This window comes from Acinetobacter sp. WCHAc060042 (assembly GCF_003231195.1).
In the GTDB taxonomy this organism is placed as follows: domain Bacteria; phylum Pseudomonadota; class Gammaproteobacteria; order Pseudomonadales; family Moraxellaceae; genus Acinetobacter.
Genome location: NZ_QKVN01000016.1, coordinates 1 through 57671 on the forward strand (window position 1 = coordinate 1; position 57671 = coordinate 57671).

Genomic DNA, 57671 nt, shown 5'->3' on the forward strand with positions numbered 1-57671 from the left:
TTCATCTTCCTCGTTTACGTCGAACACAGGTATAAACAACTCAGTATCGACACATCGCCTAAAAAAATCAGACACCAAATACTTGAAAAGCAGACTAATAAGCCTGCTTTCTTAAAACTTGTAGATAATCTACTAAACTGTAATCTGGAGCTCTTATCGAGATTTGAACTCGAGACCTCTCCCTTACCAAGGGAGTGCTCTACCACTGAGCTATAAGAGCAAATATAAAACTTCAAATGGAGCGGGAGACGAGGGTCGAACTCGCGACATGTAGCTTGGAAGGCTACCGCTCTACCAACTGAGCTACTCCCGCACGATGTTGGTACAAAGACCACTTTTTGAAGTCTTAAAATTGGTGGTGAGGGAAGGATTCGAACCTTCGAAACTTTCGTAGCGGAGTTACAGTCCGCCCCCTTTGACCGCTCGGGAACCTCACCATTTTACACTTACTTCAGTGTCGCTCTTTACTTAACTTACTCAACTCTCTAAGATGGTGCCGGCACACGGATTCGAACTGTGGACCTACTGATTACAAGTCAGTTGCTCTACCAACTGAGCTATGCCGGCGTTTCTTAGTGTTTCGTACGTTTCGTATCGGAACGGTGTGCAGTTTAGCAAAACTCAAAATCCTTGCAAGTGTTTTTTTCAAAAAAAACGTCAAAAACTCACAAAATCAATCCGTTTGATGATAATTCAACCGCCTTGATCACTGCACGAGCTTTTATTTGGGTTTCATTCCACTCAGATTCAGGATTTGAGTCATAAACAAGCCCTGCTCCTGCTTGTACATAGACCTTATTTTCACGAATAACGCAGGTACGAATCGCAATCGACATGTCCATTTCACCATGCCAGCCTAAATAACCAACAGCACCACCAAAAATTCCACGTTTTACTGGCTCAACTTGGTCAATAATTTCCATTGCTCGAATTTTAGGTGCACCCGAAAGAGTGCCTGCAGGGAAAGTTGCTTTAAAAACATCCAATGCATCCACATCATCACGGACTTCGCCTTGAACATTGGACACAATATGCATGACATGTGAATAACGTTCGATCACCATTTGATCTGTCACTTGCACTTTTCCAATTTTTGAGACGCGACCGACATCATTTCGCCCCAAGTCAATCAACATCAAATGTTCTGCAATCTCTTTTTCATCCGATAATAAGTCTTGCTCAAGAGCTAAGTCTTCTTCTTTGGTTTTACCACGTGGGCGTGTTCCTGCTAGCGGACGTACCGTTGCAATGCCATTTTCAAGACGCGATAAAATTTCAGGGGACGAGCCGACAATATGAAAAGGCTGATTATTTTCCAAAGTTTGCCCTTGTACCAAGAACAAGTAAGGCGATGGATTCAAATGACGTAGTGCGCGATATACTTGCAGAGGTTCTCCATCAAAGTCAGAAACCATGCGATGCCCTGGTACGACCTGCATCACATCACCCGCACGAATATACTCTTTCACCGTCTCAATGGATTCTAAGAATTTCTGTTTTCCAGTGAGTGACTCAAAATGTGGTGCAGTATGTGGAGTCGCTTTAAGACTAATTGGTGTTGCCAACAAATCCTCTAGAACATCTAGTTGCTGCTGTGCTTGCTGATAAGCCTCCGCATTATTGACATCAGCATGCACGATCAGGAATAAAGTATCTTTTAAATTATCAAACACAATTACTGTTTTAGACAGCATCATCCAAATATCTGGTAAGCCTACAGGATCCGCTTCTGGCACGTTATTTAAACGTGGTTCAATATAACGTACTGCATCATAACCAAAGTAACCCACCAAGCCCCCTGTAAAGCTTGGTAAAGCAGGTAAATCTGCTTGGGTTGGAACTTTATATTGAGCTTGAAAATCACGGATATATTGAAAAGGATCTACGCAAGGCTGCTTTTCTATCGCTCCATCGGCTTGTTGAATGGTGAGCTCACCTGCGTTGCACGAGAAAACAGTCGATTCACCTAAACCAATAATCGAGTAGCGCGCCCAGTTTTCACCACCCTCTACGGATTCAAACAAATAGGCTTGCTTATGCTCTTTTAGGCGAGCAAAAACAGATAATGGCGTCTCGGTATCAGCTAAACGCTGACGATAGACAGGAATTAGGTTATAACCTGAGTTTTTGAGTTGATCGAATTGAGCTTGTGTTGTCATGAGTGTTTCTCTATTTTTTCAATATGGCGATATCAGTTTTTAAAATTAGCAGGTTGAGTTTCGCCATCGAAAAGCCATATGTTTACTCATGTTCATTCCTTCGTTTACAAAGTTACCCAATCAGCTCACACAGATTATCCACCACTTGTTGTGGCTGACAGTCTAAAATATTTTCACCATGATTATAGCCATAGCTGACCACAACACAATCAATACCCGCACGGCGTGCAGCCTCAACGTCATTGGATGAGTCCCCAATCATTAAAACCTGGTCTTTGTTTTGCGCATATTGTTCAACACAGTGTAACAACTGACGCGGATGAGGTTTGCGCTCTTCAAAACGATCTCCACCGATGACATCAGCAAAATAATGACTCATCCCCAAATGATCGACAATGGCGCGTGCAGGTTGTTCAGGCTTATTGGTCACACAAATCATGGTTTTCTTTTGCGCCAAGCCCCATTCCAAAAATGGCACAATGCCATCAAAAGGTAGCGTTTCCACACATGGGTCAGCATTATAAATCTTTAAAAACGTATCCAATAATTGTTGTTGCTGGGCTGGATCAACTTCACCAGTCAAATGCTGCAAGGTACTTTGACAAAACAGTGCCGTTCCTTTTCCTATCCAAATCCGCACCTGTTCTTCCGTCACGGTTGGTAGTTGCATGGCGTTGAGACTCATGTTCATGGCACGATGTAAATCTGTTGCAGAATCCACCAAGGTTCCGTCTAAATCAAAAAGTAAAACTTCTCGTTGCGCCAAGTTAGCAATATTCATTCACCCTCACCCATTTTTATCATGTGCTGCCCAAAAACAATCAAGGCATGCTGTTGCATGCCTTGATTGTAGTGTGATCTGAATCTTATTTGAACATCAGCCACGCAATAATGGCTAAAATAATCAAGACAATGATCGAGATCAGCCCAACAGAGGCATTCTTTTGCGTCTCAGCCGCTTGAGCAACGGGTGTTGAAACTTCACTAACCTCAGCTGGGGACTCATTTGAAGCAGTAACATCTACACCTTCAGGAATAGGCGCAGGTTTAGGAATACCAACATTTTGTGGCATACCATCACGTGTTAGGCTCACATTAGCATCACGCTCTTTCAGCTCTGGCATTCCCTGATCATTCATTTGCTGTGCTACTGTTTTGGGTTGCTCAGGTTCTGCTTGTGCTGTTTCCGAAGTAGCAACAGCTTCCGATGGCTGGGCAATCGTCTCTTCTACCACAGCCGCACCCAACGTCGCATCACCTACTGACTCAACCACCTGCTCAAGTGGCTTTGCAGGCTCAAGTACTGAAAACTTTAAGCTGGCAAACTGGACAATATCACCCTGCTTTAACAAGGTCTCCACAGCAATTTGCACATCATTGACAAACGTGCCATTTGACGAACCGAGATCTTGTAACCAGAGTGCTTGCTCTTTCAGTAAAAAGGCTGCGTGCTTACGCGAAATTTCAGATTGTTGTAATAAGATATCTGCCGTCTGATGACGACCCACCAACATATCACGATCAATATTAATTTCTTGACCAGTTAACTCACCAGAAATTGCTTGTATTTTCCAAGTCATGACTTATCTCTCTATGTGCTGATTTATCATAACACAGTGAATATTCTTTACCATTTTGCCTTTTATGTAGATGAAGTAAAATCATCTATGCTGTATTCGACTGTAAATCCTCAGATTTTAAAGTAAGTTGTCGAGACCGACTTTTGTGTCATCTGCCCAAGCATGGCACCTTGCATCCGATCAACACTTAAATTCTTCCATACAGACTCAGGTTGCTGCACTTGCGGCAACTGACTTGACGTGGTCTTCTGAGGCACTTTAGCAACGGGTTGTTTTTGAACCACAGGTTCAATCGCAACAGGTGTTGTTTCTACCTTAGGTTGAGTTGCTGTCGGGCTACTCGGTACACGCTGATAAGATTGTGGCAAGCTTGGTTTCGTTGAGCTAACAGGCAAACGTTGTTGGAAGACATCATCGACATTTTCTGGTAATTTTGAAAAACTACCATCTTTATCCATAGCCAACTGCAAACTGTATAACTGACTATAGCGCTGTTGGGAAAGGCGACGTGCTGACTCAGCATCACCAACAATCGTTGGATGAATGAAAACCAACAAATTGCGTTTCTGATCCGTCTTACCATCTGAACGAAATAAGCGCCCCAAACCAGGAATTACACCTAGACCAGGAATTGACTGGCGTGAATAGGCTGTATTATCAGAAATCAAACCACCTAGAACAATGGTATTACCATGTTCTGCCAAGACTGAAGTCTTGATCGCACGCTTACTGGTAACCAAATCTTGCGCTTCACCCTTATTGGTTTTGACATCTGAGACTTCTTGTTCAATCTCTAAACGGATCGTTCCGCCTTCCCCAATATGTGGCACCACCTTAAGCGTTACACCCACATCTTTACGTTCAATCGTTGTATAGGGATTGGCTGTGCCTGAAGATGTGGTAGAAACCGAACCCGTCACAAACGGTACATTCTCCCCCACAACAATATAGGCTTCTTCATTATCCATAGTCACAATAGACGGTGTGGAAAGCAGATTCGACTTAGTTTTACTCTTTAAAGCCTGAATCATGGCACCATATAACTGGCGAGAACCATCACTGCCTTCTTTGTAATCACCCAAAATGAGTGAAGCACCAGCTCCAATTGCACTGGCTGCCCCTGCACCACCACTGGCTAAATAACCCGCCGCAATACTTTGTAAACTTGAACCAATATTGTCAAAGTTAATAATTCCCACACCACTGCTTAAATCACCCATCGCCCATTGTACGCCCAGTTGATCTGCATCATTCCCTTCCACTTCAAGAATAGTTGCCTCAATCAGGACCTGCTGACGACGAGTATCCAATTGCTGAATAGCAGACTCAATTTCACGCATGAGCTGTGGATCGGCTTTAACAACCAACGCATTTTGTGAGCTATCAGCAATAATACTCACTCCATTACTATTAAAACTGGTGATGTTGTTTTGATTGCGATTGGACTGGCTATTTAAGTTAATACTGGGTGTAGAAATCTGTGAAGACGAACCCTCACTGTTATTATTTTGGCTAAAGGCCGCATTAGTGTTGCCACTATTATCAGCAGACTCGTTACTATTGACTGCTTGTCCCGAAACTAAGCCTTGTAAAATCTCAGATAAGTTTTTGGCGCTGGCATATTTTAAACGAAAAACCTTCAAGCCACCCAGACGTTCCGCAGCAGGCACATCGAGCATCTCGATCATTTGGCGAATACGTTTACGTGTAGCGGTATCCCCTTTTAAAATAATCCGATTGGTGCGGTTATCTGCAATAATACGTATTCTTGAGCCTTTTAAGTCCTTGATGGAACCTGTGCCGCTCATACTCTCCAACAACCCTATCATCTCTTCAGCTTGACTCGACTGTAACGACACCGCTTCAATGTCATTTTGTCCCGTACCATCCAAATTACGGATAATGGTTTCAAGCTGATAAATATTGCTAGCACGATCGGAAACAATCAGTGCATTGGTTCCATTCACTGCCGATAAATGTGCAAATTGTGGCATCAGCGGGCGTAATGCTGGAATTAAATCATTGGCATTGGTATTTTCCAGCCAAATCACCCGCGTCACAATCTGATCACCTGTGGCGCGGTGACGTGCATCATAGGGAATGCCTGAGCTTTTTACATTACTATCAGGCACAATTTTAATGGTTCTGCCAGATGGGATTGCCACTACACCATTCACATTCAGCACCCCTAAGAACAAATCATAAACTTCTTCTTTGTTAAGTGCTTTGTTTGAAATGACCGTAACATTGCCACGAACCCTTGGATCCACCGCAAAATTTTTCCCAGTGATATCTGCAACTTCATTAATAAATGCGGTTAAATCTGCATCGCGTAGATTAATTTTCCATGTTTGCGCATAACTGGCTGTGCTCACCGTGGCAAGCAAAGGTGCTGCAATTGTTAGTGCCCATGCTGAGCGGTGATTCAATAAAGCCATAAATCCAAATCATTCCTAACTGATACTGGTGATGCTTGATCACTGAAAATTTTGTTGTACCGTAATGATACGATCACCACGTTTCACTTCTATTTTTACTTGTCCTTCACGACGCGCACGCTCCAATAACTGCGCATCATTTTGCCCCTGTCCGATCGCTTGACCGTTTAAAGACATAATCTGATCTCCCGCCTGCAAGCCTAAACGACTACGTAGTGCAGCAGGGGTTTGTTCCGTCACCTGATAACCTTGGCCAGCATTATTGTTGGTACCGACACCCAAATCCTTTAAATATTGCTCGCGATCTTGTTGTAAGCCCTGTACTGCTTGGCCTAATGCTTGCTGCTCTTGACTCACAGGAGGAACTGCAACAGGTGCAGTCGTCGGAGCCACAATTTGCTGATCTAGATTATCAATTCCTTGGAACAACAATTCTCGGGTTTGCCCACTGTTATTTTTGAGAATCGCGCGGTCCCAATAGACCTCAGCCAGATAATATGAACTGCCTTCTATGCTCTCCCCCACCCGATAACGATCTGCTACATTATTTGACTTAATCACAGCAGATGAAAACTGACTAGGTTGCCCAACCACCACACCTTGTAGCTGTAAATTGAGCTGATCATCTGCAGGATTCTTACTTTGCTCTGCAAATAGCGCAAAATTGGTAATATTCGGGACTTGGGGTTGCTGTGAACCCAATTCAACACGTGGCATTTGCATAACTTGTGGTGGCGCCACCCAGAGCCAAAATAAGCCAGCCAACTTCCAGCATAGTGCTAAGATCAAAAGCATTAAACACAGTGGTGCTAGGCGCTCAAACTGTTTAAGGTTCAGCTCTGGTAATTTCTGTAGATCAAAACCCATTAAAAGCCCCCATTCAGCAGAGGCTGACGCGAACTCACCACATAACTATCTAGACCTGCTTTACCTTGATAAGATGGCACATTTAACATTAAACGTTGGGTTAATTGCACATCCAGCATCAAATCTGGATCAACCGTTAAATTCATGAGTTTTTGTTGACGTTGATCCTGCAAATTAATCATGAGTTTATTTTGATCTTGCGATAACTTTCCTGCCAACGATGGAATTTGCATTTGCTGTGGACGTTGCGCAAAGATATACATCAATTCCCCTCCAGCCCACTGCATGCCACCACCTACCTGACTAAAACCTTGCTCTTTTTTATAATTAAAATCAATTTCTTGCAACTGGATTGCATTGCTAGGCCATTGCCAATTGGCGACCGACTTTAAAGTTTCTGGAGCAATTTGTCCGTTCAAATCCCGCACGATGACTTTTTTCCCGAAACCATAGGCCAACACACCATCCAGTTTGGTATTGGCACTATAAATCTCAACATTGGCGCCTGCACGCAGTAACAGTAAATCTAAAGGCCGGGTTGTCCAAACAACGGTTCCACGTAATTTTCCAGTTTGCCAATCGGCCTGTCCATGCCAAAGATTACCGCTGACATTCTGCAAAATCTGATTGTTTTTATAAAATTTTGCAATGAGCCATGCTGCCGGTATTTGCAGCAAAACGAAGATTAAAAATACTACAACTGTAAACATCCACCACGTGACGTATTTAGGTTTTGTGATTCTCCCACCACGAACTTTCAATTATTCTTCCTTGCTTCATTTTTTGTCTTTCTTTGATAGACATTATGCATAATTTTACAACAACACCAAACGTTAACTACAAAAAAAACCAAGCATATAATGCTTGGTTTTTGCAGTTTATGTCACGTCTGTGACAAGGCGATGACTTAGATTAGGAAATCTTCTAGCTTCGCACCTTTTTCCAACTGAGCCACTAACCAGCGTGGTTGCTTACCACGACCTGTCCATGTTTCAGCAGCATTACTTTTGTTACGGTAACGTGGCTCGACAGACTTACGCGTGCCTTTCTTACGCTTCGTTGCACCAAACTCTAAAATTTGTTCGATGCTTAAACCTACATTTTCTGCAATTGCAATAATTTGGGTATATGCATCTTCAACTGCTTGATCTTTTTTAGATGCAATTAAAGCTTCCGCTTCGATTTGTAGACGCTTTAACTCTTCTACGGATAAATTACTAATATCTGGCATACATTAACTCCATTAACCAACATTTTATTTACTGAGCCTATTTAATAATATTTTGATTAGACCAAAGACTCAACTCATCCATGACTTAAACAACAATAATTAGACAGTATTTATATAGTCTAGCGACTTTTAAAATAAATAAAAAGACATTTATATTTTATGTCCGATGGTTAACTCGAATTCTTTGAGTTTATGACGCGTCAGTTCAGGGATTAATGTTTTCTGCATATTCACCTTAGCGACACAAACAATAACCGCTTCCGCTTCTGCAACGATAGATTGTTGTTGCTCGCTCCAGAGTAAATAATGCATACGAAATGCACTATTTCTAAGTTCTTCAATCCGTGCACCAATGCTTAATTGATCTGGATAAAATACAGGTTTTAAATACTTGCACTGATTTGATGCGACCACAGTCAGTATGTCCGAAGATAAAATACCTGTCCGCTCAATATAGGCCAAACGAGCACTTTCCACATAACGGTAATACATGACGTTATTAACATGACCAAAGGCATCCATATCTCCCCAAGCCACCTGTTGGGTATAAACCAATGGGTAATCTAACAGGCTCCGCATTATCCACCTATATTTTCATTTCGACAAAATTTGCATTATTTTCAAAAATTAAATTTAACTGTTTAATTAAATCCTCATCTCCGTTTAAGGTCGACTTGATTCTTAAATAGTTCATTAATACATTATCTGGATATAAATTTAATAACTCATCGGCTTGGTCTTTGTTCCCTAAAGCCGTATAAATATGCCATTTTGCAAAACTCAAAACGGGCACACTCATATACTTCGCTTCCCATGCTTCGATATGCTGTTGTAAATCGACATAATCGGGTAGCTGTTTCAAAAGTTGCTGTTGAAACCACAAATAAAATACTTCTGCATTAAACTGTTGATTGAGCAAATGAATCGACAGAATTTCATGTTGTGCACTCAAATCAGGCATGCGCGCTAATAATTTAAGCCATAAAAGTTGAATATCATAACTGCGGGTAAAAATCTGATCCGATAGATCTAAATAGCGCTGTTTTAAATCTTCTAAATTGTCATAGCTGGCTTGATCAAATTTAATCAACAAACGTTTCAACCATGCTTTCTTCACATCCTGATCCAAATGACCATATTGGGTTGAACGCAAATACAGCCATGGAAACTGAACCGCGAAACGCCCCCACAACTCTTTTAAACAGGATTCATAAGCCGTTTGCACATCCTTTAGCCATGGTGAAAGTTCATGTTGATTAAGAAACTCAAGATGAGTGAGTGCTTGTTCCGCATCCTCTTTCGCTAAAAAGAGTTCAATACGCTGAAGTTCAGCCAGTTCAAAAGCCATGGCATTGCTTTGACTTAGTGCACTGAGTGCTTCTGGAAACTGCGCCTTCATCAAGTATAAGCGCGCATCAATAATACTTTTGAGCAAGCCCGACTGAGCAAACGCATTTTGAATAAAGGCCTGCTGATCTCGACCTGCATCTAACAACCAGATCACAGCCAATTGCTCGTAGGGATGTAAATTTTTAAAATCAAAAACCGTTTCTGCTTTACGTTTTTCCCGACTAAGATAACGTTTCAGCCCGAGCCAACATAGGTGCAAACCAAGACTCAGTACGGCTAATGCAAGAAACATCACCCAAAGATTGGTTTGCAATTGCCAGTCATGCCAAAATACATAGACATAGCCTGCACCATGTCCGTAACTCAAAACACTCAGTACAGCAATCGCAATTAAACTCACCAAGCCATAAGCAGTCAGTATTTGTTTCATCTCATTACCCCAGCAACGCACGTGTGCCTAAAATCGGGGTGGGCACGACCATCAAAGTCTTTAATTTATTCAATTGTTTTAGCAGTTCCTTAGCTTTAGGATCTGGTAGTTGCTGAATGAGCAACATAACCTCAGTCAAATCTTTTTGGTATTCGGTGTATTGTCCTGAAATTAAGGCTTGACGGGCCAATAACAAACGCAATTGGGCCTCTTTCAAAATAATCTGGCGTTGCATTAACGCTGTTGCGGGTGCTTGAGCAGGTTCAAGCTTAAACCATTGTTTCCAAAAGGGTTCAGACGAATCACGTACGGTGCTTAACTGTGGTTGCTGTATTTCACGATTTAAAGCCAGATCAATCTGTTGCAGTTGACGGTTAATTTGTGCTTGCTGTTCATTGCGCTCAGCCACAAATTTCTGAATGGTTTGCATATCTCGCGCGATGACCTGATGCAGACTTTGCTTCAACGCCACAGCCAAATTATATTTTTCCAGCTGCATATCTAAAAAGGCCAATTTATCGGTGGCCACCACATACTGCTGTTGCTTTAAGGCAAACTCCACCAAGTCCAGTTGTTGTTTGATAAACAAAATTGGATCAATACCCTCAACCACTTCTTCAGTGAGCTGACTACTCGTCGCATTCGCTACTGCAGGACTCTGCTTCAAAGTTTCTTTTTGACGTTGCATGGCGACAACTTGATCGTTCAAATTAGCACTGCGCTGCTCGATTTGGTGCATCTCACTCAACAAAGCAGTTTGCTGTGTACTCAGCCCCCACACGTCATAACTCAGCTTCGCAACCCACGCCAACGCAGCCATTAACACCACTATAAGAATCTTCTTCATGCGTTCCCTTGCCCACTGCATAACAACTGTACAATCGTGGCTGTCTTTAAGTCTTTCAGTACACTCACTTTAAACTGTACATACATTTGCTGTTGAGACTGTTTCAAGATGTGAGCCAAACGTTCACCTAATACCAAAAAGTGTCCTTTTTGCAAAAGTTGAATGTTTGTGTCTAGCAGAGCTAACCAATTCAGCCAACTAGCCTCACTACTGATCAGCGCAACATAATCATTATGTTCTGATAAACATTGAACCAATTCAGCCTGTTGCTGCAAAGTTTGATGAGGACAACGGCGTTCATATAGCACAAAGTTCAGTATAAAACGCCCGTGTTGCATTAAGGTGTCCATCATAAACTGACGCCCACCCTCGCCACGCCAAAATGCAATGCTCGCATCACCAGCCAAGTTCTGCAAAACGGGTAATTGTAACATCCCTTCTGAGCTTTCCACCTCGGGCACAACACTATCTAAACCAAACTCAGCTAAAGCTTGTGCAGTCTTTTGTCCAACAGCAATCCACTGAAGATGCTTTAAGTCAGACAGAGCTAGCCCACTGCGCACCAATTGATCCATACCAAACTGTACAGCACTTGGACTAACCACGACCACAACCTGTACCTGAGGCAACTGATCATACAAATGTGCCAAGTCTGTATCCCATAGCCTTGGAATGAGTTCCAATAAAGGCAGAGAATAGACATCAACCGCCTGTTGCTCTAGCACTTGAGTCAGGCTTTTCGCCCGATCGACTGGACGCGTATTAATAAACAACATCGTAACTAATATTAATGATAAAAAGCTTTGAGCAAGTCACCAGCGCCTTGTGCCAATAGCTCTTGCGCCAGTACAACCCCTAAATGCTCTGCTTCAGCAGCATCACCTGCCACTTGTGCTTTCAGTAAGGTTTGCCCATCGACACTGCCCACGCGGCCTTCGAGCTGAATGCGGTTATCTGCTAAAGTGGCATAGCCTGCAATCGGTACCTGACAGCCACCTTCAAGATAAGCATTGAAAGCGCGTTCAGCACGTACACAAGTATCTGTTTCTAGATGTAGTAAGGGATGAATCAGGTCCAAGACTACTTGATCATTGCCACGACACTCTAGCCCTAAAGCCCCCTGACCCACAGCAGGTAAACTCAACTCTGGTTGAATGGTATGGCGGATACGTTCTGCCAAACCCAAACGTTTTAATCCTGCACTAGCCAAAATAATGGCATCATACTGACCCGCATCCAGTTTAGATAAACGTGTTCCCACATTGCCGCGTAAGTCAATAATGTCTAAGTCTGGTCGTTGTTTTAAGATTTGGCATTTACGGCGCAAACTCGAAGTACCAACCTTTGCCCCTTGTGGCAATGCCTCAAAACTCGCATAACTATTCGACACAAAGGCATCTAAAGGGTCCTCACGCTCACAGATGACCGCCAGTGATAAGCCTTCAGGCAAAGCCATTGGAACATCTTTCATCGAATGCACTGCCAAATCAGCACGACCATCCAATAACGCTGCTTCAAGCTCTTTGACAAATAAACCTTTGCCACCAATTTTTGCCAATGGCGTATCTAAAATTTTGTCCCCTTGGGTAACAAAAGTTACCAACTCTACGGTGAGCCCCTCATGCAATGCTTCTAAACGAGCACGAATATGTTCAGCCTGCCAAAGAGCAAGTGGGCTTTGTCGAGTAGCGATCTTTAGGGTTTTCATAAATTTTAGTATGTGCCAATAAGAATGAAACTATCTTAAACTGAATTTCCCCCATTGGAAATGTATTCAGCCTAAAGCACTGAGTCTCATTTCTTGTAGCATTACCGATGGCTTTAAGTTAGAGCTTATGTAAGCGCTCACGCAATCCTGGCAAATGCCGTCGGCTGACTGCCAAACGTTCATCTAGCTCACGGCAACGCACTTGATACTGTCCAGAGTTAACCACCTCTAACCCTTCTAAAAAGTGAACTGAAACCAAAGCATTGCGGTGGATGCGAATAAAGGCATCCCCAAACTCATGTTCTAAGTCTTTTAAGGTTTCATCAATTAAAACACTGCCATTTCTATGACGGACAGTGACGTATTTTTGATCCGCTAAAAAATAATAAATATTTTCAACAGGAACCAACTCCACACCACGATAGGTTTTCGCTGCGATTTGATGTCGCTTTACATTAAATTCGTCCATATTTTCTTTTTGTTTTATCTCGCTCATTTGAGCTTGGGTTAATTTAGTGAGGTGACCAAGCACCTGTTGCAATTCCTGTTGCATCACTGGTTTTAATAAATAGCCTTCAGCATGTGACTTAAATGCGTCAAGCGCATGTTCATCGTAAGCTGTACAAAACACCAAAGCAGGCATGGGCTCAAGCTGACGCAAAAAATGCGCACAGGTTAAACCATCCATTTCTGGCATTTGAATATCCAAAAGTACAACGTCTGGCTCATATTGTTGAGTGAGTTCTATAGCTTGTTGACCATGCGATGCGGTTGCCACCACCTGATGTCCAAGCTGACTCACCAATCGAGATAAACGTTCAATTGCTAAAGGCTCATCATCACAAATTAGGATGTCCATTTATCTCCCCCCAACAGTCACCTTGTTTATTTTTATAGGTTCACTGTGGCTTATTTATATTGATACTGCACAACAGTGGTATACATTCCTTCCCCTGCATAAGTTTGAAAACTGACACTACGCCCAAAATATGCTTCTAGACGCTGCTTCACATTTTCAATGGCAATACCATGTCCCTGTCGTTTATGAATTGTTTCCTTTGTAAATGGGTTAGTTATCACGATATTAACTTGATTTTGCAATATTTCAATCAGTACACTTATCGTACTCTTAGTTAAAAATTTTTCAACTCCATGAAAAATACTATTTTCAAGTAAAGGTTGTAAAGTTAAGAGTGGAATATGTACCTGCGGACATAACTCGGCATGTTCGATTTTCCATTCAACCTGTAAACGATCTCCCAAACGAATTTGCTCGATTGCCAAATAGCGTTGACATAGCTCAATTTCATCACTTAACTTCACCAACTTCAGCTCTTGAAAACTGGCTCTAAACAGGCGCGACAAGTTGAGTAACATTTGCTCTGCTTTATCTGGATCAATCGCAATTAAACTGACAACATTATTTAAACTATTAAACAAAAAATGTGGATGAATACGGGCTTGCATAGCTTGTACCCGCGCATTCAGTTCACTATGTTGCTGCCTGAACCACTGCTCTCTTAAATATAGATAACGAAAACAAAAAGTCCCCAACAGCAGACCATAACCCAAATGTAGTGCCACATCCTCGAATAGAACTGGCGAAGTTAAACCTTTGAGACTAAAATTGATGCCAAAGAAGATCAGCATATTAAGACTCAGCGTGGTCGCCAAAACAATGATCTGTAATAAAAAAAAGCCTGACAATAAAGTCATACCCAAACTTAAATTTTGCAACTTTTTTTGAGCATACTGCATCAGTGCGGTAAACGACAGCAACACCCAATTAATGTAAAGCATATAACTCAGCACATGCCCAAACACCAAAGCTGACCAAGACTGTGCTTCGGCCAAAGCCAACAGCATAGCCAACAAATTTCCACCAACAAACAGCTCCAGCAAATGTGGCCATTGCACAATTTTACTAAATAAATAGGAAATATTGGGCTTGGTCGTACTGGAAGTTAAACTTTGCGCATCTTGAACTTCGGCAAGTTGTCTTGAATTTGTTATACTCATGCGAGTTCTACCGCTTTTTATCTTATTGAGCCGACATGACCACATCTTCTAATTCCTCAAATCCGTCACAAGCCCAAACTTCGGGTATGTGGGGCGGTCGTTTCTCTGAAGCTACTGATGCCTTTGTTGCTGAATTTACAGCATCTGTACAATTTGACCAACGCTTTTATAAACAAGATATTGCAGGCTCTATTGCCCATGCGACCATGCTTGCAAAAGTTGGCGTTCTGACCGAACAAGAACGTGATGACATCATCAATGGCTTAAACACCATTCAAGCTGAAATCGAAGCGGGTCAGTTCGAATGGCGTATTGACCTAGAAGATGTGCACATGAATATTGAGTCGCGTTTGACTCAACGGATTGGCATCACAGGTAAAAAGCTCCATACAGGTCGTAGCCGTAATGACCAAGTGGCAACCGATATCCGCCTCTATGTTCGCGATGAAATTGATGCCATTTTAGAATTACTAAAAAAATTACAAAAAGGTATTTTGAGTATTGCTGCTCAAAACACGCATACCATTATGCCGGGCTTTACCCACTTACAAACGGCACAGCCTGTGACTTTTGGTCACCACCTACTGGCATGGTTTGAAATGTTAGTCCGTGACTCTGAGCGCCTCATTGACTGTCGTAAACGTACTAACCGTATGCCTTTAGGTTCAGCAGCACTGGCAGGTACCACTTACCCCATCGACCGCGCATTTACAGCAGAGTTACTGGGTTTTGAAGCTGTTTCTGAAAACTCGCTTGATGCAGTATCTGACCGTGACTTCGGTATTGAGTTCAATGCTGCAGCTTCGCTGATCATGATGCACTTATCACGCATGTCAGAAGAACTCATTCTGTGGACATCTGCTCAATTTAAGTTTGTAAACATTCCAGACCGTTTCTGTACGGGCTCATCCATCATGCCACAAAAGAAAAACCCAGATGTGCCTGAGTTAGTACGTGGTAAAACAGGCCGTGTCTATGGCGATTTGATGAGTTTGTTAACACTCATGAAAGGTCAACCGTTGGCGTATAACAAAGACAATCAAGAAGACAAAGAGCCTTTGTTTGATGCGATTGATACCGTGCGTGGCTCGCTCATGGCTTTTGCAGACATGATTCCTGCTTTGGTGCCAAACATCGACATCATGCGTGAAGCAGCGCTTCGTGGCTTCTCAACTGCAACCGACTTAGCTGATTACCTTGTTAAAAATGGTGTGGCTTTCCGTGATGCACATGAAATTGTGGGTAAAGCGGTTGCTTTAGGTGTTCAAGAGTCCAAAGACCTCTCTGAATTGACTTTAGAACAACTTCAACAGTTCTCTGACTTAATTCAAGCTGATGTATTTGAAAAAGCACTGACCCTTGAAGCGTCAGTCAATGCGCGTAACCACATTGGTGGAACTGCACCTGCGCAAGTAGAAGCTGCCATTGAACGTGCCCATGCGCGTTTAGAAAAACTTTATGCTCAATAAGGACGTCTAGATATGACTCGACAAGTTTTTTGCCGTAAATATCAAACAGAAATGGAAGGTTTAGACTTTGCACCGTTTCCAGGTGCAAAAGGCCAAGAACTTTTTGAAAGCATCTCCAAGCAAGCTTGGGGAGAATGGTTAAAGCACCAAACCACGTTAATCAATGAAAAGCGCCTAAATGTGTTTGAACCAGATGCGAAAAAGTTTCTTGAAGAACAACGTGAGAAGTTCTTTAACAATGATGAAAGCTTAGAAAAAGCTGAAGGCCTAAAGCCTGAGGCGTAATAAAGCGGAGTACTGCTCCAGCACGCCGTAAGACAAGCGAGGCGCATCGTTTCAAATGTCATGAAAGAGTCTGTAAAAGGACTCTTTTTTTATTTGCATGTCGATTGACTAAATCAATCTCTAAAGTAAAAAAGAAGATAGATGACACGTGGATGACTTAATTACTGTTTAAACCGATTATTTGTATCCAAATGATTGAGTGTAAACATAGCGCTACAGAACCTGTATAAAACTCAACATTACACTACAAGAACCTACATGACGCAGAAAAACATCTTTCCTATAATGATATTCAAGGATAGAGGGAAACCTCTTATCTATAACGATAAATATCCCCGATTTTAGTCTCAGATTTCCCCCAAAATCTGAGATTTTTTTTATCCAAAAATTAAGCAACCATAAAAAAGCACAACCGAAGTTGTGCTTGAAAAATAAAATTCGCTTTTTTTATTTTTGGATATGTTTTTCAACTTCTTCAAAACTGGTATGACGCACATCCAAGCCTTTCACCATGTAAATCACTTGCTCAGAAATGTTACGCGCATGGTCGCCAATCCGTTCTAATGAACGTAATACCCACATCACATTAATCACGCGCGCAATATGACGCGGGTCTTCAATCATATACGTCATCAAAGTACGCGTTGCAGACTGATATTCACGGTCAATATCAGCATCGGCCATCATCACCCGTAACGCTTGCTCAGCATCCAAACGCGCGAACGCATCTAAAGCATCATGAATCATGACACGAACTTGGTTACCAATATGACGCGTTTCCATATAACCACGTGGTGATTCGCCATCTTCACATAAACTTTGCGCAATACGAGCAATTTTCGCAGCCTCATCACCAATACGCTCTAGATCAGTATTGGCTTTCGACATTGCAATCACCATACGCAAATCAATCGCAGCAGGATGACGACGGGCTAAGATCAAGGTCAATGCTTCATCAATTTCACGCTCTAATTGATTCACTGCATTGTCTTTAAACTGTACATCTACCGCTAAGTTGGCATCGGTGTCGAGTAGCGCATGAATTGCATTTGCCACTTGTTGCTCTACCAAACCACCCATGGTCATAAATTTGGTGTTCACATCCTGCAAATCTTCATTGAACTGTGAAGAAATGTGATGGTTTAAAACAGGACTATTTGGCAAAGGACGTACTCCACAGCAACATCATGAGGGACTAAAGTTTGAGCGATATTGAAACATATCAATTATGAAGATTTGATGACAAGAGCTCATTCTGAGCTTGTTTTGTCGATCCACAATGCTTTCATTTTCCGCATCTCATAGTCAGTCAACTTACCCACAGATGCCTTTAAATGCAAGATAATGCGCAAATCACCTTTCAAGTATCCGCATTGTATTTTGATTAAAACAGTATGCCTTCCCCATGAATGTCCATTTTTAGCACTAAACTTTTAACCAAATTGACATGCATCGAATTCAATTACACCTGTCACAACTTAGCTTTCGCCAACATCATCAAAAGCAAAAGTTTATTCAAACGAATTGTTATTAGTTTCGTATATTTTTTATTGCATACATTACACTGACATATCTTAATGCATTCATTATGAAGTAAATATTTTCCAGCGTCATAAACCATGAACCACATTCATTCACAATACTACACATTAAAAATCTGATTCCTCTATAAAATGAGGCGTGGAGAAACGGAGTGTCTCTATATCTTGTTGTCGCTGAACTGAGTTTTCTAAATCGAGTTGCTGTGAATCATTTTTCTTTCTTTTCACTTAAAACATATACGCTCATATTTTTGTGCGTAATGCTGGCTGCCTGTCAGAAACCAGAGCCAGTGAGTTTTCAGGAACCAGCTAGAATTGAAGCGTCTTCGTCACAAACGATGGATCTCACAGATTTGTGCCAAAAAATTGGCAAAAACATGTCCGAAATAGATGCTCAGCGTACCACTTTTGCTTTAGAACAAATCAACCAAGACTTGAAACTATGTCTACCTTTACTTGATTTCCAACAGCAAAAACATTTATTGAGTTTATCTAATAAAATGTACAGTGACTTCTTAGCCGTCGATCGTACGCCACAGCAACAACGTGCTTTTGAAAGTTATGCTTTAGAAATGGCACAGCACCCGACCATTCAACAGAGTCTTTTTGAACAATTAACGCTTCGTGACCAATACTTAATCAAACATCAAGGCCAATCTTATGTGGAGTTATTCGACGCAGGCGAAGGGGAAGTCCATTACCGCCGCAGCCCTGAATATTTAGCTAAAATTTTTGCACCCTATTTACCTGTTGCAGAGCAAGCGTTTATTGAACATTTAGCAGCACAAAATCAGTACCCTGCCGTGATCGACCATCAAGTTAAAATTGATGCTAAAGAAATTGCAGATCGTGCATTGTATTGGGAAAGTTATTTAAAACAATATCATCAAAGTAGCTATCATCAAGATGCCCGCCATTTATTGAATCTATATAGCACCTTGCTGTTTATTGGACCAAATACTCAAGCTGTTTATGATGGCTATACCGTACAAAGCAGTTATTTAGAGGAAATTGAGCGTCTTGCTGAACTCAAAAATTCAGTAGTCACCGATCATGCACGTTTATTTTTGAAATTTATTGAACTTAGCCCTGAACAAAGAACAGCTCAAATCATCTTGCCTGCTTCCACTCATCCGCAGCGTTTAGGTGCAGAGCAATTATTACAAACTCAACTCGCTCACTTTATTCAACTCCGTATGGTTCAACCCGACCAAGGCAAAGACTGCTTAAGTGATGCCATTTGCCTGAACCGCTAACATATACGCTCTCAAATTGTGCTCATATTTTGAGTAAAAAGATCGCTGTTTTTGCTTAACATGCATGTTAAGATGATACATCGCTTGACGGAGCGCGAGTAACAACTCGCTGAGATCATCTAAAGCTTTTTTAATGAAGTTTTGAAGATGAGTACCGTTGAACCTGATCAGGTTAAGACCTGCGTAGGAATCAAGCCATCTAAAAACTGAACGCCTTTCATTGAACTATTTCCCGTAGAAATACATTCGTTGCATTTGTATCCACAAATCAACAACACATAGAAATAGTTTCAATTGCCATCGTTTTTGGTCGTGCTTGATTCGTTGATGTCATTCATAAGGATCATTGCAATGAACCATTTAACGAATCTTTCCGCTGAAATTTCAGCACAACATGAACAAGATGCCAAAGACCTGACCCGTATCTTGCCTGCCTCTAAAAAAGTCTATATCCAAGGTTCGCGCCCAGACATTCAAGTCCCCATGCGTGAGATTGAACTGACCGAAACTCCAACAGGTTTAGGCGGTGAGTACAATCCGCCTGTCATGGTATATGACACCTCTGGCGTATATACCGACACCAATGTCAGTATTGATCTGAATAAAGGCCTACCAAATGTCCGTGAAAGTTGGATTGAAGAGCGCGACGATACTGAAATATTAGACTGCCTCAGCTCAAGCTTTGGTCAAGAACGTTTACGGGATATTCGTACCGCTGAGATTCGCTTTGCGCATATTCAAAAACCGCGTCGTGCCAAAGCGGGCCACAATGTCACGCAGATGCATTATGCTAAACAAGGCATCATTACTCCTGAAATGGAATACATCGCTATTCGTGAAAATCAACGTCAACGCGAAGGGGTCGATGCACGTCAGCACGTGGGGCAAAACTTTGGCGCGCATAATTTGATGGAAATCACACCTGAGTTTGTGCGTAAAGAAGTGGCTGAAGGACGTGCGATTATTCCTGCCAATATTAACCATCCTGAAATTGAACCGATGATCATTGGTCGAAACTTCTTAGTGAAAATCAATGCCAATATTGGTAACTCGGCTCTCGGTTCTTCAATTGATGAAGAAGTCGCAAAAATGACGTGGGCAACCCGTTGGGGTGCAGACACCATCATGGACTTATCGACCGGTAAAAATATCCATGAAACCCGTGAGTGGATTATCCGTAACTCACCTGTTCCGATTGGTACTGTGCCTATCTATCAAGCTTTAGAAAAAGTCGATGGGGTTGCGGAAGACCTCACATGGGAAATTTTCAAAGACACACTAATTGAGCAAGCGGAGCAAGGTGTAGACTATTTCACCATTCATGCGGGTGTCTTATTACGTTATGTACCGATGACTGCAAATCGTCTCACTGGTATTGTCTCTCGTGGCGGTTCGATCATGGCTCAGTGGTGTTTGGCCCATCATCAGGAAAACTTCCTCTATACACATTTCGATGAAATCTGCGAAATCATGAAAGCCTATGACGTGTCATTTAGTCTCGGTGATGGTCTACGTCCAGGTTGTATTCAAGATGCCAATGACGAAGCACAGTTCTCTGAGTTACGCACATTAGGTGAGCTCACTCATCGTGCGTGGAAACATGATGTTCAGGTGATGATTGAAGGACCAGGGCATGTGCCTATGCATATGATCAAAGAAAACATGGATCTGCAGCTTGAAGTCTGCCAAGAAGCGCCCTTCTATACTTTAGGTCCATTGACCACCGATATTGCCCCAGGTTATGACCATATTACTTCTGCGATTGGTGCGGCGATGATTGGTTGGTACGGGACTGCCATGCTGTGTTATGTCACCCCCAAAGAACACTTGGGCCTGCCGAACAAGAAAGATGTCAAAGATGGCATCATCACCTATAAAATTGCAGCGCATGCAGCAGATTTGGCCAAAGGTCATCCGGGTGCGCAAGTCCGTGACAATGCCCTGTCTAAAGCACGTTTTGAATTCCGCTGGGAAGATCAGTTTAATTTAAGCCTTGATCCAGACACGGCGCGTAGCATGCATGATGAGACTATGCCAAAAGAAGCACACAAATCTGCACACTTCTGTTCGATGTGCGGTCCGAAGTTTTGTTCGATGAAAATCACCCAAAACGTCAGGGATTATGCACAAAATAAACAGAACACTGAACTGAATAAAATTCAGCAAGAAGAGGTTGAATCAGGCCTCAATAGTATGAAAAAACAGTTCCATGCAACAGGACAAAACTTGTACCAAAAAGTGTAAGTTCATAAAAAACCTTTTGTAATCATGCGATTCTCAGTTAGGATGAAGTGATAAATTTCATCCTGATTGAGCTTTATGAACATAATTAAGCAAGCTACATATCACCGTGAAGATGTCCAAATTGTAGACAGAACCTTTCTGTTTCGGGGTTTTATCCAAGTAGAAAAAGTAAATTTACGTCATCGTCTGTTTAATCAAACTGAGTACACCTCTGTGATTTCACGTGAGCTCATTCAGCGCCCTGAAGCGGCTGGTGTCTTGATTTATGACGATACACAACAAAAATTTGCACTGATTGAACAGTTTCGTATCGGCGCTATGGATGACCAAGATTCAGCTTGGCAGCTAGAAATTATTGCAGGGGTTTTAGATGGAGATGAATCACCCGAAAGTTGTATTCGTCGCGAAGCACTAGAAGAATCAGGTTGTCAGATTGAACAATTACAACATCTGTTCAGCTTCTATCCTTCTGCGGGCGCCTGTGCTGAACTGTTCCATCTGTATAGTGCTGCAGCCAATTTACCTGAACAAGGCGGTGTCTTCGGTATGCCAGATGAAGGTGAGAACATTTTATTGCACCTAATTGATTATGCGCAGATTGGTACATTACTTTCCAATGGTCGGCTCAGAAATGCGCCTGTCATAATGGCCTTGCAATGGCTACAACAACAGATTAAAACGACAAGGAATGTCTAAGGGGTCAGACATGACTTTAAATAATGAAAAAAATTGGATCATTGTCCAAATTTCCGATACGCACTTGATGGATCAAGATCATTTGGAATTTGTACATATGAATCCAGAGCAAAGCTTTCATCATGTGATGCAACACATTGTTGAACGTCATCCAAAAATTGATGCCATCGTCCATACAGGCGACTTGGCACAGGTTCCCGTGCCTCGGACTTATCAGCGCTATCTAGACTTTATGCAAAGTTTAAAGACGCCGTTTTACCAAGTGCCTGGCAATCATGACAATATTGAACACTTCCCTTTTCATGAGCAACAGAATAAAGCTCACGTTATTCACTTTGGTCCGTGGAGCGTAGTCTTACTCAATAGCGCAGTAAAAGGAAAAGTTGATGGATGGGTGGATGAGGCTCAATTGATTCAGTTGGAACAGATTTTACAAGAGTTTGCACAACAGCATATTCTGATTGCTTGTCATCATCATCCCTTTGAAATGCAGTCCAAATGGATTGATCAGCATAAACTCAAGAATACCCCAGACCTTACTGCTGTGTTGGCACGACATACCAATGTCAAAATTGTCTTATCAGGTCATGTACATCAAGAATCATGGCGTGAATGGCACAATATTCAGTTTTATTCGACACCTTCAACCAGTGTGCAATTTAAGCCTTTAAGTGATCATTTTGCTTTAGATGAGCAAGCACCTGGTTATCGTATTTTACAATTAAATGCAGATGGAACACACGAAACACAGGTACAGCGCGTGTCACACGCGCAACAAAAAATAAATGTTGAAATTTCAGGTTATTAACTTTTCATTTTTCTCGTTTTCAATTACCTTAGTTGCTCTTACGAAAAAGTGATCAATTTAATCCAAACATCAAAGACTATCAAAATACTTAAAAAGTCTATATGATGACGACCCCCGAGGGTGGAATCTACTCGAGGGTGGATAAAAACACTTGCATATCACCATATTTTTTGCGTATTGAATACGTATATGATGAGGATTGCCCTAAATGGCGAATGACAACCAAAATACTGTCTTAGACGAACAAACTGATGTTGTAGATGAAAAATCTACAAAACGCGTGCGCAAAACTAAGCCCAAAGCGACTGACGGTGGTTCTACTGCTAGCTTATTTGGTATTGAACCTTATCAGCCGAAAAAAAATGAAGAATACATGTCTGAAGGTCAGCTGGAGCACTTCCGCCAGATCTTATTGGCTTGGAAAGCAGAGTTGATGTCAGAAGTTGACCGTACACTCAACACCATGCAAGACGAAAACACCGCTTTGCCTGATGTGAATGACCGTGCGACACAAGAAGAAGAGTTTGCAATTGAACTACGTACACGTGACCGTGAACGTAAACTCATCCGCAAAATCGAACAATCAATTGAAGCGATTAAAAACGACGACTATGGTTTCTGTGAAACCTGTGGTATCGAAATTGGTCTGCGCCGTTTAGAGGCTCGCCCAACTGCAACTTTATGTATTGACTGCAAAACGTTAGCAGAAATCAAAGAGAAGCAAAATAACGGTTAATCATGTTATTTAATAATCCTCCCCCAACCCCTCCTTTACAAAAGGAGGGGGACAACAGGATGGCTTATGTGGGTCGGTTTGCGCCATCGCCAACCGGCCCTTTGCATTTTGGTTCACTCATTACGGCCGTTGCCAGTTATTGCGAAGCAAAAGCACATCAGGGCTTATGGTTAGTGCGCATTGAAGACACTGACATTCCCCGCATTTATCCTGGCAGTGAAAGCCATATCTTGCGTTGTATCGAAGCTTTCGGCTTTCAACCCGATGCAGAGATCATTTTCCAAAAAGATCGTCTCGATCTATACGAAAACGTCATTCAACAACTGCATCAACTCCAACTGGTCTATGCCTGTCAATGCACCCGCAAAATGCTCGGTTCTAATCACATTTATGCAGGTACCTGCCGTGACCTTGCTCTGCCTTTTGAGCAACAAGCCATTCGGGTGAAAGTGGAAGATCTCGAGATTTGTTTTGATGATGCGCTGCAAGGCAGACACTGCTCGCAGCTAGCACATGAGCTCGGTGACTTTGTACTGAAACGCCGTGATAGCATTATCAACTATCAGTTAGCAGTCGTAGTAGATGACTACCTACAAGGTATCACCCATGTGGTTCGTGGTGCAGACCTTTTAGACAATACCGAGCGACAAATTTATTTAGGTCAGCTCTTAAATTACCCGCATCTTAACTATATGCATCTGCCTTTAGCCATGAATGATCAAGGGCAAAAACTGTCTAAACAAAACATGGCACATGCACTCGATCTCAACCAAGCACCTGCTCTACTCGCTCAAGCGATACGCGCTTTAAATCAGCCAGCTGTCGAGTTAGACCACCCTGAACAAATGTTGCAACAAGCCATCGCACAATGGGATGTTTCGCTGATTCCGCATTGCACTACCCTGCACGGCACCTATGTATAGCAAAACGATTACGGCAGAAACTCAACACTAGGCATAGCATTCAACGTTTCAATTAAAGCAAATTCAAAACTGATGTAAACCATTACAGTTATATCCATCATAAAAGCATGAGGGATAAATGCACTGATGAAAAACAGAATTCAGGAACAGCTCAAACGCTATTCGCATAACAAAAAACATGTCCAGTATGCAAATAACATGATGAAAGAAGAATCAAGCTTAGAAGCTTGATTCTTCTTTCGTTGGGTTAGTGCTTTGTGTGCTGGCATCAATTTTTAAAATCAAACTAATCATCACTGCACACATAATCAGTGATGAACCGCCATAACTAATGAAAGGCAGGGTTAGACCTTTGGTTGGGAGCATCCCCATATTCATACCTGCATTGACCAAAATTTGCAGTAAGAAAATAATCGACACCCCATAAGCCAAATACCCCGCACGCAGGTACTGGTTTTTCAGTGCACGATGACCAATTTTGATACAACATACCAACATGGTAAAGGACAGAATTAAGACTGTCGTAATTCCGAAAAAACCAAACTCTTCACCTAAAATAGCCAGCATGAAGTCAGTATGAGCTTCTGGTAAATACGCCATTTTCTGCACGCTATGCCCAAGCCCTACACCAAACCACTCACCACGCCCAAAGGCCATCAAGGCATTGGAAAGCTGATAGCCTGTACCTAGTGGGTCTTCCCAAGGGTTAGAAAACGACATTAAGCGCTCAAAACGGTAAGGCTCAAACACAATCAAAAAGACAAAGGCCGCAAAGATTGCACCAAAAGCCATACCAAACTGAATGAGGGGTGCGCCAGCAAGAAAGAAGATGCCGAGCATCATCAAGCTAATCACTACGGTTGCACCTAAGTCAGGCTCCGCAATAATCAAACCCACCGTCAACAGCATAATGATGCCGAGACGAATCAAGCCTTTGATGTTGTTCCTTACCTCTTCAGCACGGCGTACCACATAGTCCGCCGTGAAAATCGCCATCATTACTTTGGCAACCTCAGAGGCCTGCAAGGTGAAGCCCGCAACACGAATCCAGCGGGTCGAACCATTCACCTCTGTACCAACAACCAATACCGCGGCCAGCAGTAAAATGGTTAAGATCCACAACGGAAAAGTATTGTTAAACCAGACATTGAGTGGTATTCGGTAGACGGCGTAGGCTAAAACACCCGCCACAACAATGGAAATCCCATGACGCAATACGTAGTGGAATGAATTCTCATGAAGGCGTTCAGCATACGGCATAGAAGCCGAAGCTACCATGATCGAGCCTAAACACAACAACGCTATCACACAAAAGATCAATACATTACGCGGTGTCACTTCACTGGGTACACGTGGCGCCCAACGGCTATAAAACTGGTTAATTTTATTGATCGTTGTCTGAGCAAACTCAGCCATCTCAATTTCCTTATTATTTTTAGTGGAGTTCTTGCACACAAGCGACAAACTGATGTCCGCGCTGTGGGTAACCACTGAACATATCAAAACTTGCACATGCAGGTGACAATAACACGACATCGTGGGCTTGGGTATGTTGTTGGCAAAGTGTAACCGCCTGCTCTAAAGTGTCAGCATGCAGTAAAGTCGTTGTTCCTGCCACGGCTTTTTCAATCAATACTGCATCTTCACCAATCAATACCGCCACTTTCACATATTTGCTCAAAGCTTCACGTAAGGCACTAAAGTCTTGCCCTTTACCTTGACCACCTAAAATGATCGCAACTTTGCCACCTTTGGCCGCAATTGCTGCACCTAAGCCATCAATTGCAGCTAAAGTTGCGCCGACATTGGTTCCTTTAGAGTCATTATAGTAACGGACACCCTCAACGTCTTTCACAAACTCACAGCGATGCTCTAAGCCTTTAAAGCTTTTCAGCGTTTCCAACATCGACTCAAGCGGAAGATTAATCGCTTCACCCAAAGCTAAACAGGCTAAAGCATTGGCAACATTGTGTGTGCCTTGAATATACATCTCTGCACTATTCAATAACCGTGTGCGGCCACGAGCCAACCAAATCGTACCATCATCATCTCTTAACACACCGTACTGATTCATATCAGGAGCATTTAAACCAAAGCTTTGCATTGGTGTAGCATCAGGTACCAAAGGACGAGTGAGCGAGTCATCACGGTTATGAACAACTTTTTTCACACCTTGGAAAATACGATGCTTCGCGGTGTGATAACCCATCATATCGCCATGACGGTCAAGATGGTCTTCACTCATATTCAGCACCACCGCAACCTCAGCCTGTAAATTTGATGTGGTTTCTAACTGAAAGCTGGATAACTCCAAAATATATAGGTCTGGATCATCCTTGGTTAAGTCTAAAGCTGGACGGCCAAGATTGCCTCCCACCGCGACTTTCACACCTGCATGTTCAGCCATCAGACCAATTAAGGTCGTCACGGTACTTTTTGCATTAGAGCCTGTAATCGCCATAATCGGTTTATCGGTTGCACGGCGTAGGATTTGAATCTCACTCACTACGGGAATGCCTTTGGCAATCGCAGCTTGAATTTCAGGTAGTTTCGGATCAAGCCCAGGACTAATAATGATTTCTTCAGCAGACAACAACAGCTCTGCGTCAAACTGACCAAAACTGGTTTGTACCTCTGCTGGAATTTGGTCATGACCGGGCGGGGTCGATCGAGAGTCCGTTACTGCAACGCGGTAGCCTTGGTTATGTAAAAAATTGACCGCTGCAACACCTGAAATACCGAGTCCTGCAACGACCTTAAGTCCACCACGTTGTATTAACATTTTCGCCCCATGCTTGGTCTGAAATTTATCTGCGGAAATGTTAGCACTTTGCTGTTTTGAATGCTTTTTCTGTTTTGACTTTCCCGCACTTTTTTTGTGTCAGTGCGTAAAAAAGCCGTCCCTATCGGACGGCTTTTTTATTTGTGAGTAAAAATCGTTTTATTTCCACTTCACCGCCTGAACTTCAGACTTTTTCGCACTGCTGTCTTCTGTCGCTGGGCAGGCACAATTTCCACCACACCCACCAGACATCGCAGGTTTTAACCACGCTGCTAAACGCGTCCAACCGCGTGCTTCACATAGCTCCGCCAAGGATGTGAAAACTGAACCTGATGTCTGAGGAAATACTTTCTTAAACACCACCACCGCACTCCAGATCACTAGAGCAGCAACAATTAGAACTTCAATCATCTCAATCTCCTCGCCTATTTACACTGATTAGCCCAAATAGTGCGTTGCAATTTGATAGGTCAGGAATGACATTAAATAAGCCAAACCAAACAAGTAAATGGTCATAAAACTCACGGTTTTCCATGAACCTGTTTCACGTTTGACCGTCGCTAAGGTAGCCAAACAGTGCGGTGCATAAATAAACCACACCAGTAAAGATAGTCCAGTCGCTACCGACCAACCGAGCTCACCACCACTACTGATCAGTGAAGCCAAGCCTTGTGACATAGCATCATCATCGACAGCAGATAAGGCATATACCGTACCTAGAGCTGCCACCACCACTTCACGGGCCGCCATGGCTGGAATCAAAGCAATACAAATCTGCCAGTTGAAGCCCAGTGGCGCAAAAATCGGTTGCAGTAAATGACCAAGCATCCCTGCAAATGAATAATCAATTTCAGGTAAAGTCGCGCCTTCAGGGGCTTGCGGGAAAGTACACAAGAACCACAGCAAAATAGACAAGGCGAAAATGATACCACCTACACGACGTAAGAAGATCTTGGCACGGTCAAGTAAACCAATCCAAATATTCTTCAAGTCAGGGAAACGATAGCTTGGTAACTCCATCATCAACATATGTTGTGACTTGTCTTTCTGGAAGAATTTCAGAACGAAAGATACACACAGTGCACTCACAATCCCTGCCATATATAAAGCGAACAACACCAAGCCTTGTAAGTTAAACAAGCCCCAAACGGTTTGATTGGGGATGAATGCTGCGATCAATAATGCATATACAGGCAACCGTGCTGAGCAAGTCATCAACGGTGCAACAAAAATCGTGGTCAAACGGTCACGGGGATCGCTGATGGTTCGTGAAGCCATGATGCCCGGAATCGCACAAGCAAAACTAGACAAGAGTGGAATAAAGGCACGTCCTGAAAGACCTGCCTTATACATCAGTTTATCCAGCAAGAATGCAGCACGTGGCAAATAACCTGATTCTTCCAACACTAAAATAAAGAAGAATAGAATCAGAATCTGTGGCAAAAATACCACCACACCACCTGCACCTGCGATGATTCCATCCACCACCAAACTGTTGAGTAAAGGTTGACTAATCACCCCACCTGCGGTTTCACCCAACCAGCCAAAGAAAGTTTCAATCCCATCCATAAACGGCGCTGCCCAAGCAAAAACCGCTTGGAAAATAATAAACATCATCACAGCGAGGCTGACTAAACCGAGAACAGGATGCAAGAAAATTTTATCCAGAAAATCTGTTCGTTTGTCTTCTTCATCAACATACTGCACCACATCGTGCAATACATTCTCAACCTTCTGATGCGCCGTATCACCTTTTAAACCTGTCAACTCAGTATAAGGCACAGCATATTTGCCCTGCTCTAAAGCACTGAGGAGACTTTCAATACCCGAGTTACGTACTGCAACGGTTTCAACAATGGGCACACCCAAACGCTCAGAAAGCTTTTGGGTATTAATTTGCATCCCACGGCGACGCGCTTCATCCATCATGTTTAAAACGATTAACATTGGACGACCCAATGCAATCAATTCAATCACTAAACCAAGATGAAGTTTGAGGTTGGTTGCGTCAACAACGCACAAGAAAGCATCTTGCTGACCTTCATCAGCAATTTTCCCCATCACCACGTCACGGGTAATCATTTCATCAGGGCTGGTCGCATCTAAGCTATACGTCCCTGGCAAGTCCAAGACGCGAACTGCTTGACCTGAAGGCAAACTAAACTGACCAACTTTACGTTCAACCGTTACACCCGCATAGTTGCCGACTTTTTGACGGGTTCCAGTCAGATGGTTAAATAACGAAGTTTTACCGCAGTTAGGATTACCTACAAGGGCAACACGCAAGGCATCACTCATCTAGGTGCTCCTTCGACTTGAATTTCAATTTTTTCAGCTTCAACTTTTCTTAGGGCGAAACGTGTAAAACCCACTTGGATTAAAATGGGATCGCCTCCAAAAACGCCTTTGGTAATCACCTGTACTTTAGTACCTGCAACAAATCCTAGTGTTTCAAGACGACTAGCCACCAAGTCAGTCTGAGCTTCGCCATCCAAAGTACGATTCACTTTGCTAATGATGGCAGTTTGTTTGACTTTTAAATCAGATAAACGCACCGCATCCAACCCTTTAATATTTTGAACAGTATACAAACAAATGAGAATAATTACCAAATCAGATTCGATAATGATTCGCATCTGTTATAACACATCGACAAGCGAGAATGATTACACTACATTGAATAAACCCCAATCATTGTTTTGTATTTTTTGCTGATGTGCTGAAAAGTTATGCTAAATAAAAAACCGCGTATACCTGCGCCTGTTCAAATTCCAACCCAGCTCAGCTTTTTACATGGCTTTAAAGATTACCTCATTGCACAAACTGTCAGTCCGCATACGCGAAATGCTTATCTTTCCGACTTACTACAATGTAGTGAGTGCTGTGCTGTGAGCATGCCCGAATGGAGCAGTGATGATATCGCTGATGTTTTACTGGCACTTACGAAACAAGGCAAAAGTCCACGTTCAATTGCGCGCTGTCTATCCGCCATGCGTTCTTTTTTTAAGTTTTTACGGGAACAAAAACTACGCTCCGACAACCCCGTCGCACTGCATAAAACGCCCAAAATTGGCCGCGCACTGCCTAAAGATTTATCTGAACAAGATGTCGATGCCCTGATTCAAGCACCCGATATTGAAACCGCTCTCGGACTGCGTGATCGTGCCATGTTTGAAGTATTGTATGCTTGTGGGCTACGTGTATCTGAGCTACTGAACCTCCGCCTAGACTTAATCAATTTAAAACAAGGCTATTTAAGAATTACAGGTAAAGGCAATAAAGAACGACTGGTGCCTTTAGGGCAAATCGCAGTGGAATGGGTCGAGAAATATCTGCAAGAGTCTCGCCCACAGTTATATAAATCTGCAACCGACTATCTGTTTCTCACTCAACATGGGGGCATTATGAGTCGGCAAAATTTTTGGTACGCCATTAAACGCTATGCCTTACAAGCAGGGATTCAAGCAGAACTCTCGCCACACACCTTACGCCACGCTTTTGCAACCCATTTACTCAACCACGGTGCGGACTTGCGTGTGGTACAAATGCTCCTAGGACACAGTGATCTGTCGACAACACAAATTTATACCCATGTCGCACAAGTGCGTATGCAGCAACTGCATGCCATGCATCATCCACGTGCTTAAAGCCATTAACAAATATGCATGGAAGACTATTTTTAGCAGGAAGGCTACGAAGTATTACCGAGTCTTCTGCTTTTTTTGTTATGCTTGGCGCTCTGTTTTTATAAAGTCAAAAGAAAAAGGGTTATCTATGTTATTTACCCGTAAGCCATTGTTCATTGCCTGTGTCCTTGCCTCCTCTGTTCTGGTCACAGCATGTTCAAACAATACTGAAGAAAAAAAACAAGACTCTTTAACAGCAAGCGCTCCGGCCACGGGTGAAGCATCGACATTGTCGGAACGCAATGCGAAACAACGTTTAATTGACACGCTTCAAAAGCATTTCAAAACAGCCAACATCAATGCCAAAATCATTGATATTAAAGCCACCGAAGTACCCAACCTATTTTGGGTGAATCTTGAAGGAATGAGTTCTGTCTATACCACAGCAGACGGCAAATATATTATCCAAGGGGATGTGATTCGCTTAGGCGATAAAACCCTCCACAATGTTAGTGATAACCTACAGGCTGAGGCCAATAAAAAGCTATTAGCAGAACTGAAAACTGAAGATCTACTGGTTTATAAAGCCAAAGGCAAGACCAAACATGTGGTTTATGTCTTTACCGATGCCAGTTGTCCCTACTGCCATAAACTGCATGAGCACATCCCTGAAATCACAGCTCAAGGTGTCGAGGTGCGTTACATTGCATGGCCACGTGGCGAGCAGTTCATGCCTGCTATGGAAAGCGTGTGGTGTAGTGCAGACCGTCAAGCTGCGTTTGATCAAGCCATTTCAGGTGTTCAACTGCCACCTGCAACTTGTAAAAATCCAGTGCGGGATCAATACCAATTAGGTCTAAACATGGGTGTAAATGGTACGCCTGCGATTTATAACGAAGATGGTGAATATCTCGGTGGCTATTTGACACCAAGTGAATTATTAAATCGACTTAAATAACTAATTTTTATTTGTTATTTAACTAATATTTATAGTTAAACATAAAGTTATTTCTTTCCTAGAGTCTCACAGTTTTTTTAGCTATGATCTAAGCTTGATTTAATATTTATAAGTAAATTGGAGTGTGACGTGAAACCAGTTCGTCTGGCAATCCTCGGTCTTGGTACTGTGGGTGGTGGTGCCCTTAAACTACTAAAAGAAAATGCTGCTGAGATTAAACGTCGCACCGGTCGAGAAATTCAAATTACCTATGTCGGCACACGTCGTCCACGTCCAGATTTAGAGCTTGATCCAAGTATTAAACAAAGCTCAGATTTGTTAGATATTGTGCGTCAACCTGATGTCGACGTTGTGGTTGAAGTTATGGGTGGCATCCACCCTGCTTATGAAGTGATTAAGGAAGCCATTCTTCACGGTAAGCAAGTCGTTACAGCAAACAAAGCCTTACTGGCTGAACATGGCAATGAGCTGTTCAAACTAGCAGATGACAATGCGGTGCAAATCGCCTATGAAGCTGCAGTTGCAGGCGGTATTCCGATTATTAAAGTCATGCGTGAAGGTTTAGCTGCCAACCGTATAGACTGGTTAGCAGGTATTATCAACGGGACAGGAAATTTCATCCTGACTGAAATGCGTGAAAAAGGTCGTGCTTTTGCAGATGTGCTCAAAGAAGCACAGGAACTCGGCTATGCCGAAGCAGATCCAACCTTTGACGTTGAAGGAATTGATGCTGCACACAAACTGACACTATTGGCATCTATTGCCTTTGGTATCCCGCTTCAATTCGATAAAGTCTTTACAGAAGGCATCAGCAAGGTCACTGCGCAAGATGTAAAATATGCTGAAGAACTGGGTTTCCGCATCAAACACTTGGGTATTGCCCGTCGTGCTGAAAACGGCATTGAACTCCGTGTACATCCAACGTTGATTCCTGAAGAGCAATTGATTGCCAATGTGAACGGTGTGAAGAATGCCGTATTGGTTCAAGCACATGCTGTCGGCCCAACATTGTATTACGGTGCAGGTGCAGGTGCAGGCCCAACTGCTTCTGCCGTGGTTGCAGACGTGATTGATATTGTCCGTGACATTTCTTATACCGAAGATGGTGCAGGAACAATTCCGCAATTGGCTTTTGAAGCATTAGCAGACTTACCTATTCTGCCACGTGAAGAAATGACCACAGGCTACTACATCCGTATTAATGCTGAAGATCAAACAGGTGTTTTGGCCGATGTCACCACAATTCTAAGCCGTGCTGGTATTAGTATTGATGCCATCATGCAGCAATCTCGCTTAAAAGACCTGATTCCAATCGTGATTTTGACTGATCCAGTCAAAGAATCAAAAATGGATGAGGCTCTTGCTCAAATTCAAGCCTTACCCGTCATTCATGGCGAAATCGTGCGAATTCGTTTAGAATCGCTTGATAATTAATCGGGTTGAGGGAAAGGCGCTTGTTCTCCCCTCACCAAGCTCTACACACAATTGGAACATCATCATGTCGAATGCCAATCGTTATACTGGTTTAGTTGACCGTTATCGCGACCGTTTACCAGTGTCTGCAACTACTCGCGCTATTTCTTTGGGTGAAGGTAATACGCCACTGATTAAACTTGAGAACATTCCACGTTTAATTGGCAAAAATGTTGAAATTTATGTGAAGTACGAGGGCTTAAACCCGACTGGTTCATTTAAAGACCGTGGTATGACCATGGCAGTCACCAAAGCCGTTGAAGAAGGCTCAAAAGCGATTATTTGTGCATCTACAGGGAATACCTCTGCAGCGGCAGCAGCTTATGCTGCACGTGCTGGCATCAAAGCATTCGTTTTAATCCCTGAAGGCAAAATTGCCATGGGTAAAATGGCACAAGCGATGATGTATGGTGCGATCACCATGCAAATTCGCGGTAACTTTGATGACGGTATGCGTCTGGTTAAAGAAATTGCAGATAAAGCGCCAGTAACCATCGTCAACTCAATCAACCCATACCGTTTGCAAGGTCAAAAAACCATTGCTTATGAAATCGTCGATGAGTTAGGTCGTGCACCAGATTACCACTGCCTACCAGTAGGTAACGCAGGAAACATTACTGCACACTGGATGGGTTATACCGAAGCAGTTGCCAATCAACCTGCAGATCAATTTGAGCAAGTGATTTACAATGCTGAAACTGATCAATTCACAGGTCCAAAACCTGAAGGCCTACCAACCATGGTGGGTTACCAAGCAGCAGGTGCTGCACCTTTCTTACGTGGTGCACCCGTTGAAAACCCTGAAACAGTTGCAACAGCAATTCGTATTGGTAACCCACAAAGCTGGAACCATGCGAAAGCAGTGGTTCGTGACTCTCAAGGTTGGTTTGACGAACTGACTGATGCAGAAATTTTAGAAGCACAGCGTTTACTTTCAATGTATGAAGGTGTCTTTGTAGAACCTGCTTCTGCAGCATCTATTGGTGGCGCAATCCGTGACATCAAAGCCGGTAAAATTGCAGAAGGTTCTGTGATTGTCTGTACCGTGACAGGTAATGGTCTAAAAGATCCTGATACTGCGATCAAGCAATGTTCTGACGCAGTTATGCTTTCAATTGATGCAACTTTAGAACAAGTTCGTGATTCAATTTTGTCGAATATGTAAGCTGAGTTAAAAGAAGAAGCCCTGCATATGCAGGGCTTTTTTGTGACTCAATTTTTGTTGTTGAGTGAACAAAAACAAAGTCAGGTTAAATACGTTTTGGTAATTGACTTGCCCAGTTCATTAGGCGCGTTGCATCATTGGTACGTGCTGCAGAGGAGTCCGCGCCCAATAATACCACCACTGCTGGACGGTTATTTAAAGTGGTATGCATCACCACACAACGACCAGCTTCATTAATGAAACCTGTTTTTGAAATATTAATATTCCAGCCACCATTACGAACTAAGGCATTGGTATTATTTGATTTTAATACACGATAACCCAAGTTAAAATCATAGCTTGCTGTGGTTGAGAACTGACGAATCAGACCATATTGTGATGCGGCATTAACCAAAATACCCAAGTCACGTGCTGAAGCCACATTACCCGGATGTAAACCTGTTGACTCCATATAATGCGTTGAATTCATGCCCAAAGATTTTGCTTTGGCATTCATCGCAGCAACAAAAGCTGAACGTCCACCTGGATAAGTCCGAGCAAGTGCTGATGCTGCAGGATTTTCTGATTTCATTAAAGCAAATAACAAAGCCTCTGCACGGTTCATACTATCACCCGCACGTAGAGATGAACTTGAACTTTTACAGCCTGAACACGAAAAGTCTGCTTGCTGTAAAGTAATGTTCTCAGACATATTTAAGCGTGCATCTGAAATCACCACCGCGGTCATCAGTTTGGTAATGGACGCAATCGGCAGCGCAGTATTACTGTTTTTACTGTACAGCACCTCCCCAGTATTGCCATCCATGACTAATGCCGCACGTGCATTGACAGTTGGCTGGTTAGAATATTTCGATGTATCGAAAATTTGTGCAGTTTTAGCTGTGCTATTGGTAACAACGCCATTTGAGCTTCGAATACTGGTGGTGACTTTTGTTGAACCCTGCGGAGCGTACTCCTCAGGATCTTCCATCATCTGATCATTAAGAAGCTGTTCTGCATCCGCAGCAGACCAACTCATAGTTGCTTGGCTCGATCCCGAACCCGGGTTGACCACCAAGTCTGCAAAGCTATGGGTACTACTGGTCATTACAATTGACCATCCCAATAGATGCATTAAAAATTTATTTGATTTTTTCACTTTTATTCACTCAACTTCATAACCCATAAGATACATTTGCGTATCCACGCCCATTGCCTTACATTTGTACACAATGCGAATAGCATTGCCATCAACAGTGCGCATATCTTTTCAAATAAGCCTAAGAATAGGATTGCTAATTTTGTCGTTTCATTGCAAGCTTATTTTGCTTTATGTAACAAAAAATATGGTTTTTATAGTGAGGAAGTGCTAGGTGATCACAGTTTTAGTAGTAGATGACCATGAGTTAGTGCGTACAGGGATTTGTCGAATGCTCGAGGACCATGCCGATGTTCAAGTCATTGGCCAAGCTGAATCTGGTGAAGAAGCCATTAACCTTGTTCGTCAACATCATCCGAATGTCGTTTTATTAGATGTCAACATGCCTGGGATTGGTGGGGTAGAAACGACACGCCGTTTACTACAAACCGCACCTGACACTAAAGTTTTAGCCGTCAGCGGTTTAGCGGAAGAGCCTTATCCATCGTTATTACTCAAAGCTGGGGCTAAAGGTTACATTACCAAAGGCGCACCTGTAACTGAAATGGTTCGTGCCATCAATAAAGTGATGCAAGGCGGTAAATACTTCAGTGCTGATATTGCTGAGCAACTGGCCAGTTCTTATCTATCCGATACACAGACGTCACCTTTTGATGCCTTGTCTGAACGTGAAATGCAGGTCGCGATGATGGTGGTGAATTGCATCAGTGCGCAGGAAATTTCTGATAAACTTTTTGTCAGTGTAAAAACAGTCAATACCTATCGTTATCGCATTTTTGAAAAGCTCAACATCGACAGCGATGTAAAACTCACTCACTTAGCGATTCGTTACGGGCTGATCAAACCCTAATGTCTGCTCACTAAAGACCGACATGGCTCGACACAATAGCAATATTCAACTCAACCAATACCGCTTAGGCATTTGGTATGCGTCGTATCGACTGTTTATTGGCTGTTGTTTACTGCTGGTATTTTTACTGACCTATGCGCAACTGTTTTCAAACTACCAGTATCCAGCACTATATCGCTATGTACTGATTGGCTTTATTTTTATCAGTGCTTTTCAGCTCCTGAGCCTCAAGAATATACGGACACATATTCCGCTTCAGCTTACCTTACTGTTCATTGTCGATGTTGTCAGTCTCAGTTTACTCACCTTCGCCACAGATGGCCCTAACTTACAATTAAGTTTACTATTTGTGATCACGATTTTTGCCTCTTCCTTATTGGTGGATAAACAAAAAGCGCTCATCATTACTTTGATCGCAGTGATTACACTGGTTTATCAGCATTTTATTGGGACATTATTTTCAATTAGTTCACTCAACACCATTGGCAACAGTGCAGTGCTCGCCTTTTTATTTTTTGTGGTGTATGGGTCAGGTCAAATTGCTGTTCGACGCTTCCAATTCCTTGAAAACATAAACTTTTACCAATCTCAAGAATTAGATCAACTGCAAAATATTAACCGTTATATTCTTGAGCAAACCGAGCTGGGTTATTTGGTTCTCGATGAAAACTGCCATATTGTACTCAGTAACCCTGCAGCATGTGCACTCTTGGGTATTTCTCCGATTTATGCCAATGACAAATACCCTTTGTATAAAGCACAACCTGATTTATTCGAGCTACTCAAATTCGACCAACTGAAAAATGGGGAAAAATTCCAATTTAAATCACAGTTGAGTCGCTTTCAAATTCAAATCGAAATTCAAAAACTACAAGTCCCGAATCAAACGCTGACTTTATTTGTGCTGCAAGACGCACAGAAAATTAATCAACGCGTACAACAACTCAAACTGGCTGCACTGGGCCAACTTTCTGCCAGCATTGCACATGAAATTCGCAATCCTTTGGCAGCCATCACTCAAGCCAATGAACTGATGCAAGTCAATGGCCCACAACAAGAACTATTGCATAACATGATTGCCAAACAAGCTTCACGGATTGATAAAATTATCGGCGACACACTGAGCATGGCACGAAGTAAAGAAACCTATCCGACTTTAATTGATGTCGCAGCTTTTTTAGAACGTTTTATCATTGAAGATTTGCCCGATGTCAAAGAGCAAATTGACTGCCGTATTTCAGATCAAGCTTATATTCAGTTCGACGAACAACAACTGAGACAAGTGCTGATCAACCTGATTCGAAATGCCATCCGGCATAATGCAACGGAAGCTGAACATATTCAAATTCGCGTCTATAGCTATAAAAACCTTGTTCACATTGAGGTTTGCGATTTTGGAGACGGGGTCGCCACTCAGGATCAAACTACCTTGTTTCAACCGTTTTTCAGTACCTCAATCAATGGAACTGGTTTAGGATTATATTTATCCCATAGTTTCTGCGAAGCCAACCAAGCTAAGCTATACTATGTAGAACAAAAAATAGGGGCATGCTTTCGGATTGAATGCCCTCGTATAAACAATGACGTGTAATTTTCGGGGTTAAGCGTGGAAAAAAAACCACTTGTCTTATTGGTGGATGATGAACAAGACTTATGTACACTGATGCAAATGTCTTTAAGTCGAATGGGGATTGATACGCATATTGCCTATCGCTTACAGGAGGCTGTTCAAGCACTTAAAACACATCAATATGATGCCTGTCTGACAGATTTGAATTTACCCGATGGTAATGGATTAACGCTGGTGGATTTTATTGCTCAAAATTATCCTAATCTACCTGTAGCTGTATTAACTGCTTATGGCAACATGGATGTCGCGATTGCCGCATTAAAAGCGGGTGCTTTTGATTTTGTCAGTAAACCAATCAACCAAAAGCATTTAGAGCAACTTTTACAAAAAGCCTTTAACCAGCCTATCAGCCAGCTACATATTCAAGAAGATACGCTTGAACACAAACTGTTAATTGGTCAATCCCTTCCTATTCAACAGCTTCGTGTGACCTTGAAAAAAATTGCCCGTTCACAAGCCCCTGTCTTTATTACAGGTGAATCAGGAACTGGTAAAGAAGTGGTAGCCAATTTGGTACATCGCCTGAGTAACCGTAATGAAGGGCCATTTATTGCCATCAACTGTGGTGCTATCCCGACAGAACTGATGGAAAGTGAACTATTTGGACATCGTAAAGGTAGTTTCACAGGGGCAACCCAAGACAAACAAGGCCTGATCCTTTCTGCACATGGTGGCAGTCTATTTTTAGATGAAATTGCAGAACTGCCACTAACCATGCAAGTCAAACTCTTACGTGCAGTACAAGAAAAGCGTATTCGTCCCATTGGTAGCGATACCGAAATTGATGTCGATTTCCGTGTGATTAGTGCCAGCCACCAAGACCTTGAAGCCTTAGTACAACAAGGTAAATTCCGTCAGGACTTATATTTCCGCATCCATGTTATGGACATTGTACTGCCTGCCCTACGTGAGCGCGGTAATGACATTATTCTTTTGGCACAGCATTTCATTCAGAAAATCTGTCAAGAGTGGGACATCCCGGTCAAAACCCTAAGTGAACGTGCACGTGAGTTTTTATTGGCCCAATATTATCCGGGCAATGTGCGTGAACTGCGCAATATGATGGAACGTGCCATCACTTTAAGTGATGAAAGCAGTATTGACTTACCGCACTTGCAAACCGCCCCACTGCGACCGATTGCACAGGCCAACTATACTAATGCCACACAACAGGGTGCGATTGGTACTGATCAACTTAGCCCTGTGCCTTCACGCAAATTACCTGAAGAAGGCTTAGAGCTGTATTTAGAAAAAATTGAAAAAGAAATTTTGATGAATGCACTCAATCTCACCCACTGGAACCGAACACTGGCGGCTAAAAAGCTCGGCATGTCATTCCGTTCTTTACGTTATCGCTTGAAGAAATTCGGACTCGATGGTGAAGACGATTCCGTTTAAAGACTTAACGACGGTTAATTAAAATCTCTGCCACATGTTCAACATAGCTTTCGTCTTTGAGTTCGTGTGGCATTGGATAAACCTGATTTGGCGCAATTCCTACCCCTTCAATCATCTGACCAGTTGGCGTGTAATAGTGAGACACGGTCATTTGCAAAGCTGCACCATTGGACAGTGGAAAAAGTTTCTGCACGACCCCTTTGCCATAACTTTTCTCACCAATCACCCATGCTCGCCCATGTTCCTTGAGCGCCGCAGTAAATACTTCTGCCGCTGATGCAGAGCGATCATTGATTAAAATTCCTACTTTCAAGTTTTGAAACTCAAAGCTTGGTAAGGCCTGAAACTGCTGATCACCCTCAGAGCGGCTTTTCGTTGAAACAATGACGCCTTGATTTAAAAATAGATCAGCAGATTCCACTGCAGCAGACAACAATCCTCCCGGGTTATTCCTGAGATCAATCAACACTGCTTTTAGACGCGACGAATGGTGTTCTTCAATCAACTGTTGAATTTCGTTGGCGGTATCTTGTTGGAAAACACGAACTTTCAGCACCAATACTTGGTTGTTCAATAACTGAGACTGAATATCTGTTTCAACCTTTCGGGTTCTCACCACATTGATTGGAACAGAATTAGCTTTCAACTGAAGGCTCACCGTACTGCCGATGGCACCACTGAGTAAATCATTCACCTGAGTATGGCTGAGCTTATGTAATTCCTGATCATCTATTTTAAAAATGGCATCTGCATTTTTTAAACCCAATTTGCTCGAGTCTGAATCAGGTTTCAGCCCACGTATCAGCCATTGTTGTAAGCGGGAATCAAATACTAAACCAAAATCTACCGAAGCCAAATCTCCTTCAGTATATTGCACCAACTGCTTATATTCTTGCGGTGATAAATAGCGGGAATAACGGTCTAAACCGCCGACCAAGCCTTTAATGGCCTGTTGAAAAAGAGCATCATCACTGCGTTCAGCCACATAATTATCTTTGACTAAACCATAAATTTGCACAAATTGTTGAATGGATTCTATTGGAACCTCAACATAGCCCTGTTCCAATTCATCATCAAAAGCAGGTGCAGTCGCTGTTTTTGCAACAGCACCCACTGGGTGGATCAAAGCAAAACCTAAAGCAATCATTACACCTATTGAAGTCCACGATGCTTTTGCCATTTATCCACCCAAATTGATTTATACGTCTAATGTAATTAAGTTACGACCTTGCATTTCTGTAGGAACAGGAATGTGCATTAAGCTGAGTAGCGTTGGTGCGACATCAGCCAATACGCCACCTTCAGCGATGGTTGCTTGCGTTGGTCCTACATAAATGAACGGCACGAGCTCTGTGGTATGCTGAGTATGTACCTGACCGCTATGATAATCCTGCATTTGTTCAACATTACCATGGTCAGCCGTAATTAACATATGACCTTTTTGTGCCATCACCGCTTCATAGACACGGCCTAAGCATAAATCAACGGCTTCCACTGCTTTCACCGCAGCATTAAACACGCCCGTATGGCCAACCATGTCGCCATTGGCATAGTTCACCACCAACAGATCAAACTCGCCTGAGTTAATCGCAGCCACCAATTCATCGGTTACTTCATATGCGCTCATTTCTGGCTTGAGGTCATAAGTCGCAACATTCGGTGAAGGAATCAAAATACGTTTTTCACCCAGATATTCATCTTCACGGCCACCGCTGAAGAAAAACGTCACATGTGCATATTTCTCAGTTTCAGCAATACGCAATTGGGTTTTGCCAAGGTCTGAAAGATATTCACCAATCGAGTTTTTCAATGCTTCAGGCATATACGCTACAGGCGCATCAATACTGGCTTGGTAACGTGTCAACATGACAAATTTCGATAAGTTGGGTACGACTTTACGTGCAAAACCTGCAAAATCTTTTTCAACAAACGCTTTAGTGATCTCACGTGCACGGTCGGCACGGAAGTTCATAAAGACAATACTGTCACCATCTTCAACTTTCACAGCATCGCCAATACGTGTTGCTTTGACAAACTCATCCGACTCATCAGCCGCATAAGCCAGTTCCAAACCTTCAACTGCCGTAGCCGCAGTACGTGTAGCTTCAGACTCTGTGAGTAAGCGATAAGCTTGCTCTACACGGTCCCAACGATTGTCACGATCCATCGCAAAATAACGACCAATCAAGCTGACAATACGTCCTTGATTTGGATATTGAGCAAACAATGCATCTAATTTTTCTAAAGAGGGTTGAGCACTGCGTGGCGGCGTATCACGACCATCTAAGAAGGCATGAAGGTACACGGTTGCACCACGTTTTAACGCAAGTTCAGCCATAGCCACAATATGATCTTCGTGTGAATGTACCCCACCTTCAGACAACAAGCCCATGATGTGTACCACACCACCCGCTGCTTTGGCTTTTTCAACAGCATCGACCAACACTTCATGCTCAAAAAAAGCACCTGTGCGAATGTCTTTGGTGATTCGGGTAAAGTCTTGATAGAGCACACGCCCTGCGCCCAAGTTCATATGACCCACTTCAGAGTTGCCCATTTGACCATCTGGTAAGCCGACGTCTTCACCAGAGCCTGAAATTAAGCTATGCGGATGCTTTGCTTCAATCGCTGTTAAATTTGGTCGATTTGCTGCTAAAAATGCATTGTCTTCGACCGCCTCACGATGACCCACACCATCCATAATCACCAATACGTGAGGAATTTTGCCAGCAGTTGCATCCGCCATAATAAACACTCTTTTTTGTCTACAAATTAATCGCTATATCTTACCGAATTTTCGGTCAAGACTCTATGCAGGCATGATGGTTTAACACCATCATTCGCATTGTTTTCTTCAATATCGTACAGTTAACGCGCACGTTGTAATAAATAACCGCCTGCTGTAAACATCAATAAGATCGGCACAAAAACAAACCACGCAGGTGATGGTGAATACACCAAACTTGCATACCCCAAGAAGTCTTGTAGGTAAAAGAATCCTAAACCTGTAAACAGTGCAATCACCAAACGAAAGCCCATCGACTGTTGGCGAAGTGGACCAAAAATAAAGGAACACGCAATCAACACCAAGGCAATTAAAGCAAATGGAGAGGCCACTTTCTGCCAAAAAGCCAACTGATACGTTTTAGGCACTTGGCTGTATTCATGCATATAACTCATGAAACTAACCAATTGACTCGGTGATAGATCTTCAGGATCAATAGTCACCATATGTACATATTTCGGTTGTAAAGCTAAGGCCAAAGGCATCTCAGTTGCTTTTTGTAAAGACGCATTCCCCGTTTCCAGCAAATCGACTTGTGCAGTATTCTGTAAAATCCAACGGCCATCTTGTACAAATTGCCCCTGTTCGGCATTCAATACCCCTTTTAAACGGGCATCCCGATCAAAGTCGACCACTTGCACATTTTTCAATTGACCTTGAGAGTTGGCATAATCGACATAAATAAAGCGTTGCCCTTCTCGCGTCCAATAACCACGGACTTCGCCCAACTCAGCAGCAGTTCGATGACTTTTCACACTTTTGGCTTGCTCATTGGTATAGGGAATCACCCATTCACTTAGAGCAAAAGACAGCACCACTAAAATCAATGCTGAACGAATCACCCAACCGACGATCCGCCAAAGACTCACACCAACAGAGCGCATCACTATCAGCTCACTGTTCGATGCCAAAGTGCCCAAGCCCAATACAGAACCAATCAGTGCTGCAATCGGCAGAATTTCATACAAATATTGTGGTGCCCCCCATAGGACGTAGCGTAAAGCATCCAACGCCCCATACCCATCTTTGAGAGAGCCTAACTCACCTAAATAAGTAAACAGAATTTGTAGAACTGATAAAATGGCTGTGGCACCTATCATTGCCATCGCGGTGGTTTTGGTCACATGTTTTGCGACTATACGACGTGCGAACATGATTAAGACCCCGCTCGTTGTAATGTTTTCTTAATTTTGGGTGCAAGCTTTTGTTTACGAGAAAACAGTGCTGCTGCAATCGCATAAATCACCAAAATCAGTGGATAAGCCCAAATGCCCATTTCTTCTTTGCTGACCCGAGTTTTAATGGCCATTAACGCCACAATCAGACTGGCAAAAATCAGTAATGCTGGAAACAGCTTTAAATAACGCCCTTGACGTGGACTCACTTCAGATAAAGCTACAGCAAGCATCAATGCGACCACAATCGCAAAAGGCACAAAAATACGCCAACCCAATTCACTCGCCACGACAGGATCATTACGATTATCCCAAAGTTTCACAGTAGACAGTGCTTCAACATCAGCACTTTCAAACTTCGCTTCTTTATCATTTTCTAAGCGTAGACGATAAGACTGAAACTCCGCTTGCGTATAACGCGGCTGTCCTGGATAAATTTCATAACGTCGACCCTGTACCAAGTCCACCACATTGGCAGGATCATTTTTAATTTCAACACGTGTGGCTTCTTTGGCCAAAATCATGACATCAGGCTTACCCTCTTTTTCAGCACGCTGATAAAAGAAAATATCTTTGAGATTCTTGCGGTCTTCCGACAAATCACCTGCATAAATAGTATAAGGGCCAGATGAAATGAACTCTTTAGGACGAACCAGATCAAACCCTGTTCGTACTGCCTGACTGGTGGTGAGTTGTTCAAATTGACGAACACCCCACGGCGCCATCCACAACATTAAAATTGCTTGGACAGCAAGATAAACCACCGTAAGTGGAATCAGAAGCCGTCCTAACTGATTACGACTAACCCCACTACCATTAAGTACCGCCATTTCATGATCGACATATAAACGACCAAACACCAGCATCAAACCAATGAAGAAGCCTAGAGGAAGTATGAGCGTTAAAAATTCAGGCAAACGATAGCCAATAATGCTAAATAAAATACCTGCATCCAAGCGACCTTGTGCGGCTACACCAAAATACTTGATCAAACGACCGCCCATCATGATCAAGGTCAATAAGGCAATCACAACCAAGGATGTCGACACCACTTGTTTGACCAGATAACGCCGAATAATCAAATTAATGCTTCCAAAAATAGGTGAATAAAAACTAGCGCTAGTTTACCCGAATAGTGAAAATATAAAACCTGTACTCTTGTTGCACTTTGCAACTCTATTCATGTTAATGTTTCAGTGGTTTAATCATTTTCAAACTTTATAAGGCTTAAATAAAACTTATGAAACTCTCTATTAATACGTCATTCGCAGAGAATACGTCTAGCCAATTTTTGTTGATATTAGTAGATTCTGAAAACACTCAACAGCTTACAAATAGTTATCAAATTAATGATTTAAACAACTTAGTTGAGGCAGCTCAGTTTAAAGCCGCTTTCAATGAAACCTTAAGCCTCATTGCTCAAATCCCAACAAGCCCAAATGCAGCATTGTTAGGAATTGGTAAAGCTGCTGAATTACAAACAGCAAAACTGGCTAAAGTTGCACAAACTATTATCAAAGCTTCACAAAAAAAATTCAAACACATCAGTATTGATCTTTCAGCCCTCCCAACCGAATTGCATTATTTATTTGCCCTAAGCTTGACGCAAGCAGCGTATGCTTTTGACGAATTCAAATCGAAAAAAACAGAGGCTGTGCTTGAACACATTAGCTTCATTGCAACCAACTCGACACTGAATGATGCACAGCTCAAATTGATTGAAGCAGTGCAATCAGGTCAAAGCTTTGCACGTGACTTAGGTAATCGTCCGGGCAATATCTGCTTCCCTGAATATTTAGCTGAACAAGCTTTAGCTCTAGCAGCTCAATACCCTGACCTGCTCCGCGTTAATGTCCTCGATGAACAGCAAATGGCTGACTTGGGTATGCACTCTTTCCTTGCAGTGAGCAAAGGCTCAGATCGCCCAGGCCGTATCATCACGATTGAATATCAAGCAGACCGCCCTGAGGCACCTGTGGTCTTAGTCGGTAAAGGCATCACTTTCGATACAGGTGGTATTTCACTCAAACCAGGTGCAGGCATGGATGAAATGAAATTCGACATGTGTGGCGCTGCCTCGGTTTTAGGTACCCTACGGGCTCTTTGTGAATCAGGTTTAGCCATTCATGTCGTAGGTACGATTGCTGCGGCTGAAAATATGCCATCAGGTAAGGCAACGCGCCCAGGTGACATTGTGAGCACCATGAGTGGCCAAACCGTTGAAATTTTAAATACTGATGCTGAAGGTCGTTTGGTGCTGTGCGACACCTTGACCTATGTAAAACGTTTTAATCCCGAACTGGTGATTGATATTGCAACCTTAACAGGTGCTTGTGTCGTTGCACTCGGTTCTGTACTCACAGGAATGTTTACTCCTGATGATGAATTAGCAGCAGAATTATCCAACGCAGGTCAAAACAGCTTTGACCGCGTCTGGCGCATGCCGGTGATTGATGATTATCAAGAACAACTCGACTCCCCATTTGCCGATATTGCCAACATTGGCGGGCCTAAAGCTGGTGCTGTGACGGCGGCTTGCTTCTTGCAACGCTTCACCCGTGATTACCGTTGGGCGCACTTAGACATTGCAGGTACAGCATGGAATTCGGGCGCCAATAAGGGTGCAACAGGGCGTCCAGTGCCTTTACTGATGCAATTCTTAGCCAATCGTGCGCAATCTAATGGCTAATATTAGCTTTTACCTGTTTGAACAAAGTCCTGAACGACAAGTCGAAAGTGCTTGTCGTTTATGCCGAAAAATCTTGCGCCAACCAGAGCGAATCTGGTTGTATGCAAGTGACACTGAACGACAGCAGCAATTAGATGAACGGTTGTGGAGTTTTGATCGTACAAGCTTTATTCCGCATGGCATTGATCAAATTGAGGCTCGAATCTGTATTTCAGGCCAACTGCCCGAACAATCCGATTGGATTGTGTTCAATTTTAACGATCGAGCTATTGAACAGTTCGAAAAATTTAGCCACATTATAGAAATTATTGAAAATAACGAGTCGGCCAAACAACAAGGTCGTGAAAAATTTAAACAGTATCGACGTTTAGGTGTGGAAGCTCGAACCTTCAAGCTCTAAACCTTTCCACCGTTGACATAAGGAGATGCGTAGTGGCATTGAATGTTGGTCCAGATTTTAAACAGCGCTGGTTAAATGTCCCTGATGCTGTTCGTCAGGCCTTTATTGATGACCTGAGTCGCGTCTGTGATGTACTCAAACCTGAAACAGGTTTACACAGTTGGATTGAACAAGACCAAAGCGCTCAAGCCGTCTCTACCCAAAAAATTGAGCAAGCCTATGCTGACCTGAAAGCACAGCTGATTGAAGAAGCGCGAATTCGTAAGCAAGAAGCGTTGGAAAAATCCCTGGCAGATAAACGTGCTGCACAGGAAGCTTATGCTGAAAGCCTGAAAAAAGATGAAATTCGTCAGTTTAATGAGCAAACGCAAGCGTTGAATGTCATGCGACAAAGCGTTGATCAGGAAATTTCAAACTATACTGCACGCTATGAAAAAACACCTGAGCACGCACTGGATTATGCCAAAGCGAAGCTCAGCATTAACGATGCACAGATTTTATCTGAACTTGAAAGTGTCCGTTTACGCTTGGAACTTGAAGCAGAAACCTTAATTGAGGAATCTGTGACCGCCTACCGCAGCAAGCTGAAAGCTGCGGCACAAGAAGAAATTGATTATATTCTGAAAAACTCAAATTTTTCAGATGAGGTGGTATCCAACACTGCCGAATAAGTGACCCATTCATGTAAACTCACTTCGGTGAGTTTCTTTATGTCTGCATCACGCTCTCCATTGTTAGTCGTTAAGCGAATACCCCGACCATGAACGATAAAGTGTTACCCACACCATAACCAATCGCCAACAAACTGGTGATCCAAATCAAACCACCTGTGACGTTGTACCACATAAAACTACTCAAACTCATATGTCCTGCACCTGCTGCAAAAGGAGCAAACGAACGGACAAAAGGAATGAAACGTGCTACTAAAATGGTTTTACCACCATGCTTTAGGAAGTACTGATTGGTTTTCACCATATATTCAGGTTTCAACCAACGTGAATGTTGATGTGCAAACTTGAAGCCTAGTTTTTGGCCCGTATAATAATTGACACTATAGCCCAATACCGCAGCAATAATCATCAAACTACCCATGGTATGGATGTGAATTAAATCTGAGCTTGAACACAGTGCGCCAATGGCAATTAATAAACTGTCACCAGGCAAAAAGAACATAAAAACGAAACCCGTTTCTGCAAAAATAATCAGAAAAAGAATCGCATAAATCCAAAGGCCGTATTCTGCAAGTAGTACGGGCAATAATTGTTCTAGATGGAGAAAAAAATCAATCATTGTCACGTATCCGTGCAATAAACTGCGTACTATCTTTCATCATACTCAATTGCTTACCTATTCATTTCAAAATAAAAACTCCCTCATTTTGGCAAAATAGGGAGCTCATCTTTTGTCTATTCTTGCTGCAATCTAAACGATTTTTCTATTTCAAGAAACCATTTTGTGCCAAAAAGTCTAAACTAATTTTAGATTGTGGGGTAGTTTCAGCTGCTTTATCACCCATCATCAGGCGTTCGATGTAGCGTGCTAACACATCTACTTCAAGGTTCACTTTACTGCCTGACTTCCACGTTGCAATATTGGTTCGTTCCGCCGTATGCGGAATTAAATTGAGACTCAAAATATGCCCACGTAAATGGTTAATGGTCAAACTAATGCCATCAACTGTAATCGAACCCTTTTCTGCCAAATAACGGGCAATTTCAGGCGGTGCTGTGACTTCAAAATACAGCGAGCGTGCATCTTCACGTACAACGGTAATTTCACCCACCACATCGACATGCCCTGACACAATGTGTCCACCAAAGCGTGTGGTTGGCAACATCGCCTTTTCTACATTGACCCGTTGCCCCACTTTCCAACTACCCAGTGTGGTTCGGTTCAGACTTTCACGCGAAACATCTGCAGCATACCAATGCTCCCCCCAATCAATCACCGTGAGGCAAATACCGTTGGTGGCAATCGAGTCACCTAAATGTACATCTGACATATCGAGATCCGTACCAATGCGTAAACGCACGTCACCACCGACATTTTGCAGGCTTTCAACAGTGCCTAGACTTTCAATGATCCCTGTAAACATGACTTATTTTTACCTCAATCTTCTTACCACAGTGCCAACTGCGTGGTGACTCCAGATGTATCGACCCCGCCCAATTCTGCATAATGGTATAATTGCCCAAGTAACTGTCGAATTGGTGGCCCTGACTTGGCATGGGTATCGGTGATCACAATAAACTCTAACACACGTGCGCGCTCCGACTGGCGTTGCTTACTCACGCGATAACGAGGTACATCTTGTGTCAATAAAGTCACTCGTCCACGCTCTAGATTCGCCTTGAGCAAATCACCTGCTTCAATATTACCATCGGTTGAATAGCTGGTTAAAATGTAACGTGCATTGATGGTCGAAAGTAACTTCTCATAAGCTTCTTTGGCATACTTAGAAGAGTTATATGGGCTCGGGCGTTCTTTACGCCATGCACGGTCGATCCCGCTTTTAAAGCCTTTGGTATCGGGTGTTGGTAAATCAACCTGATCCCATAGCGTTAAAGCATTCAACACATGATAATTACTGCTGTAGGCATGCTGGTTATAAGGTGGGTCTAAATACGCCACATCGACCTCAAAACCACTCATTTGATTGGCCAAATGTTGTGCATCGACACACCACATTTCCGCCGCAGGTTTTTTCGGGTCACCCACTTCACAAAAACGGCTCGGCGTTAACCAAAGCAAGGACTCAATCCGCTCTAACGCTGTTTGAGTTTTCCCCCCCCAACCGTGGTGGAAGCTTTTAAAGACGCCTGAAGTATTGCTGACAAAACTGGCAGAGTACAGTAGCGGCGCCAACAGTGCTGACATTTCCACATCATCAATAGCACCCTGTGCTTGCCAAGTCGCAATTTGCTGACGAATCGCATCAATACGCATGCCGTTGCGACGCTTAAAGAACAAACGGTCACGGCTCGGATCATAAATTTCATCATTACGCGGACACAGATTATGCGTCACCCAGCCTTTCACTTCAGGCAGGCGATTTAAATAATCAATGGCTTTTTGATAGCCACCCAACTCTTTAAATGCAGGTGCATCAACGCAAGATAACACGGCATTATTCAGAGCATGGCTATACGGTTCCCAGTCATTGGCAATCACCCGATAACCATTTTGGCGTGCCAAACGTGAGACCACACCTGAGCCTGCAAAGAAGTCTGCAAAAATAGGCGCACGACCATCTGTACGGTTTAACGTTCCAGTACTCTCAAGTGCTTCTAAAATCAGATGCAACAGACGGCGCTTATTCCCCAAATAAGGAACAAGTTGATGAAATAGGTATTCATCTGTAGTACGTGCCGCATGACGACGTTTATGATAAACCGTAGACTCTGAACTCATAATGACTCTTGAGATGGAATAAGCGTTAAGCGCACATCATCACCCAATCGGGTAACATCCAGCAGCTTAAAGCGGAGTTGCTCTGCCATCTGAGAAAACTCAGCATTGAACATTGCACGTGCAGACTGACCCAATAAGGTCGGTGCTACATAACTAATCATTTCATCAACCAACTTTTCTTGTAAAAAAGCCGTCGATAACGTTGCACCTGCTTCAACCATGACATCATAAATCTGATGTGATTGAACCAACTGCTTTAATAACTGATCTAAAGGCTGTACAGCAAACTGTAGCACGCCTAAATCGGCTAATACTTGACGATAAGGCCCCATCACCATCACGGTATCAGGTTGTTGTAGGATCTGAGCAGTCAAAGGTAGACGTCCTTGACGATCTAAGATCAGACGTTTTGGCTGTATCACAGTATTAATATCAGCTACACTCTGAAGCTCCCTCACATTGAGTTGAGGATCATCGGCCAATATCGTTTCAATCCCCGTGATCACGACACCAGAAATGGCACGAAAATGCTGAACATCTAAACGTGCTGCTGAGCCTGTAATCCATTTTGACTCACCCGACGCCATCGCGGTTCGACCATCTAAACTAGAAGCGACTTTTAAACGCACATAGGGCATGCCTGTTGCCATGGCTTTTAAAAAACCCGAATTCAACTGATGCGCTTCGGCTTGGCAAGTACCAACCTCAACCTCAATACCTGCTTCTTCTAAAATTTGAACGCCTTTACCTGCCACTAAGGGATTGGGATCTGGACAGGCAATCACAACACGTGCCACTCCTGCCTCAACCAAACCTTTGGCACATGGCGGTGTACGCCCATAATGCGCGCACGGCTCTAAGGTCACATAAGCTGTTGCACCCCGAGTCTGTTCGCCTGCTTCACGCATGGCAAAAACTTCTGCATGGGGTTGGCCTGCTTTAGGATGATAACCCGTGCCTAGTAACTGTCCATTTTTGACAATGACACAGCCTACATTTGGATTTGGTTTAGTGCTGTATTGACCTTGCATTGCTAAAGCAATCGCTTGTTTCATCCAAGCTTGGTCAGCTTGTAAAGAACTGGACTGTAATTCAGACATGGATGAAAACTCGATTAATGTTCACGTTGTTGCATTTGTTCAATTTGATGACGAAATGCATCCACATCTTGGAAATCTTGATAGACTGATGCAAAACGCACATAGGCAACATGATCCAGTGCAAATAAAGCCTGCATCACAATTTCACCAATGGTGCGAGACTTTACATCGCGCTCACCTAAACGGCGAATTTGCAGTTGAATATCACTCAAAACGGTTTCAATCTGCTCTTGGGTCACTGGACGCTTTTGTAAAGCATGCATCAAGGAACGACGCAGTTTTGCTTCATCAAAAGGTTCACTTTTTCCATCAGACTTAAGCACACGAGGCATAACCACTTCATAACTTTCAAAAGTTGTGAATCGTTCACCGCAACCAATACATTCTCGACGACGGCGAATTTGACAACCCTCAGCGGCCAAACGGGAGTCGATCACTTTACTGTCTTCAGCGTTGCAAAATGGACAATGCATAGTGGTTAAATTGAACAAATTTGAATGGATTTAAAGTGTAGCAAAAATTCTGTGTTTTGTAGAGTTTTACGCTAGATATAGAAAAAAAACAGCCCTTTCGGGCTGTTTCACACAATATATTGATTATACTGTTTATTTATTATTCTATTGCTTAGTCAACACGTTCACCATGTTGGCTCAAGTCTAGACCCATGCGCTCATCATCAGATTCAACACGAATTCCAATCACAAGGTCAATCACTTTTAAAATGATGAAAGTTAATACTGCTGAGTACGCAATTGTTGCTAATACGCCTTCAACTTGAACCCAAAGTTGATGCATGATATCCGTCGGTGCTTTATCACCCATGATGAAATCGCTAGCAAAGAAGGCGGTTAAAATTGCACCCACGATACCACCCACACCATGTAGACCAAAGGCATCTAAAGAATCATCTGCTTTTAATATACGTTTCAATCCGCTAATGCCCCAGAAGCACACTACACCACCAATAAGGCCCATAGCTAGCGCGCCACCTACAGTGACAAAACCTGCTGCTGGTGTAATCACCACAAGACCAGCAACTGCACCTGATGCAGCGCCTAAAACAGAACCTTTACCACGCGCAACTTTTTCAGTAATTAACCAAGAAATTGCTGCTGCAGCCGCTGCCACTTGAGTCACAAGTAATGCATAACCTGCAGAACCGTTTGCACCCAATGCAGAACCACCGTTAAAGCCAAACCAACCTACCCAAAGCAAGCTTGCACCGACCACGGTTAAAGCCAAATTGTGCGGAGCCATTGATTCACGACCCAAGCCCATACGCTTACCGAGCATATACGCTGCAACTAAACCCGCTACACCTGAGTTAATATGAACAACCGTACCGCCTGCAAAGTCTAGAGCACCATCATGACCTAACCAACCGCCACCCCATACCCAGTGGGTAATGGGTGCGTAGACCACCACAACCCAAATCGCAGTGAATGCAACAAATGCGCCGAATTTCATACGTTCAGCAATTGAACCACTGATAATTGCAACCGTGATGATGGCAAAGGTCATTTGGAAAATGACGAATAAAATCTCAGGAATTGTCCCCGTTAACGCATCGGTAGTAATGCCTGTCAACATGAACTTATCTAAACCACCGATAAAGGCATTACCTTCACCAAATGCTAAAGTATAGCCAATTACAACCCATGCAATACTTACTACAGCTGCAGCTACAAAGCTATGCGCCATCGTACTTAAAACGTTTTTCTTACGAACCATACCGCCGTAGAACAACGCTAAACCAGGAATAGTCATCAGTAAAACGAGTGCCGTAGAAACTAAAATCCACGCTGTATCACCTGTATCTAATTTTGGTTCTTCTTCTGCAGGTGCTGGCGCTTCTACTGAGGCAGTAACGGCTTCTACCGCTTGTGCTGCTGGGGCAGCAACATCCGTTGTTTCAACCACTGTGACTTGTTCTGATGGAGTTGGCGCTGTTGCCGCTTCTTCAGCCCATGCAACAGAGCCACCTAAAAGTGCGCTAGATAAACCCAACGCGAATAGCATCTTTTTCATTCGTATCCCCCAACCTAATTTGTGCGAGTTATGTGTTACTCAGCAAACTTCATGCCAAATTAAACGGCATCAGCACCTGTCTCACCTGTACGAATACGGATGACTTGTTCTAAATTCGTTACGAAAATCTTACCGTCACCAATTTTTCCAGTACTAGCCACACGAGTGATTGATTCAATTACCGCATCAACCATTTCATCGCTGATTGCGATCTCAATTTTTACTTTTGGTAAGAAATCAACGACATATTCAGCACCACGATAAAGTTCAGTATGACCTTTTTGACGACCAAAACCTTTGACTTCAGTCACGGTGATCCCTTGAACACCAATTTCAGATAGTGCTTCACGCACATCATCCAATTTAAACGGTTTTACAATTGCAGTTACGAGCTTCATGTTTGTTTTCCTTCGGCTTATTTCACCAGTAAGGTTTTATGTTCAAATTTCATGCCAAAAATTCTTAGGTTGGGGGAGAAAGAAAGTCTGACATGAGTTTTCTTTATACTCTATTCTATACATTTAAATGCGTTTTGAGCTTCAAAATTCAGGTTTTTTAGTCGAAGATTTAGAATTTTTTACAATCCATGAAATCATATTTCATCTGAAAGGCTATAGAGTCAGAAGCAGCAATGGTACACTGCTGTCACTTCTCCAACCCATGGATATAGAAATGATCGAAACTTTATTACAAGCCATACTGGAACAAGTCGAGCAACCTAAAAAAGACTTAGAACACAATCTTCGAGCATTATTAAACGAAGCAGTCACCAAAATGGATTTAGTCTCAAAAGATGAAATTGAACGTCAACGAACTGCACTAAACAATGCAAATTTACGCTTAACTGAATTACTTGCACAGGTTGAAGCATTAGAGCTACGCATTCAGAACAAAAAATAAGCACCTGCTTGGTGCAACAGAAGACACTAACGAATTAAAATAATGCACTATAATGGAACAAAATATGTCTTTTGCCAAAATTCACACTCGAGCTTTGCTCGGATTATATGCACCATCCGTTGAAGTTGAAGTTCATCTCAGCCAAGGACTTCCTTCTCTAACCATTGTGGGGCTTCCTGAAGCAGCCGTTCGAGAAAGTAAAGATCGAGTCCGCTCTGCCATCATTAATAGTGGTTATCAATTTCCGACAAAACGCCTCACCATCAATCTTGCTCCCGCAGACTTGCCCAAAGACAGTTCACGACTAGATTTACCTATTGCACTGGGTATTTTAATTGCCTCTGGTCAGCTCCCCGAACACGGGACTGAAAATTTTGAATTTATTGGTGAATTGGCACTCGATGGGCAATTGCGACCCATTTCGGGCACTCTAAGTATTGCGATAGCTTGCCAACAAGCTGGGCATCAACTGATTTTACCTGAAGCCAATGCACAAGAAGCCTCTCAATTGCCCAACTTCCAAGTGTTTGCAGCGCAACATTTAAAACAAGTCTGTGCGCATCTGTCGCAAAACCATCTTATCCAACAGTTTCAGCCCGCGGCGCTAAAAACCTCTCAGCATTACAAATTTGATTTGGCGGATGTTAAAGGCCAACTACGTCCAAGACGTGCTTTAGAGATTGCGGCAGCAGGTGGACATTCCTTGTTGTTTAAGGGGCCTCCTGGGACAGGGAAAACCCTATTGGCATCACGTTTAGCCAGTATTCTACCGCCCTTAAACACGCAAGAGAATTTGGAAGTGGCGAGTATTTACTCGGTGGCCAATCATCAACATCCTTTTGGGCAACGTCCCTTTCGCGCACCGCACCACACGGCTTCTGCTGTTGCCTTAGTCGGTGGCGGGTCGCAACCCAAACCTGGTGAAATTACATTGGCACATAAAGGCGTGCTGTTTTTAGATGAACTACCTGAATTTGATCGAAAAGTTTTGGAGGTTCTAAGGCAACCCATTGAGTCCAAAGAAATTGTGATTTCTCGTGCTTCGCGGCAAATTACCTTTCCTGCAAATTTTCAATTAATTGCAGCAATGAACCCTTGCCCATGTGGTTATGCTTTTAATCAAGATAGTCGTTGCCAATGTTCAGCAGAAGCCATAAAACGCTATCAAAACCGTATTTCTGGCCCATTATTAGACCGTATTGATTTGCATATTGATGTGCCACCATTGCATGCCTCAGAGCTACAGGACACAAAGGTTGTTGAAAACTCAGCGACCGTTCGCGAGCGGGTCATTCAAGCTTATGAAAGACAAATCCAGCGCCAAACCTGTCTCAACATGGCATTATCACCCAAACAACTCGAACAGTTTGCTCTACTAGATACAGCAACTACTCTTATCTTTGAAAAAGCACAGCAACGTCTGAACTTATCTGCCCGTGGTTATCATCGTATTTTAAGAGTAGCTCGAACCATTGCAGACTTGGCTGAGTCAGAGCACATTCAAACAACACATTTAACCGAAGCGCTGTCTTACCGACAGCAAAATGCCTAAAAATCGCCCAACTTCATATAAAAAAAACCTCTAGTCCTTAGGACTAGAGGGTTTTTGAAGAGATTAAAACTTAGAAAGTTTTAGTCAAGGTAAACACTGCACCTGTTTCTACACCACGTGCTGTAGCATGATCTAGATCATCGGTATCAATATTGGTACCTACTGCTGCTAACTCTGCTGTTGCACCAGAGATAGATTTGAATGCATAGGTCACGCCCACTTTCCAATCTACATAGTTATCATCACCATTGAATGAATATTTATCTTCATCACTTACCACGGTATAACCCACATTCGCTACACCACCAAAGCCTGTTGAACCAAATGGAATTGCATAACCTGCATTGATGTTCCAACTGTCTGTATCTGCTGCAACATAGTCATTGGTATAGTTTACATTGGTGAGTAAGCTATCACCTTCAGTAAAGACACTCGCAAAGGTTAATTTGCCATAAAACTCTAACCAGTTCAGATCATCTGCGCTTGGGTAGTTGTAGTACACCATGCCCACATCAAGTACAGGCTTGCTAGCAAAACTCTCTAAGGTCGTTGCAAAACCAATTGACGGATCGAGTTCTAAGCTCGGTGAACCTTCACCAAAATCAACATTTGAACCCCAAAGGCCCAAATACACGCCTGATTCATGTGCCAAAGTAAAGCCCGCTTGTACCGCTGGATCATTTTGGGTTTGAGTTAAACCACGGAAACGATAGTCGGTTGTTACAGCAGCGCTTCCGCTAAAAGAGAAACCAAACGGTAGTGCTGGCTCGTCATCTGCGAAAGTGAATGTAGAAGCTGAAGCCACTACAGCTAAAGATAATGCTTTAAGTGCAAATTTCATTGTTTGATTCCCCTACATCGTATCCGACGTTTTTTTGGTTATTTCGATAAACTCATGTAGGAATTAGCAATAGCTATGCCAAACTCAAATTAAAACCAGTTACACTCTCATAAAAAATAGAATAATTATTTGTTTTATAAAAATTTATTAAGAATAAAAAAAATTAAACACCATCTGCCTTTTATGGCCAATAACATTCGCTGTTAATTTATGTAATTTAATTTAGCTCAACATAATTGTTTACAATATGCGCTATTTTGAACCCAGCTTTTATACTTGCTCTTTTTAAATGCATAAAAAAAGTGCACCAGCATGATATAAGCTGATGCACTTTTAATCAGAAAATATTAGAAATTATAGGCTAACCCTAACACTACATGATGATCTAAATCATTTCCTGCTCGGTCATATACCCCATAAATATAATCAGCAGACAGCTCAAAACCTGTATTTGCAATAGGTTTAGTCAAACCTAGTCGAATTTCATTTAAAGTTAAGCGTCGCTCAGTGGAGAACATCACATCGTTGCCATGCTGATAAAGCGATACCCCTAAAGAGCTGTTGAAGCTAATGTCGTGTGGAAGTATATAATGGTGCGTCAGATTTAAATAAGTATCTCCTGCATTGGCATAACTTACATTAGCCAATGCTATGCTGACACCTAAAACAAAATCTTGATACGAAAGATTACTCACCCATTCTGCACCTGTAGTACTTCTGCGCTGTGAGCCATCTTCACTCGAAACAGAGCCACCATCATTATATAAATAAGTGACAATATGTGAACGATAGCTTAGATCAAGACTCAAGCTTCCTGCATAGCCAATATAGAAGTCATGTTCAAAGCCGTGATCCTTACTGGCATCTGCTGCATCATAATTGAGTGTAGACCCCCAATACCCGACATATACCCCCGAGGCATCTGCATATTCAAGCCCCACTTGTACAGTTGGGTTATCATTCTCAACACCACCGCGATAGATATACTGACTCATCACAGCAAGGCCTCCGCTGACCTTATTTTTTGAACTTTCTTTTTGTTCCTCACTCGCCATTGTCACCGTACTGCTAAAGATCAAACCAAAAAACAGTGCAACTTTATGTGAATCTTTATGCATTTAAACTCTCAAATTTAACTTAAAAAAATCTTTCAAAGATTCGCTATGCATAAATTTTAAAACGG

The 57671-nt window shown here is 42.7% G+C and carries 54 protein-coding genes, 4 tRNA genes and 1 riboswitch; of the genes, 20 read left to right on the plus strand and 38 right to left on the minus strand.

From position 1 onward, the window contains the following. Positions 1–145: 145 nt before the first annotated feature. The 18 genes from DPG01_RS08500 to DPG01_RS08585 form a co-directional block, all read right to left on the minus strand. Positions 146–220 (minus strand) — tRNA-Thr (locus tag DPG01_RS08500). A 17-nt stretch (positions 221–237) separates the two neighbouring features. After that, positions 238–313, minus strand: a tRNA-Gly gene (locus DPG01_RS08505). 40 nt (positions 314–353) lie between these two features. Next, positions 354–437 (minus strand) — tRNA-Tyr (locus DPG01_RS08510). Between the two features lie 54 nt (positions 438–491). Next, positions 492–567, minus strand: a tRNA-Thr gene (locus DPG01_RS08515). A gap of 98 nt (positions 568–665) precedes the next feature. Beyond that, positions 666–2159, minus strand: a complete 1494-nt coding sequence (gene trpE, locus DPG01_RS08520) for an anthranilate synthase component I (RefSeq protein WP_110974797.1) — start codon at positions 2157–2159, stop codon at positions 666–668. A gap of 112 nt (positions 2160–2271) precedes the next feature. Then, positions 2272–2940, minus strand: coding sequence for a phosphoglycolate phosphatase (gene gph / locus DPG01_RS08525; protein ID WP_086209745.1), 669 nt, complete (start codon positions 2938–2940; stop codon positions 2272–2274). Between the two features lie 85 nt (positions 2941–3025). Beyond that, positions 3026–3739: an FHA domain-containing protein gene (locus tag DPG01_RS08530; RefSeq protein WP_110974798.1), complete on the minus strand. Its 714-nt coding sequence runs from the start codon at positions 3737–3739 to the stop codon at positions 3026–3028. A gap of 110 nt (positions 3740–3849) precedes the next feature. After that, a complete protein-coding gene (gspD, locus tag DPG01_RS08535) occupies positions 3850–6177 on the minus strand; it encodes a type II secretion system secretin GspD (RefSeq protein ID WP_110974799.1) in 2328 nt (775 codons plus the stop codon). Positions 6178–6216: 39 nt separating this feature from the next. Beyond that, the gene (locus DPG01_RS08540; RefSeq protein WP_110974800.1) at positions 6217–7044 is read right to left on the minus strand and encodes a type II secretion system protein N; all 828 of its coding nucleotides are present in this window, start codon (positions 7042–7044) and stop codon (positions 6217–6219) included. Continuing rightward, entirely contained in the window at positions 7044–7754 is a 711-nt protein-coding gene (gene gspN, locus DPG01_RS08545; protein WP_110974801.1) for a type II secretion system protein N, read from the minus strand. Before gspN ends, DPG01_RS08540 begins: the two co-directional genes overlap by 1 nt. Positions 7755–7951: 197 nt before the next feature. After that, the gene (locus DPG01_RS08550) at positions 7952–8275 is read right to left on the minus strand and encodes an H-NS family nucleoid-associated regulatory protein (protein ID WP_086209750.1); all 324 of its coding nucleotides are present in this window, start codon (positions 8273–8275) and stop codon (positions 7952–7954) included. Between the two features lie 150 nt (positions 8276–8425). Further along, a complete protein-coding gene (locus DPG01_RS08555) occupies positions 8426–8854 on the minus strand; it encodes an acyl-CoA thioesterase (RefSeq protein WP_110974802.1) in 429 nt (142 codons plus the stop codon). 7 nt (positions 8855–8861) lie between these two features. Further along, entirely contained in the window at positions 8862–10055 is a 1194-nt protein-coding gene (locus DPG01_RS08560; RefSeq protein ID WP_110974803.1) for a heme biosynthesis protein HemY, read from the minus strand. Positions 10056–10059: 4 nt separating this feature from the next. Then, complete coding sequence (locus DPG01_RS08565; RefSeq protein ID WP_110974804.1) at positions 10060–10902, minus strand: hypothetical protein; 843 nt, start codon at positions 10900–10902, stop codon at positions 10060–10062. Further along, positions 10899–11678 carry a uroporphyrinogen-III synthase gene (locus DPG01_RS08570; RefSeq protein WP_110974805.1) on the minus strand — a complete coding sequence of 260 codons (780 nt, stop codon included), beginning with the start codon at positions 11676–11678 and terminating at the stop codon, positions 10899–10901. Before DPG01_RS08570 ends, DPG01_RS08565 begins: the two co-directional genes overlap by 4 nt. A gap of 11 nt (positions 11679–11689) precedes the next feature. Continuing rightward, complete coding sequence (gene hemC / locus DPG01_RS08575) at positions 11690–12610, minus strand: hydroxymethylbilane synthase (protein ID WP_110974806.1); 921 nt, start codon at positions 12608–12610, stop codon at positions 11690–11692. A 118-nt stretch (positions 12611–12728) separates the two neighbouring features. Next, positions 12729–13469, minus strand: a complete 741-nt coding sequence (locus tag DPG01_RS08580) for a LytR/AlgR family response regulator transcription factor (RefSeq protein WP_086209756.1) — start codon at positions 13467–13469, stop codon at positions 12729–12731. A gap of 50 nt (positions 13470–13519) precedes the next feature. After that, positions 13520–14674, minus strand: a complete 1155-nt coding sequence (locus DPG01_RS08585; RefSeq protein ID WP_171327379.1) for a sensor histidine kinase — start codon at positions 14672–14674, stop codon at positions 13520–13522. Between DPG01_RS08585 and argH the strand changes: the two genes are divergently transcribed. Both argH and DPG01_RS08595 read left to right on the plus strand, forming a co-directional pair. Then, positions 14665–16098: an argininosuccinate lyase gene (gene argH, locus DPG01_RS08590; protein ID WP_004692796.1), complete on the plus strand. Its 1434-nt coding sequence runs from the start codon at positions 14665–14667 to the stop codon at positions 16096–16098. The genes DPG01_RS08585 and argH overlap by 10 nt on opposite strands. Positions 16099–16110: 12 nt before the next feature. Further along, complete coding sequence (locus tag DPG01_RS08595; RefSeq protein WP_004978611.1) at positions 16111–16383, plus strand: oxidative damage protection protein; 273 nt, start codon at positions 16111–16113, stop codon at positions 16381–16383. A gap of 447 nt (positions 16384–16830) precedes the next feature. On the opposite strand, the gene phoU is transcribed toward DPG01_RS08595, so the two are convergent. Further along, a complete protein-coding gene (phoU, locus tag DPG01_RS08600; RefSeq protein ID WP_004692799.1) occupies positions 16831–17547 on the minus strand; it encodes a phosphate signaling complex protein PhoU in 717 nt (238 codons plus the stop codon). A gap of 580 nt (positions 17548–18127) precedes the next feature. On the opposite strand from phoU, the gene DPG01_RS08605 reads away from it, so the two are divergent. The 6 genes from DPG01_RS08605 to gluQRS all read left to right on the plus strand — a co-directional run bounded on the left by DPG01_RS08605 (position 18128) and on the right by gluQRS (position 24587). Beyond that, positions 18128–19180: a hypothetical protein gene (locus tag DPG01_RS08605; RefSeq protein WP_110974832.1), complete on the plus strand. Its 1053-nt coding sequence runs from the start codon at positions 18128–18130 to the stop codon at positions 19178–19180. A 78-nt stretch (positions 19181–19258) separates the two neighbouring features. Continuing rightward, a riboswitch (TPP riboswitch) is annotated at positions 19259–19387 on the plus strand. Between the two features lie 144 nt (positions 19388–19531). Beyond that, complete coding sequence (thiC, locus tag DPG01_RS08610; RefSeq protein WP_110974808.1) at positions 19532–21424, plus strand: phosphomethylpyrimidine synthase ThiC; 1893 nt, start codon at positions 19532–19534, stop codon at positions 21422–21424. A 75-nt stretch (positions 21425–21499) separates the two neighbouring features. Further along, positions 21500–22120, plus strand: coding sequence for an NUDIX domain-containing protein (locus DPG01_RS08615; RefSeq protein ID WP_086209759.1), 621 nt, complete (start codon positions 21500–21502; stop codon positions 22118–22120). A gap of 10 nt (positions 22121–22130) precedes the next feature. Further along, a complete protein-coding gene (gene cpdA, locus DPG01_RS08620; RefSeq protein ID WP_110974809.1) occupies positions 22131–22928 on the plus strand; it encodes a 3',5'-cyclic-AMP phosphodiesterase in 798 nt (265 codons plus the stop codon). A gap of 208 nt (positions 22929–23136) precedes the next feature. Beyond that, a complete protein-coding gene (dksA, locus tag DPG01_RS08625; protein ID WP_004692816.1) occupies positions 23137–23664 on the plus strand; it encodes an RNA polymerase-binding protein DksA in 528 nt (175 codons plus the stop codon). Positions 23665–23666: 2 nt separating this feature from the next. After that, complete coding sequence (gluQRS, locus tag DPG01_RS08630) at positions 23667–24587, plus strand: tRNA glutamyl-Q(34) synthetase GluQRS (protein WP_228156981.1); 921 nt, start codon at positions 23667–23669, stop codon at positions 24585–24587. A 219-nt stretch (positions 24588–24806) separates the two neighbouring features. Here gluQRS and ftsW read toward each other — a convergent pair whose 3' ends face one another. The 5 genes from ftsW to DPG01_RS08655 all read right to left on the minus strand — a co-directional run bounded on the left by ftsW (position 24807) and on the right by DPG01_RS08655 (position 29924). Further along, on the minus strand, positions 24807–26003 hold the full coding sequence (gene ftsW, locus DPG01_RS08635; RefSeq protein ID WP_086209762.1) for a putative lipid II flippase FtsW: 1197 nt from the start codon (positions 26001–26003) through the stop codon (positions 24807–24809). A 19-nt stretch (positions 26004–26022) separates the two neighbouring features. Beyond that, positions 26023–27369 (minus strand): UDP-N-acetylmuramoyl-L-alanine--D-glutamate ligase, encoded by a 1347-nt coding sequence (murD, locus tag DPG01_RS08640; RefSeq protein ID WP_110974811.1) that lies wholly within the window; start codon positions 27367–27369, stop codon positions 26023–26025. A 159-nt stretch (positions 27370–27528) separates the two neighbouring features. Then, the gene (locus DPG01_RS08645; protein WP_110974812.1) at positions 27529–27780 is read right to left on the minus strand and encodes a DUF6587 family protein; all 252 of its coding nucleotides are present in this window, start codon (positions 27778–27780) and stop codon (positions 27529–27531) included. A 27-nt stretch (positions 27781–27807) separates the two neighbouring features. Then, complete coding sequence (feoB, locus tag DPG01_RS08650; protein WP_086209765.1) at positions 27808–29667, minus strand: ferrous iron transporter B; 1860 nt, start codon at positions 29665–29667, stop codon at positions 27808–27810. Next, entirely contained in the window at positions 29664–29924 is a 261-nt protein-coding gene (locus DPG01_RS08655) for a FeoA family protein (RefSeq protein ID WP_213033328.1), read from the minus strand. The genes feoB and DPG01_RS08655 overlap by 4 nt, the downstream gene beginning before the upstream one ends. Positions 29925–30098: 174 nt before the next feature. Between DPG01_RS08655 and xerD the strand changes: the two genes are divergently transcribed. The 4 genes from xerD to thrC all read left to right on the plus strand — a co-directional run bounded on the left by xerD (position 30099) and on the right by thrC (position 34591). Next, complete coding sequence (xerD, locus tag DPG01_RS08660) at positions 30099–31016, plus strand: site-specific tyrosine recombinase XerD (RefSeq protein ID WP_086209767.1); 918 nt, start codon at positions 30099–30101, stop codon at positions 31014–31016. Between the two features lie 127 nt (positions 31017–31143). Then, positions 31144–31953: a DsbC family protein gene (locus DPG01_RS08665; RefSeq protein WP_086209768.1), complete on the plus strand. Its 810-nt coding sequence runs from the start codon at positions 31144–31146 to the stop codon at positions 31951–31953. 129 nt (positions 31954–32082) lie between these two features. Continuing rightward, positions 32083–33387: a homoserine dehydrogenase gene (locus DPG01_RS08670; protein ID WP_086209769.1), complete on the plus strand. Its 1305-nt coding sequence runs from the start codon at positions 32083–32085 to the stop codon at positions 33385–33387. 64 nt (positions 33388–33451) lie between these two features. Continuing rightward, on the plus strand, positions 33452–34591 hold the full coding sequence (gene thrC / locus DPG01_RS08675; RefSeq protein ID WP_058868731.1) for a threonine synthase: 1140 nt from the start codon (positions 33452–33454) through the stop codon (positions 34589–34591). Positions 34592–34676: 85 nt separating this feature from the next. On the opposite strand, the gene DPG01_RS08680 is transcribed toward thrC, so the two are convergent. After that, positions 34677–35729 carry a serine hydrolase gene (locus DPG01_RS08680; protein ID WP_139841364.1) on the minus strand — a complete coding sequence of 351 codons (1053 nt, stop codon included), beginning with the start codon at positions 35727–35729 and terminating at the stop codon, positions 34677–34679. Positions 35730–35943: 214 nt separating this feature from the next. On the opposite strand from DPG01_RS08680, the gene DPG01_RS08685 reads away from it, so the two are divergent. From DPG01_RS08685 to DPG01_RS08695, 3 genes are all read left to right on the plus strand, one after another. Then, a complete protein-coding gene (locus DPG01_RS08685; RefSeq protein ID WP_086209771.1) occupies positions 35944–36579 on the plus strand; it encodes a response regulator in 636 nt (211 codons plus the stop codon). Between the two features lie 22 nt (positions 36580–36601). Next, positions 36602–38170 (plus strand): sensor histidine kinase, encoded by a 1569-nt coding sequence (locus DPG01_RS08690; protein ID WP_086209772.1) that lies wholly within the window; start codon positions 36602–36604, stop codon positions 38168–38170. Positions 38171–38242: 72 nt separating this feature from the next. Beyond that, on the plus strand, positions 38243–39607 hold the full coding sequence (locus DPG01_RS08695; RefSeq protein ID WP_416202564.1) for a sigma-54-dependent transcriptional regulator: 1365 nt from the start codon (positions 38243–38245) through the stop codon (positions 39605–39607). Between the two features lie 4 nt (positions 39608–39611). Here the strand turns inward: DPG01_RS08695 and DPG01_RS08700 are convergent, their stop codons facing one another. The 4 genes from DPG01_RS08700 to lptF all read right to left on the minus strand — a co-directional run bounded on the left by DPG01_RS08700 (position 39612) and on the right by lptF (position 44649). Then, complete coding sequence (locus tag DPG01_RS08700; protein ID WP_110974813.1) at positions 39612–40787, minus strand: S41 family peptidase; 1176 nt, start codon at positions 40785–40787, stop codon at positions 39612–39614. Between the two features lie 18 nt (positions 40788–40805). Continuing rightward, positions 40806–42353 (minus strand): 2,3-bisphosphoglycerate-independent phosphoglycerate mutase, encoded by a 1548-nt coding sequence (gene gpmI, locus DPG01_RS08705; protein WP_110974814.1) that lies wholly within the window; start codon positions 42351–42353, stop codon positions 40806–40808. A 122-nt stretch (positions 42354–42475) separates the two neighbouring features. After that, the gene (gene lptG, locus DPG01_RS08710) at positions 42476–43546 is read right to left on the minus strand and encodes an LPS export ABC transporter permease LptG (RefSeq protein ID WP_110974815.1); all 1071 of its coding nucleotides are present in this window, start codon (positions 43544–43546) and stop codon (positions 42476–42478) included. Between the two features lie 2 nt (positions 43547–43548). Continuing rightward, positions 43549–44649, minus strand: coding sequence for an LPS export ABC transporter permease LptF (gene lptF / locus DPG01_RS08715; protein WP_086209777.1), 1101 nt, complete (start codon positions 44647–44649; stop codon positions 43549–43551). Between the two features lie 158 nt (positions 44650–44807). Between lptF and DPG01_RS08720 the strand changes: the two genes are divergently transcribed. The 3 genes from DPG01_RS08720 to DPG01_RS08730 are packed head-to-tail and all read left to right on the plus strand — an operon-like array spanning position 44808 to position 47327. Then, the gene (locus DPG01_RS08720; RefSeq protein WP_110974816.1) at positions 44808–46256 is read left to right on the plus strand and encodes a leucyl aminopeptidase; all 1449 of its coding nucleotides are present in this window, start codon (positions 44808–44810) and stop codon (positions 46254–46256) included. Then, positions 46249–46656, plus strand: a complete 408-nt coding sequence (locus DPG01_RS08725; RefSeq protein ID WP_110974817.1) for a DNA polymerase III subunit chi — start codon at positions 46249–46251, stop codon at positions 46654–46656. The genes DPG01_RS08720 and DPG01_RS08725 overlap by 8 nt, the downstream gene beginning before the upstream one ends. Before the next feature lie 32 nt (positions 46657–46688). Further along, positions 46689–47327, plus strand: a complete 639-nt coding sequence (locus tag DPG01_RS08730) for a hypothetical protein (protein WP_110974818.1) — start codon at positions 46689–46691, stop codon at positions 47325–47327. A 70-nt stretch (positions 47328–47397) separates the two neighbouring features. Here DPG01_RS08730 and DPG01_RS08735 read toward each other — a convergent pair whose 3' ends face one another. The 7 genes from DPG01_RS08735 to glnK all read right to left on the minus strand — a co-directional run bounded on the left by DPG01_RS08735 (position 47398) and on the right by glnK (position 53593). Next, positions 47398–47946 (minus strand): VTT domain-containing protein, encoded by a 549-nt coding sequence (locus DPG01_RS08735; protein ID WP_110974819.1) that lies wholly within the window; start codon positions 47944–47946, stop codon positions 47398–47400. A gap of 145 nt (positions 47947–48091) precedes the next feature. Further along, positions 48092–48751, minus strand: a complete 660-nt coding sequence (locus tag DPG01_RS08740) for a riboflavin synthase (RefSeq protein ID WP_110974820.1) — start codon at positions 48749–48751, stop codon at positions 48092–48094. A gap of 23 nt (positions 48752–48774) precedes the next feature. Further along, positions 48775–50067: a DNA adenine methylase gene (locus tag DPG01_RS08745; RefSeq protein WP_086209783.1), complete on the minus strand. Its 1293-nt coding sequence runs from the start codon at positions 50065–50067 to the stop codon at positions 48775–48777. After that, entirely contained in the window at positions 50064–51167 is a 1104-nt protein-coding gene (ribD, locus tag DPG01_RS08750) for a bifunctional diaminohydroxyphosphoribosylaminopyrimidine deaminase/5-amino-6-(5-phosphoribosylamino)uracil reductase RibD (RefSeq protein WP_110974821.1), read from the minus strand. Before ribD ends, DPG01_RS08745 begins: the two co-directional genes overlap by 4 nt. Before the next feature lie 14 nt (positions 51168–51181). After that, complete coding sequence (nrdR, locus tag DPG01_RS08755; protein WP_086209785.1) at positions 51182–51640, minus strand: transcriptional regulator NrdR; 459 nt, start codon at positions 51638–51640, stop codon at positions 51182–51184. Between the two features lie 151 nt (positions 51641–51791). After that, on the minus strand, positions 51792–53195 hold the full coding sequence (locus DPG01_RS08760; RefSeq protein WP_086209786.1) for an ammonium transporter: 1404 nt from the start codon (positions 53193–53195) through the stop codon (positions 51792–51794). Positions 53196–53254: 59 nt separating this feature from the next. Continuing rightward, complete coding sequence (gene glnK, locus DPG01_RS08765) at positions 53255–53593, minus strand: P-II family nitrogen regulator (RefSeq protein ID WP_004281042.1); 339 nt, start codon at positions 53591–53593, stop codon at positions 53255–53257. Between the two features lie 274 nt (positions 53594–53867). On the opposite strand from glnK, the gene DPG01_RS08770 reads away from it, so the two are divergent. Together DPG01_RS08770 and DPG01_RS08775 are read left to right on the plus strand one after the other, a co-directional pair. Further along, entirely contained in the window at positions 53868–54095 is a 228-nt protein-coding gene (locus DPG01_RS08770) for an accessory factor UbiK family protein (protein WP_110974833.1), read from the plus strand. A 64-nt stretch (positions 54096–54159) separates the two neighbouring features. After that, complete coding sequence (locus tag DPG01_RS08775) at positions 54160–55647, plus strand: YifB family Mg chelatase-like AAA ATPase (RefSeq protein WP_110974834.1); 1488 nt, start codon at positions 54160–54162, stop codon at positions 55645–55647. Positions 55648–55717: 70 nt separating this feature from the next. On the opposite strand, the gene DPG01_RS08780 is transcribed toward DPG01_RS08775, so the two are convergent. Together DPG01_RS08780 and DPG01_RS08785 are read right to left on the minus strand one after the other, a co-directional pair. Further along, positions 55718–56488, minus strand: a complete 771-nt coding sequence (locus DPG01_RS08780; RefSeq protein WP_110974822.1) for a TorF family putative porin — start codon at positions 56486–56488, stop codon at positions 55718–55720. 347 nt (positions 56489–56835) lie between these two features. Continuing rightward, a complete protein-coding gene (locus tag DPG01_RS08785; RefSeq protein ID WP_110974823.1) occupies positions 56836–57606 on the minus strand; it encodes a TorF family putative porin in 771 nt (256 codons plus the stop codon). Positions 57607–57671 lie beyond the last annotated feature (65 nt).

Bases quoted from the DNA above. Each gene is read 5' to 3' on its own strand.
- trpE (WP_110974797.1), bottom strand. From the start codon at position 2,159: ATGACAACACAAGCTCAATTCGATCAACTCAAAAACTCAGGTTATAAC.
- gph (WP_086209745.1), bottom strand. From the start codon at position 2,940: ATGAATATTGCTAACTTGGCGCAACGAGAAGTTTTACTTTTTGATTTA.
- DPG01_RS08530 (WP_110974798.1), bottom strand. From the start codon at position 3,739: ATGACTTGGAAAATACAAGCAATTTCTGGTGAGTTAACTGGTCAAGAA.
- gspD (WP_110974799.1), bottom strand. From the start codon at position 6,177: ATGGCTTTATTGAATCACCGCTCAGCATGGGCACTAACAATTGCAGCA.
- DPG01_RS08540 (WP_110974800.1), bottom strand. From the start codon at position 7,044: ATGGGTTTTGATCTACAGAAATTACCAGAGCTGAACCTTAAACAGTTT.
- gspN (WP_110974801.1), bottom strand. From the start codon at position 7,754: ATGTTTACAGTTGTAGTATTTTTAATCTTCGTTTTGCTGCAAATACCG.
- DPG01_RS08550 (WP_086209750.1), bottom strand. From the start codon at position 8,275: ATGCCAGATATTAGTAATTTATCCGTAGAAGAGTTAAAGCGTCTACAA.
- DPG01_RS08555 (WP_110974802.1), bottom strand. From the start codon at position 8,854: ATGCGGAGCCTGTTAGATTACCCATTGGTTTATACCCAACAGGTGGCT.
- DPG01_RS08560 (WP_110974803.1), bottom strand. From the start codon at position 10,055: ATGAAACAAATACTGACTGCTTATGGCTTGGTGAGTTTAATTGCGATT.
- DPG01_RS08565 (WP_110974804.1), bottom strand. From the start codon at position 10,902: ATGAAGAAGATTCTTATAGTGGTGTTAATGGCTGCGTTGGCGTGGGTT.
- DPG01_RS08570 (WP_110974805.1), bottom strand. From the start codon at position 11,678: ATGTTGTTTATTAATACGCGTCCAGTCGATCGGGCGAAAAGCCTGACT.
- hemC (WP_110974806.1), bottom strand. From the start codon at position 12,610: ATGAAAACCCTAAAGATCGCTACTCGACAAAGCCCACTTGCTCTTTGG.
- DPG01_RS08580 (WP_086209756.1), bottom strand. From the start codon at position 13,469: ATGGACATCCTAATTTGTGATGATGAGCCTTTAGCAATTGAACGTTTA.
- argH (WP_004692796.1), top strand. From the start codon at position 14,665: ATGACCACATCTTCTAATTCCTCAAATCCGTCACAAGCCCAAACTTCG.
- DPG01_RS08585 (WP_171327379.1), bottom strand. From the start codon at position 14,674: ATGTGGTCATGTCGGCTCAATAAGATAAAAAGCGGTAGAACTCGCATG.
- DPG01_RS08595 (WP_004978611.1), top strand. From the start codon at position 16,111: ATGACTCGACAAGTTTTTTGCCGTAAATATCAAACAGAAATGGAAGGT.
- thiC (WP_110974808.1), top strand. From the start codon at position 19,532: ATGAACCATTTAACGAATCTTTCCGCTGAAATTTCAGCACAACATGAA.
- DPG01_RS08615 (WP_086209759.1), top strand. From the start codon at position 21,500: ATGAACATAATTAAGCAAGCTACATATCACCGTGAAGATGTCCAAATT.
- cpdA (WP_110974809.1), top strand. From the start codon at position 22,131: ATGACTTTAAATAATGAAAAAAATTGGATCATTGTCCAAATTTCCGAT.
- dksA (WP_004692816.1), top strand. From the start codon at position 23,137: ATGGCGAATGACAACCAAAATACTGTCTTAGACGAACAAACTGATGTT.
- gluQRS (WP_228156981.1), top strand. From the start codon at position 23,667: ATGTTATTTAATAATCCTCCCCCAACCCCTCCTTTACAAAAGGAGGGG.
- ftsW (WP_086209762.1), bottom strand. From the start codon at position 26,003: ATGGCTGAGTTTGCTCAGACAACGATCAATAAAATTAACCAGTTTTAT.
- murD (WP_110974811.1), bottom strand. From the start codon at position 27,369: ATGTTAATACAACGTGGTGGACTTAAGGTCGTTGCAGGACTCGGTATT.
- DPG01_RS08645 (WP_110974812.1), bottom strand. From the start codon at position 27,780: ATGATTGAAGTTCTAATTGTTGCTGCTCTAGTGATCTGGAGTGCGGTG.
- feoB (WP_086209765.1), bottom strand. From the start codon at position 29,667: ATGAGTGATGCCTTGCGTGTTGCCCTTGTAGGTAATCCTAACTGCGGT.
- xerD (WP_086209767.1), top strand. From the start codon at position 30,099: ATGCTAAATAAAAAACCGCGTATACCTGCGCCTGTTCAAATTCCAACC.
- DPG01_RS08665 (WP_086209768.1), top strand. From the start codon at position 31,144: ATGTTATTTACCCGTAAGCCATTGTTCATTGCCTGTGTCCTTGCCTCC.
- thrC (WP_058868731.1), top strand. From the start codon at position 33,452: ATGTCGAATGCCAATCGTTATACTGGTTTAGTTGACCGTTATCGCGAC.
- DPG01_RS08690 (WP_086209772.1), top strand. From the start codon at position 36,602: ATGGCTCGACACAATAGCAATATTCAACTCAACCAATACCGCTTAGGC.
- DPG01_RS08695 (WP_416202564.1), top strand. From the start codon at position 38,243: ATGCAAATGTCTTTAAGTCGAATGGGGATTGATACGCATATTGCCTAT.
- DPG01_RS08700 (WP_110974813.1), bottom strand. From the start codon at position 40,787: ATGGCAAAAGCATCGTGGACTTCAATAGGTGTAATGATTGCTTTAGGT.
- gpmI (WP_110974814.1), bottom strand. From the start codon at position 42,353: ATGGCGGATGCAACTGCTGGCAAAATTCCTCACGTATTGGTGATTATG.
- lptG (WP_110974815.1), bottom strand. From the start codon at position 43,546: ATGTTCGCACGTCGTATAGTCGCAAAACATGTGACCAAAACCACCGCG.
- DPG01_RS08720 (WP_110974816.1), top strand. From the start codon at position 44,808: ATGAAACTCTCTATTAATACGTCATTCGCAGAGAATACGTCTAGCCAA.
- DPG01_RS08725 (WP_110974817.1), top strand. From the start codon at position 46,249: ATGGCTAATATTAGCTTTTACCTGTTTGAACAAAGTCCTGAACGACAA.
- DPG01_RS08735 (WP_110974819.1), bottom strand. From the start codon at position 47,946: ATGATTGATTTTTTTCTCCATCTAGAACAATTATTGCCCGTACTACTT.
- DPG01_RS08740 (WP_110974820.1), bottom strand. From the start codon at position 48,751: ATGTTTACAGGGATCATTGAAAGTCTAGGCACTGTTGAAAGCCTGCAA.
- DPG01_RS08745 (WP_086209783.1), bottom strand. From the start codon at position 50,067: ATGAGTTCAGAGTCTACGGTTTATCATAAACGTCGTCATGCGGCACGT.
- ribD (WP_110974821.1), bottom strand. From the start codon at position 51,167: ATGTCTGAATTACAGTCCAGTTCTTTACAAGCTGACCAAGCTTGGATG.
- nrdR (WP_086209785.1), bottom strand. From the start codon at position 51,640: ATGCATTGTCCATTTTGCAACGCTGAAGACAGTAAAGTGATCGACTCC.
- DPG01_RS08760 (WP_086209786.1), bottom strand. From the start codon at position 53,195: ATGAAAAAGATGCTATTCGCGTTGGGTTTATCTAGCGCACTTTTAGGT.
- glnK (WP_004281042.1), bottom strand. From the start codon at position 53,593: ATGAAGCTCGTAACTGCAATTGTAAAACCGTTTAAATTGGATGATGTG.
- DPG01_RS08770 (WP_110974833.1), top strand. From the start codon at position 53,868: ATGATCGAAACTTTATTACAAGCCATACTGGAACAAGTCGAGCAACCT.
- DPG01_RS08775 (WP_110974834.1), top strand. From the start codon at position 54,160: ATGTCTTTTGCCAAAATTCACACTCGAGCTTTGCTCGGATTATATGCA.
- DPG01_RS08780 (WP_110974822.1), bottom strand. From the start codon at position 56,488: ATGAAATTTGCACTTAAAGCATTATCTTTAGCTGTAGTGGCTTCAGCT.
- DPG01_RS08785 (WP_110974823.1), bottom strand. From the start codon at position 57,606: ATGCATAAAGATTCACATAAAGTTGCACTGTTTTTTGGTTTGATCTTT.